Consider the following 56137-nt stretch of genomic DNA (forward strand, 5'->3'; position numbering starts at 1 on the left):
GGCAAGGAAGTCGCCCACCCGGCGAACGTCACGCCGCACCAGCCTGCCTACGGCGGGCTCGGTCCGCCCACGCTTCCCCGCTACCGCATCCCGCCACGAGCCGTGTCCGTCCTCGTGGCCGAGGCCGGCGCGGACCGGTTCGCCGAGGTGACCTGGCGGCAGGGCAGCAAAGGGGCGATGACCTCACGGTTCGCGGTGCTGACGGTACGGCCTGCGGGCAAGCAGTCCCTGGCCGCGTCCCAGGAAGCGGGCGGTGGCCGCAACCGCTGGAACGGCGTCCTGCCCACCCAGACCCTCCTGGTCGAGTGGCCGGACGGGCAGAACGCTCCCACGGACTACTGGATATCGAACCTTCCCGCTTCGACCCCGGTCGCCGACCTGGTGCGATGGGCGAAGATGCGCTGGCGGATAGAGCACGACTACCGCGAACTCAAGCACGGACTGGGCCTGGACCACTTCGAGGGCCGCCCCTGGCGCGGCTGGCACCACCACGTCACCCTCGTCACCGCCGCCCAGGCATTCCTCACCCTCAGGCGGCACGACCCAAAAGTCCGCACACCGGCCCGACCCTCTACCAGGTCCTCGACGCCCTTCAGGACCTGCTGAGGTGCTGGACCGGTGCCTGCACCACCTGCGGACGCCCCCTGCCCAACCCTCGAAGCCGCCGCAGACAGCACAGAACCTAACGAAGCACTACTAGCCTTCCAGCGGGCAGCTGTTCGCCACGTCGCCCTCGGCGGGGCGCGCCACGTCGTGGTCGGCGGGCGGCCGCACGCCGTCCTCGACCCAGGCGGTGAGCGCGTCGAAGGCGGAGCGGTGGCAGGGCAGGATCGGGCGCAGCGCCGCCGGGTAGCTGTCGTACAGCCCGTCGACGTGGGTGCCGCCCTCGATGCCGTAGTAGCGGTGCAGCGCTCCGCGCCCGGCCTTGTCGATCATCCGGGCGTACACGTCGGAGTCCGCCGCCTTGGGCAGCAGGGTGTCCAGGTCGCCGTGGAGCGTGATCATCGGGCGGCCGATACGGCCGGTGAGGGAGACCCGCTCCACCGCGTCGTGGACGGCCCGCGGGCGCGAGGCGTAGTCGTACGTGGCGTCCGAGGCGCACGGCGCGAGGATCTCCGCGACGGTGGAGCCCGCCGAGGCGCCGGGGCAGGCGGCGTCGTACGTGGGGTCGAACTCCGCGCGGTAGGTCTTCTGCGTCACACCCCAGTACGCGGTGGCGTGGTACGGCCACAGGAACTCCGAGCCCTGGGCGAAGCCGACGGAGTAGAGGTCCTGGTCGTCGGCCTCACCGCGCGTGTGCGCGATCGTCGTCGGCAGGGAGGTGAACATGTTGGGGCCGTCCGCCGTCCACAGCGTTCCCTCCCAGTCCACGCCGCCGTCGTACAGCTCGGGGTGGTTCTCCAGCTGCCAGCGGGTGAGGTACCCGCCGTTGGAGATGCCGGTGACGTACGTGCGGCGCGGGGCCTTGCCGTAGCGCTGGGCGACCGTCGCCTTGGCCGCGCGGGTCAGCTGGGTGACCCGGTCGTTCCACTCGACGACCGCGTCGCCGGGGCGCCTGCCGTCGGTGTAGAAGTTCGGCGTGCTGTTGCCCTTGTCGGTGGCCGCGTAGGCGTAGCCCAGGGACAGCACGTGGTCGGAGATGGCGGTGTCCGAGGCGTACTGCTTGCGGGTGCCGGGCGCGCCGGCGACCACCAGGCCGCCGTTCCAGTCGTCGGGCAGGCGGATCACGAACTGGGCGTCGTGGTTCCAGCCGTGGGTGGTGTTGAAGGAGGAGCTGTCGGGGAAGTAGCCGTCGATCTGCACACCGGGCACGCCGGAGGGCTTGAGCGTCCGGACGGAGGTCAGGCCCGCCTGGTCGGCCATGTCGGTGTACGCGGTGCCGGCCAGACCGGTGGTCGTCAGGTCGTCGAGGCAGGCGCTCTCCTGATGGTCCGCGGCGGGCACCGTGAGGTGCTGGTGACGGGCGCAGTGGCCCGACGCGTCGGCGGCCTGCGTCGAGGCGGCCGCGGTGGGCGAGGCGCCGAGAGCGGTCACTGCCATCAGGGTCGCGGCGACCCAGGGGACGCCCGGGGACAGACGCATGTACGGCCTCCAGAGGCTGAGGAGCGGTAGGGCGGCCGCCGGACGCCGCAGAGGCGCGCACCGCGGTGCGGTGCGGCTGCGGCGCGGCTGGGCCGCGGGCTGCCTCATCGTGATGGCCTGGCGCACCGTCAACCATGTGGCGGGGAGCCAGGGATGGTTGCACGTGAGTGGCGGTGCGCCACATGCCTCAGGGTGTCGGGGGGCGCGGGGCGGTCAAGGCGTTCGTCTGCCGGCCCGGACCGGGACCTCCGCCGGTGCGGTCGAGTGCCCGCCCCTCGCGGTCGAGGTCCGCCCGGCGGGACGGGCCTCGGCGGATCAGGCCGGCTCGGCCGCGATGCCGGCCAACCCTTCCAGCAGCGCGGGCAGTTCGGGGCCCCGGCCGACCGGGATGATCTCGCGGGGCTCGGCGTCGAGGAGGACGAACGCTATGTCGTCGGTCCGCGCCACCAGCGACCAGCCCGGCCCGTCGGCCCGCACGGTGCGCGCGTCGCCGCCTGCGAAGAAGGCGCGGACGCGGCCGGGCGGGGGAGGGGACGCGAGGTACGCGCGGGCCGCGTCGAGGACCTGGCGAACGCCGGGGCGGGCCGTGCGGCCCGCCGCCCCGGGAACGTCCGCGGTTCCCGAACCCCCCGTTCCCGCGACGCCCGCGGCATCCCGGGCGTCCGGGGCGCCCGCGGCACTCGCGGCGCTTTCCGTGCCCGGCGCGACAGCGAAGTCCTCGTCGCTCACCTGGGTGCGGAAGTGGGCCCAGTGGGCGGCTATCTCGTCGGCGCCCAGCCGCCGTTGGGCCGGACCCCACTCGCTGGTGTCCGGCGGGGCCAGCGCGGGTCCGGCCTCCTCGGGATCGGGGTCGTGGGGCGAGGGCAGGCCCGGCGCCTTCACGGCCACCGACAGCGGCCACCCCGGCAGCGCGACCACCATGGAACGCTCGTCGGGGGAGAGGTCGTACTCCATGCCGCAGTCCCAGGACGCGATGGCCATGGCGACCAGCGAGACGTCGTCGACCACCACCGTCCAGCGTGCGCCGCCGCCGTCCTGGCCGAAGACCAGGCCGTAGCCGCCGGGCGTCGGGTCCAGCCCCAGCACGGCGCACGCCTGCGGGTAGTCGTCGCCCAGCACACCGGGGAAGCGTGCCGGGGTCAGCAGGACCGCGGTCAGCACCGACAGCGCGTCGTCGTCCGTCACGCCGTCCGCCGCACCGTCCACCACGCCGTCCGCCGCCGCGCCCGTGGCGCCGTTCCGGGAACCCCTCGCGCCGACGGCGGACCCATCCGTTCCGGCCATGCCGGCAGCCTCCTTCGTCACAGGTCGTCGGCGCGCACCCTAGACCGGCGGCGGCACCCTTGTCACCTGCGCAGGAGCGCCGTCTCACGCCCGGGGTGCGGGCACCCCCAGCAGTTCGCGGGCCACCGCGTCCGGGCTCGTGCCGTGCTCCCTGGACAGGGTGAGCACCGCGCGGCAGGCGAGTTCGGTCACGCCGAAGGACAGCGCCTCGGGGGAGACCCAGGAGGCGGCCTCGTCCTTGGCGTCCTCGTCGTCCGTGGCCGAGGCGGCCACGTAGGCGGCGGCCGCGTCGAACAGGTTGTGGTTGCGCGGCCTCGGTCCCGGGGCCGTCGGAGCCGGTGTGGCGGGGCGGATCAACCGGGCGAGCACCGTGCGCAGCTTGCCGAGCACTGCGGACCACCTTCTTCCGGGTCTGTCCGTTGTGTGTTTGCCTCGCGTTCGGTCTTCCCTCACCGACGTGGAATCGAACAGCCCTGCCCCGTCGATGGTTCCGGGGATTTCTCGGCCGGTACGAACCGCCGGGTCACCCGCCGGTTCGTACCGCCAGCGCCAGGAAGCGGGCGGGCTCGTCCACGTACGCGGTCAGCCGCCAGCCCGCCGCGTCCAGCAGCGGCCGCAGGTTCTCCGCGGCCCGCAGGTCACCGGCGTCCAGCTCGCGCCCCTGTCGGGCGGCCAGGGCCGCCCGGCCCACCGGGTGGAAGAGGGCCAGCACGCCCCCGGCCCGCACCGTCCGCGCCAGCGCGGCGAGGTCGCGCCCCGGATCGGGCAGATGCGCGATCAGACCGGACGCGAACACCGCGTCCAGCGCGCCGGAGCGCACCGGGGGAGCGGCCGCGTCCGCCAGCACCAGCGCCCCGTCCCGGCCGCGGCCGGCGTGCGCCGCGGTGCGCAGCATCTCCTCGGTGAGGTCGAGGCCCAGCACCACCCCCGAGGGTCCCACCGCCGCCCGGAGCGCGGGCAGCGCGCGCCCCGTGCCGCAGCCGGCGTCCAGGACCCGGTCGCCCGGGCGCAGCCCCAGCACGGCCACCGCCGCGGCGAAGGCGGGGCCGTCGTCGGGGAACTTCCGGTCCCAGCCGGTCGCGCGGGCGGCGAAGAATTCACGCACATGGTCACGGTCGTACGGGGAGGTGCGGTGCTCGCTCATGACGGCATGATCGCCCGTGACCACGCTCTCCGGAACCGTCGTCACGGTGGGTGCAGGACCGGTCACATGGCGGTCCGGTGGGTGAAGTGAAGTGTCATGTTCCGCCACCTTTCGAAACCCCGCGCCCCGCGAGCCGGACGCCTGACTAGCGTCCCGGTGCCATGGGACATCTGGACCACGCCGCCTTCGGCTGGCTGACCCCGGTGCTGTCGTACGCGATGGCCTGCATCGGCGCCGCTCTCGGGCTGCGCTGCACCGTCCGCGCGCTCGAGGCGACCGGCGGCTCGCGCCGCAACTGGCTGCTCACCGCCGCCTCCGCCATCGGCACCGGCATCTGGACGATGCACTTCACCGCGATGCTCGGCTTCGCCGTCCGCGGCACCGACCTCCGCTACGACGTGCCGCTGACCGTGGTCAGTCTGGTCGTCGCCATGATCGTGGTCTGCGCCGGCGTCTTCGCCGTCGGCTACGGCCGAGGCCGCACCCGCGCCCTGATCCTGGGCGGACTGACCACGGGCCTCGGCGTGGCCTCCATGCACTACCTCGGCATGGCCGCCCTGCGCCTGCACGGCGAGGTCTCCTTCGACCCGCTGATGGTCGCGGTCTCCGTGGTGATCGCGGTCGTCGCGGCCACCGCGGCGCTCTGGGCCGCCCTCCACATCACCTCCCCGCTCGCCGTGACCGTCGCGTCCCTGCTCATGGGCCTGGCGGTGAGCAGCATGCACTACACCGGGATGCTCGCGGTGCGGGTGCGGCTGGTCCCGTCGGCCGAGCCGCTCGCCGGCGCCACCGCGATGCAGTTCGTGTTCCCGCTCGCCGTGGGCCTCGGGTCCTACCTCTTCCTGACCTCGGCCTTCGTCGCGCTCTCCCCCACGGCGCGGGAACGGGCCGCCGAGGAGGCCGCGCAGCGTGCCTGGCGGAGCGCGCCGGCGCCCACCGAGCCCGAGCCGACCCCCGACCGACGAGGGAGCCATGCGTACATCCCCTAGGGCCGGCGGCCCCGGGACCCCGCCCCCGGCCCGCGGCCGCAGGGCGCACGCCGGACCCCCGGCCGACGAGACGGCGGAAGAACTCGCCGCCCTCGCCGCGAGCGCCGCCCCCGGCACGAGGCGGCCATCCGCGCCCTCGGGCCGTCCGGCCGGCCCCGGCCACCGGCTGCGGCTGCGTCCCCGGACGGTCCGCGCCAAGGTGGTCAGCCTGCTGATGGTGCCGGTGATGTCGCTGCTGGCCCTGTGGGGCTACGCCACCGTCACCACGGCCCGCGAGGTCACCGCCATGAGCCGGGCCGAGCGGGTGGACGCACAGCTGCGCGCACCCGTCGCCGAGGCCGTCGCCGCCCTGCAGGCCGAACGCGCCTCGGCGGTGCGGCACGCCGCGTCCGGGGGAGCGGCGCCGCACGGCGAGTTCGGCGCGCTGTCCGACACCACCGACCGCGCCGTGGGCCGACTGCGGATCGACGGCGCGGGCACCGTCGCCGACAGCGGGGAGCTCCCGCCCGACGTCCCCCGGCGCGTGCGCGCCTTCCTGGCCGCCGCCGAGGCCCTGGACACCGTGCGGGACACCCTGCTCGACGGGGACGCCGGCTGGACGGAGGTCTACCGGGCGTACACCGGCGTCATCGACGACGCCCTGGCCGTCGAGGGCTCGCTCACCTGCATCCCGCACGTCCGCGCCGGTTCCGAGGGACGCATCCTGCTCGAGCTCGGCCGGGCCGGCGAGGCGCTGGCCCAGGAGGACGCACTTCTCGCCTCGGCGCGGCTCGACGGCTCGCTCGACGGCGAACGGCTCGCGCTGTTCACCTCCGCCACGGCCGCCCGCCGCGCGTTCACCGACTCCGCCGTCCCCGACCTGCGCGAGCCCCAGGCCGGCGCCTGGCGCGCGCTCACCCGCGACGGAGGCCACAAGGCGCTCGCCCGGGCGGAGGACGCCGTCCTGCGGGCCGACGCCGGCGAGGCCGCCGCCCGCGCCGTGGCCGCCGACGACTGGGCGGGCGCCCACAACCCGGTGCGCGACACCCTGGGCCGGATCTCCGACCACGCCGCGCACGCCGACCCCGAGGGCGCCGGGCCCCTCGTACGCGGACTGCTGAGCCCTGCCGGCGGCGCCGTCCTGCTCGGCCTCCTCGCGGTCGCGGTCTCCCTGCTGATCTCCGTGCGGATCGGCCGCGGCATCGTCGCCGACCTGGTCGGACTGCGCAACAGCGCACTGGAGATCGCCCGCCGCAAACTGCCGCAGGCCATGCGCAGACTCCGTGCCGGCGAGGAGATCGACGTCCGGGCCGAGGCGCCGCACGGCCCGCCGGCCGAGGACGAGACCGGGCAGGTCGCCGAGGCCCTGGGCACCGTCCACCGGGCCGCCCTGCGTGCCGCCGTGGAGCGCGCCGAACTCGCCAGCGGAATCTCCGGCGTCTTCGTCAACCTGGCACGGCGCAGCCAGGTCCTGGTGCACCGTCAACTGGCGCTGCTGGACGGCATGGAGCGCCGCGCCGAGGATCCCGACGAGCTCGGCGACCTGTTCCGGCTCGACCACCTCACCACCCGCATGCGCCGGCACGCCGAGTCCCTGATCATCCTCTCCGGAGCGGCCCCCGGCCGGGTCTGGAGCAGGCCGGTCTCGCTCACCAACGTGGTGCGCGCGGCGGTCTCGGAGATCGAGGAGTACGCGCGGGTCGACGTCCGCCAGCTCGCCGAGACCTCGGTGACCGGCGCGGCGGTCGCCGACCTCACCCACCTGCTCGCCGAACTCGTCGAGAACGCCGCCCAGTTCTCGCCCCCGCACACCAAGGTGCGGGTGACCGGCGAGGGCGTCGGCAACGGGTACGCGGTCGAGGTCGAGGACCGGGGCCTCGGCATGGGCCCGGAGACCCTCGCCGAGGCCAACCGGCGGATCGAGCAGTCCGAGGCCCTCGACCTGTTCGACAGCGACCGGCTGGGCCTGTTCGTGGTCAGCCGCCTGGCGGCACGGCACGGCATCAAGGTCCACCTGCGGCCCTCGCCGTACGGCGGTACCACGGCCGTGATCCTGCTGCCGAAGAACCTCCTGCACCAGGATCGCGACGGCGCGCACGGTGGACCCGCGACGCTCGGCCGCCCGGCCGGTGCGGGGGCGGACCATGGCGCTCTGCCCGTGTCGGGCGGGGCACGGCCGGGGCTGCCCGCCCAGGCGGCCGGGGCGCCGCAGCCCGCGACCGGCACCGGATCCGGCACCGCCGGAGCCGGTGTGCGGCCCGCCGACGCGGCCGAGGACCTTCCGCCGGTGCCGGCCGATCCGCCGCCGGGGGTCACCGCGCTCCGCCCCCGCCGCACGGCCGGAGGCCCGCGCGACACCCGCCCCGCCACCGGGCCCTTCCGGGTCCCCGAGGCGTCCACCCCGGGCGCGCCGCCCGCTCCGGGCGCGCCGCCCGCCCCGGTGCCGGAAGGCCCGGGCACCCCTGCCCTCGGTGCCCGAGGGCATGACGCCGCGGCATCCGGCACGGCAGCCGGCACCCCGTCCGGCACCGGTACCGGGCCAGGTCGCCTGTCCGAGGGACCGTTCGGGGCCATGCCGGGACGCCCGTCGGGCGCCGCGACGGACGGCCCGCCCGGCCGGGCGCCGGGCGGTCGTGCCGGCGCGACGCCGGGCGCTCCCTCCGGCGGCGAGTCGAACGGCAACTCCGATGCGACGTCGGCCGGTTCGGCCCACAGGGCGTTCGGCGTGCGCGCCGGTGCGGCGCCGGGCGGCTCGTCCGGGCCGGTGTCCGGTGGCCTCCCGGGCGGTCCGGCCGACGGCAGGGGCGACGCGATGCCTGGCGGCTCGACGGCGGCCGCGTCCGGCACCGCACCGGGCACCCCGCACGGGAACCCGGTGCGCGCGTCGCAGGACGGTTCGCCCCGGACTCCCGCCGGACACGCGACCCGCACGAACCCGTTCGTCCCGCCCCCGCACGCCCCGCCGCCCCCGCACGCCCCGCCGCCGCACGCGCCGCCGACGGCGACCCCGTCCGGCGCCCGTCCCGGCGTCGCCCCGGACGTGGTGGACGGTCCCGCCGCGCACCCCGCGCCGGCGGACGGCGGCCTGCCCCGGCGGGTGCGGCAGCACAACCTCGTCCCGCAGCTCAGGCAGCGGCCCCCCGGCCCCGCCGCCTTCACCCCCGCACCGGCCGAGGACCGCACCCCCGAGGCGGTCCGGGACCGGATGGCCGCCTACCGCGACGGCTGGGCGCGCGGCGGCGGACGCCCGCCCGGCCGCGGGCCGGGCCCCGGTGACCCCGGCGTGGGCAACCCCGGAGCGGGCGACCCCGGCCGCCCCGGCGACAGCAGCGAAGGAGACCCCGCATGAACCAGGCCCCCCTCACGGTGCACTACGGCCCCGGGCCCGACGGACCCCACCGGTCCGTCGAACTCGACTGGCTGCTGGACGACCTCACGGTGCGGACCGCCGAGGTCCGCCACGCCGTGGTGCTGTCCGACGACGGCCTCGCCGTGGGCGCCTCCAGCAGCCTCGGCCGCGAGGACGCCGACCATCTCGCCGCCGTGGCCTCGGGTTTCAACAGCCTCGCCAAGGGCGCGGGCCGTCACTTCGGCGTCGGCGGGGTGCGCCAGACCATGGTCGAGATGGACGACGGCCTGCTGTTCGTGGCCGCCGCCGGAGCCGGCTCCTGCCTGGCCGTCCTGACCGGCGCCCGGGTCGACATCGGCCTGATCGCCTACGAGATGGCCAGGCTGGTCAAGCGGGTCGGCGAACACCTCCACCAGCAGCCGCGGGTGGCCGTGCGGCCGCCCGTCGGCTGACCGGAAGGCGCGTTCCGGATGCGTGAGAACCCTTCGGCCCACGACCCGACGCACGACCTGCCCCCCGGCCCGACCCGTGCCCCGACCCGCGCCCCGGACCTGGACCGGTCTGCCGACCCGGACCGCTCCCCGGAGCGGAGCAGCGGCGGCCGTTGGTACGAGAGCCAGTGGTTCGACGGCGAGGCCGGACCACTGGTCCGCCCCTACGCCATGACCGGCGGCCGCACCAGCGCCGGACCCGCCGACGCGAGCTTCGACCTGATCGCCCTGATCACCCTCGCCCCGGAGGCGCCGTCCAACGCCGCGTCCGCCCTGGGACCCGAACACCGCGTGCTGCTCGGGCTGTGCCACGCCGAGACCCAGTCGGTCGCCGAGCTCGCGGCCGGCTCCGACCTTCCCGTGGGCGTCGTCCGGGTCCTCCTCGGCGACCTGCTGGAGCTCGGCTGCGTGACCGTCAGCCGCCCGGTACCGCCCGCCCAGCTGCCCGACGAGAGGGTCCTGCGCGAGGTGATCGCGGGATTGCGAGCGCTGTGAACCGCCCGACCACTTCCGGGACCTCGAGTTCTATGATCACGTGAGCTCATCAATGTTGTCAGTCGTGCCCACCCCGCCCGCCGCCCCGACCCGTGACCGCCCTTCCCGCGGCGACCTGTTCGCCCGAGACACCCGAGAGAAGTGATCGATGGTCCCCCAGCAGACGGACACCCCCTCCGGCGGGGCGACCGGCGACCCGGATGCCGTGAACCCGCTGGCGCTCAAGATCCTGGTGGCAGGCGGCTTCGGCGTGGGCAAGACCACCCTGGTCGGCGCGGTCAGCGAGATCCGGCCGCTGCGCACCGAGGAACTGCTCACCGAGGCGAGCCGGGGCGTCGACGACACCGCGGGCGTGGACCAGAAGACCACCACGACCGTCGCCATGGACTTCGGCCGCATCACCATCCGGGCCGGGCTGTCGCTGTACCTCTTCGGCACCCCCGGCCAGGACCGCTTCTGGTTCCTGTGGGACGAGCTCGCGCAGGGAGCCCTCGGCGCCGTGGTGCTCGCCGACACCCGGCGGCTCGAGGACTGCTTCCCGGCCGTGGACTACTTCGAGCACCGGAGCATCCCGTTCGTGGTGGCCGTCAACTGCTTCGCGGGGGCCCGGTCCTACTCTCCCGACGAGGTGTCGGCCGCCCTCGACCTCGACCCCGGCACCCCCGTCGTCCTGTGCGACGCGCGGGAGCGGGAGTCCGGCAAGGAGGTGCTGATCCGTCTGGTGGAGCACGCCGGACGGATGCACACGGCACGGATGCTCGACTCGGTAGGCGGCTGACGGGCGGCTGATCCGGTCAGTCGGCGAGACCCGCGATCGCGCTGACCCGTTCGACGGACAGCCGCACCAGCAGCTCGCCCGGCACCGCGTTGCGCGCGCCGTACTGCTCGGCCTGCTCCTCGCCCATGTAGCGGGCGGCGATCCTGGTGGCCCAGTGCCGCAGCTCGTCCAGGTCCTCGGTGAGCCGTGCCCGGCAGGTGAGGGAGACGAACGAGAACGGGGGCCGTTCGTCGTCCACGCAGAAGGCGGCCCGGCCGTCCCGGGCGAGGTTGCGGCCCTTGACCGTCCCCGCTCCCGTGGTCAGCACGACCTCGTCCCCGTCCAGCACGAACCAGACGGGTGCGACGTGCGGGGAGCCGTCGGTACGGGTGGTGGCCAGCTTCCCGGTACGGGTCCCCGTGGTGACGAAGGTCCGCCACTCCTGCTCGGTCATCCTGTGCGCCATACCGCCATCCTCGGCACACCCGCCCGCCGCCGCCACCGGACCGCACCCCGCCACGCCCCGGACCGCACCGGCGTGGCACACCGGACCGCACCGTCGCCGCGCTCCGGACCGGGGGCGCGGCGCCGGCACGGCCCGGGCGCGGACGGGCCTACAGGGCCCGGAACAGCCCTTCCTGCACCACCGAGACCACCAGCCGGCCCGCACGGTCGTAGATGCGCCCGCGGGCCAGCCCGCGCCCGCCGACCGCGATGGGCGACTCCTGGTCGTAGAGCAGCCACTCGTCCGCCCGGAACGGCCGGTGGAACCACATCGCGTGGTCCAGCGAGGCCATGTCGAAGTTGCGCGGCCCCCACAGGGGCTCCACCGGCAGCCGCACCGCGTCCAGCAGCGTCATGTCGCTGGCGTAGGTCAGCGCGCAGGTGTGCACCAGCGGGTCGTCGCCCAGCGGCCCCACCGCCCGCATCCACACCGCGCTGCGCGGCTCCGCCTCCGCGACCTCCTCCGCCGTCCACCGCATCCGGTCCACGTACCGGATGTCGAAGGGCTGACGGCGCGCCATCCGCTCCAGCTGCTCCGGCAGCGCCCCCAGGTGCTCGCGGATCTCCTCGGCCACCGTCGGCAGCGACTCGGGGTCCGGCACCTGCCGGGCCGGCGGCAACTGGTGCGTGAACGGGCCCTCCTCCGGAAGGTGGAAGGAGGCCGTCAGGTTGAAGATCGTCCGTCCCTGCTGCACCGCGGTGACCCGGCGGGTGGTGAACGACCGGCCGTCGCGGACCCGCTCCACCTGGTACACGATCGGCACGCCGGGCCGCCCCGGCCGCAGGAAGTAGGAGTGCAGCGAGTGCACCGGCCGGTCCGGCTCCACGGTCCGCCCGGCCGCGACCAGCGCCTGACCGGCCACCTGCCCGCCGAAGACGCGCTGCAGCGACTCCTCGGGGCTGCGGCCCCGGAAGATGTTGACCTCGATCTGCTCGAGGTCGAGCAGGCCGACCAGGCCCTCCGCCGGATTCGTCATGCTGTCCCTCTTCTCCCGTCCACGTGTCCCGCCTTCACCGTTCCCGCCTCCACGTTCCCGCCTCCGCCCCGCAAGGCGTCACAGCTGGCCGACGTCGGTGACCCGGATCACCGCGCGGCCCTCGGCGTCGGACGCCGCGAGGTCGACCTCGGCGCTGATGCCCCAGTCGTGGTCGCCGTTCGGGTCGGCGAAGGTCTGACGGACGCGCCACAGGCCGTGAGCGGGGTCCTCCTCGATCATCAGCAGGCGCGGGCCACGGGCGTCCGGGCCGGTGCCCAGGTCCTCGTACTCGTCCCAGTAGGCGTCCATGGCCTCGCCCCAGCGGTCCGCGTCCCAGCCCGACTCGGCGTCCAGCGCGCCCAGTTCGTTCACCTGGTCCAGGGCGGCCAGCTCCACCCGGCGGAACATCGCGTTGCGCACCAGCACCCGGAAGGCACGCGCGTTGGCGGTGACCGGCTTGACCTGGTCGGCCTTCTCCTGGGCCTCCTCGGCGGTGACCACCTCCGGGTTGGCCAGCTGCTCCCACTCGTCGAGCAGGCTGGAGTCGACCTGGCGGACCATCTCGCCCAGCCAGGCGATCAGGTCCTGCAGGTCTTCCGACTTCAGGTCGTCGGGGACGGTGTGCTCCAGCGCCTTGTACGCGCTCGCCAGGTAGCGCAGCACGATGCCCTCGGTGCGGGCCAGCTCGTAGAGGGACACGAACTCCGTGAAGGTCAGCGCCCGCTCGTACATGTCGCGGATCACCGACTTGGGCGACAGCGGGTGGTCGCCCACCCACGGGTGGCTGTGGCGGTAGGTGTTGTACGCGTGGAAGAGCAGTTCCTCCAGCGGCTTGGGGTGGCTGACCTCCTGGAGCCGCTCCATCCGCTCCTCGTACTCGACGCCGTCCGCCTTCAGCTGCGCGACCACCTCGCCGCGCGCCTTGTTCTGCTGCGCGTGCAGGATCTGCCGCGGGTCGTCCAGCGTGGACTCCACCACCGACACCATGTCCAGCGCGTACGACGGCGATTCGGGGTCCAGCAGTTCGAACGCGGCCAGCGCGAACGTGGACAGCGGCTGGTTGAGCGCGAAGTCCTGCTGGAGGTCGACCGTCAGGCGCACGATGCGGCCCTCGGCGTCCGGCTCGTCCAGCTTCTCGACGATGCCGCCGTCCAGCAGCGACCGGTAGATGGCGATGGCCCGGCGGATGTGACGCAGCTGGGCCCGGCGCGGCTCGTGGTTGTCCTCCAGCAGCCGGCGCATGGCGTCGAAGGCGTTGCCCGGGCGGGCGATCACCGACAGCAGCATGGCGTGGGTGACCCGGAACCGCGAGGTCAGCGGCTCGGGGTCGGAGGCGATGAGCTTCTCGAAGGTGGACTCGGACCAGGCGACGAAGCCCTCCGGGGCCTTCTTGCGGACCACCTTGCGGCGCTTCTTCGGGTCGTCGCCGGCCTTCGCCAGCGCCTTCTCGTTCTCGATGACGTGCTCGGGCGCCTGCGCGACCACGAAACCGGCCGTGTCGAAACCGGCCCGCCCGGCACGGCCCGCGATCTGGTGGAACTCGCGCGCCCGCAGGGTGCGCACCCGGTTGCCGTCGTACTTGGTCAGCGCGGTGAACAGCACCGTGCGGATGGGGACGTTGACGCCCACGCCGAGGGTGTCCGTGCCGCAGATGACCTTCAGCAGACCCGCCTGGGCCAGCTTCTCCACCAGACGCCGGTACTTGGGCAGCATGCCGGCGTGGTGCACGCCGATCCCGTGCCGGACGTAACGGGAGAGGTTCTGGCCGAACTTGGTGGTGAAGCGGAAGTTGCCGATCAGGTCGGCGATCTTCTCCTTCTCCTCCTTGGAGCACATGTTGATGCTCATCAGCGCCTGCGCCCGCTCCACGGCCTGCGCCTGGGTGAAGTGGACGATGTAGACCGGCGCCTGCCGGGTGTCCAGCAGTTCGGTCAGCGTCTCGGTCAGCGGCGTGTACTTGAAGTCGTAGGACAGCGGCACCGGACGGGTCGCCGAACGGACCACCGCGGTCGGCCGGCCGGTGCGGCGGGTGAGGTCCTTCTCGAACATCGAGACGTCGCCGAGCGTCGCCGACATGAGCACGAACTGCGCCTGCGGCAGCTCCAGCAGCGGGATCTGCCAGGCCCAGCCGCGGTCCGCCTCGGCGTAGAAGTGGAACTCGTCCATCACCACCTGGCCGACGTCGGCGTTCCTGCCGTCGCGCAGCGCGATGGAGGCCAGCACCTCGGCGGTGCAGCAGATCACCGGGGCGTCCGCGTTCACCGAGGCGTCGCCGGTCAGCATGCCGACGTTCTCGGTGCCGAAGATCTTGCAGAGCTCGAAGAACTTCTCGGAGACCAGCGCCTTGATGGGCGCGGTGTAGAAGGTGACCTCGTCACGGGCGAGGGCCGCGAAGTGGGCGGCCGCCGCGATCATGCTCTTGCCCGAACCGGTCGGCGTCGAGACGATCACGTTCGCCCCGGAGACCACCTCGATCAGCGCCTCCTCCTGATGGGGGTAGAGCGTGAGGCCCCGGTCCTGGGCCCACGACTCGAAGGCTTCGTAGAGGGCGTCGGGATCGGCGGTCTGCGGCAACTGATCGATGAGGGTCACGTCCCCATCTTGCCCGGACCAGGTCACGATCAGGGAATCGGATGCCCGGACGAAGATCGTCACCGCTACGCTGTGCCGCTGAACTGCACAGCGGACGTGACAACAGCGGGACGAGCGACAACAGCGGCGTGCGACAGACAGCGGCACATCGCGGAACGGGGCGAGCACGCCATGATGGGACCAGCACATGCTCTGTCGGGCGCGGCCGCGTGGCTCGGCGTCGGCGCGGCCGCGGCAGCCTGGGGCGAGCCGATGCCCTGGCCCGTCCTGCTGGCCGGAGCACTGATCTGCGCGGGGGCGGCCCTCGCGCCCGACCTCGACCACAAGGCGGCCACCATCTCGCGGGCCTTCGGGCCGGTGTCCAAGTGGATCTGCGAGATCGTCGACAAGCTGTCGTACGCCGTCTACAAGTCGACAAGGAAACCCGGTGACCCGCGGCGCTCCGGCGGCCACCGCACCCTCACCCACACCTGGGTGTGGGCGCTCCTGATCGGCGCCGGCTCGGCGGCCATCGCCACGCTGGGGGACCGGTGGGGCGTGCTGTTCATCCTCTTCGTGCACATGGTGCTGGCCATCGAGGGCCTGCTGTGGCGCGCCACCCGCGGCTCCAGCGCCGACGTGCTGGTGTGGCTGCTGGCCGCCACCAGCTCCTGGATCATCGCGGGGATCCTGGACCGTCCGGGCAACGGCTCCACCTGGCTGTTCGAAGGGCCGGACCAGGAGTACCTGTGGCTGGGCCTGCCGATCGTGCTCGGCGCGCTGGTGCACTGCATCGGCGACGCGCTCACCGTCTCCGGCTGCCCCGTGCTGTGGCCCATCCCGATAGGCCGCAGGCGCTGGTACCCGCTGGGTCCGCCGAAGCCGATGCGCTTCCGCGCCGGCGCCTGGGTGGAGATCCGGGTCCTCATGCCCGGCTTCATGCTCGCCGGCGGCGTGGCCGCGGCGTTCGCCCTCGGTTACCTCTGAGGCTCACGGCCACCTCTGCGGCCCTCGGCCACCTCTGCGGCCCTCGGCCACCTACGGGTCCCGCGCGGACACCTCCGGGGCCCCCGCGGACACCTCCGCGTCGTGCCCGGAGCGGCGGGCCCGTGGTGCGCCCCGCGTCGGGCCCCGCGCCGGGCGCGGTGAGGCGAGGCGGCCGGGGGCAGGAGTAGGGGAACGCCCCCCAGCCGAGGAGACCTCACACCATGGGAACCGTCGTCCACGTCCCCCAGACGCGGGACATGATCGGAGAGGAACTCTCCGGCGACGAGGCGCTGGCCGCCCTCCGGAAGTACGGCGGCGCCCGGCGGCTGATCGCCGACTCCTTCAGCCGCTTCCGCTACGCCGACGGATTCACCAACGCACGGGCCCTGGCCTTCCAGGTCGTGGTGGGACTGGTGCCCTTCACCGCCGCGCTGGTCGGCCTGACCACCTCGGCGCACACCGAGGACATCGGCCGGGTCATCGAGCTCACCCTCCAGCGGATCGTCCCGGGCACCAGTGACGGGATCGTCCGGGAGGTCCTGGAGGGCACCCGCCGCACCGCGCACGGCGGGGTCTGGAGCAACCTCGCCCTGGTGCTGGGCCTGGGCTTCGCGGTGGTCAACCTGGCCTCGGCGATGGCGCAGATAGAGCGGGGCGCCAACCGCATCTACGGCATCGAACGCGACCGGCCCGTCACGCACAAGTACGGGCGTGCCCTTGTCCTCGCCGGGGCCGCCGGGCTGCCCATGGTGCTCGGCTTCCTCGTCCTCGTGACGGGCGACGCGGTCGCCGGGGCCGTGGCGGAGTCCCTCGGCCTGCCGGGCGGCGACTGGTGGGACCCGCTGGACATTCCGCTGGGGCTGCTGCTGTCCTGGACGGCCTCGGCCGTGATCTTCCGCTGGTCGCCCCGCCGCCGCCAGCCCGGCTACACCTGGCTGGCCCTCGGCTCCGCCGTCCACCTCGCGATCTGGGTGACGGCGACCGGGCTGCTCGAGCTCTACGTCAGCAACAGCGCGGGCTTCGGCGCGGTCTACGGGCCGCTGACCGCGTTCATCGCGCTGCTGCTGTGGGCCAACCTCACCGGGATCGCCCTGTTCCTCGGCATCGCCTTCGCCGCCCAGCTGGAGGCGGCCCGCGCCGGCCTCCACTCCGCCGTGCGCCCCGACCCCGGCCCGGGGGACTGAGGAGACCGAGGACCGACGATGCCGCGGCGCGGCCCTAGCCGGCGCCGGGTCCCTCCGGCTCGGCCGCCCCGCCGTAGCGCCGCTCGAAGCGGGCGACCCGGCCCTCGGAGTCCACGGTCCGGGCCTTGCCCGTGTAGAAGGGATGGCTCTCCGAGGAGATCTCGACGTCGATGACCGGGTACGACTGCCCGTCGTCCCACTCGATGGTCCGGTCGCTGTCCGCCGTCGACCGGGTGAGGAAGGCGTAACCGGCTGCCCGGTCGCGGAAGACCACCGGACGGTACTCGGGATGCTTCTCCTGCTGCACGCGACTCACTCCTCCTCGTCGATCAGATGGACGGCCGCTTCCTCCGCGGAGGCGGCCGCTCCGTCGATGCCCACGTCGCGGGCGGCCAGGACCGCCTCCTCGTCGCGGCGCAGCCCTTCGTCGGGAGCGACCAGACGGCCGGCCCGCGTCCCGCCGACCTCGCCGTCCCTCAGCTCCCCGTCGGTGTCGACGGCGTCACCGATGCCGTCGCCGTCCAGCCGCAGGTCGGGTTCGTCCGGCAGCTCCTTCGACAGGCGCTCGTCCAGCGACTCGCCCCGCTGCCGCTCCGCCGCCGTCTCCCCGGTGTGATCCACCCCCCAGGGCTTCTCCGGCGGGGACCAGCCGCGGTCCAGCGGGTCGTCGACGTCGTCGGTCTCCAGCGTGTCCTCGACGTCGAGCAGCCCCGAGTCGTCCTGGATGTCGGACGCGTCGGGCTGATAGACGTCGTCCCCCGGTCCGTCGGCGATACCCACGACTACCTCCCGCCCGGTAGCGGCGCCCAGTGGCGGCCGCTCACTTCTTCCAGCGTCCACCGGGGCCGGGTGCGGCGCAAACCGCGCCGGTGACCCGGGCGTGGGCGGACCGGGTACGACGGGCGGCCGGAGGCGGGTCTCAGGCGGAGCCGGGGTGGTGCGCGGGGGAGCCGTCGATCAGGGTGTCCAGCAGCCCGCCGAGCGTCTCCCGCTGCTCATGCGTCAGCGGCTCCAGGATCTCCTCCGCCGCCGCCCGCCGGGCCGCCCGCAGTTCCCGCAGCGCCGCGCGGCCCTCGTCGGTCAGCTCGATCCGCGTCACCCGGCGATTGCCCGGATCCGCCACCCGGCGCACCCGCCCGCTCGCCTCCAGGCCGTCCACCAGAGTCGTCACCGCGCGGGGGACCACCTCCAGCCGCTCCGCCAGATCGGCCATCCGCGGCGGCGTGGCGTAGGGCGCGAGGGCACGCAGCAGACGGGACTGCGCCGGGGTGATGGCCATGCCCTGCTGCGCCAGATGGCGCTTCTGGATGCGGTGGACGCGGCGGGTCAGGCGCAGCAGCTGCTCGGCGAGAAGCCCGTCGGAGTCGGGAAGCGTCATGTCGGAACGATATCAGGAGGGTGTTCATTGTGAGTATGGGTAACAATGAGCTAAGCTCTGTGACGATCCTGGGCCCGTATGCCCCGGGATGCGTGCTTCAGCGCCACCGAGCCCCACTTCTCAGCCTCCCGAAGCCCCACGAAGCCCCACCGCTCACCCTTCCGCAGCCCCGGCCCTCAGGCCCTCAGGCCCTCGTCCGCCCTAAGGAGCCCATGCGCCCCGAACGCATCGACTGGACCCCGCCGCCCGCCGACCCCGAGCAGCCGCGGCAGGTGCGCCGCATCCTGCGGCTGTTCCGCCCCTACCGAGGGCGCCTGGCCGTCGTCGCGGTGCTGGTCGGCGCCTCCTCGCTGGTGTCGGTGGCCAGTCCCTTCCTCCTCCGCGAGATCCTCGACGTCGCCCTGCCGCAGCAGCGCACGGGCCTGCTGAGTCTGCTGGTCCTCGGCATGATCGTCAGCGCCGTCCTCGGCGGCGTCTTCGGCGTGCTGCAGACCCTGATCTCCACCACCGTGGGCCAGCGCGTGATGCACGACCTGCGGACCGCGGTCTACGGCCGGCTGCAGCGCATGTCCCTGGCCTTCTTCACCCGCACCCGCACCGGCGAGGTGCAGTCCCGCATCGCCAACGACATCGGCGGCATGCAGGCCACCGTCACCTCGACCGTGACGTCGCTGGTCTCCAACCTCACCGGCGTCATCGCCACCGTCGTCGCCATGCTCGCGCTGGACTGGCGGCTCACCGTCGTCTCGCTCCTCCTGCTGCCGGTCTTCGTCTGGATCAGCCGCCGGGTCGGCGACGAACGCAAGAAGATCACCACCAGGCGGCAGAAGCAGATGGCCGTGATGGCGGCGACGGTCACCGAGTCCCTCTCGGTCAGCGGCATCCTGCTGGGCCGCACCATGGGCCGCGCCGACTCCCTGACCCGCTCCTTCGCCGACGAGTCCGAGAAGCTCGTCGACCTCGAGGTCAGGTCCAACATGGCCGGCCGGTGGCGGATGGCCGTCATCGGCATCGTCATGTCCGCCATGCCGGCCCTGATCTACTGGACGGCCGGCCTCGCCCTCCACATGGGCGGTCCCGCCGTCTCCCTGGGCACGCTGGTCGCCTTCACCTCGCTCCAGCAGGGGCTGTTCCGGCCCACGGTCAGCCTGCTGTCCACCGGCGTGCAGATCCAGACCTCGCTCGCCCTCTTCCAGCGCATCTTCGAGTACCTCGACCTCCCGGTCGACATCACCGAGCGACCCGACCCGGTCCGCCTCGACCGGGTCAAGGGCGAGGTGCGCCTGGAGGACGTCGAGTTCCGCTACGACGCACACGGCGAGCCGGTGCTGTCCGGGATCGACATCGACGTCCCGGCGGGCGGCAGCCTGGCCGTGGTCGGCACCACCGGCGCCGGCAAGTCCACCCTGGGCCATCTGGTGCCGCGGCTCTACGACGTCACCGGCGGGCGGGTCACGCTGGACGGCGTGGACGTCCGCGACCTCGACTTCGACACCCTGGCCCGCGCGGTGGGCGTCGTCTCCCAGGAGACGTACCTCTTCCACGCCTCGGTCGCCGACAACCTCCGCTTCGCCAAGCCCGACGCCACGGACGAGGAACTCCACGCGGCGGCGCGCGCCGCGCAGATCCACGACCACATCGTCCAGCTGGCCGACGGCTACGACACGGTCGTCGGCGAGCGCGGTCACCGGTTCTCCGGCGGCGAGAAGCAGCGGCTGGCCATCGCCCGCACCATCCTCCGCGACCCGCCGGTGCTCCTCCTCGACGAGGCCACCAGCGCGCTGGACACCCGCACGGAGCGCGCGGTGCAGGAGGCGATCGACGCGCTCTCCGCCAACCGCACGACCATCACCATCGCCCACCGGCTCTCCACGGTCCGCGGCGCCGACCAGATCGTCGTCCTCGACCGCGGCCACGTGGTCGAGCGCGGCACCCACGAGGAACTTCTCGCCATGGACGGCCGCTACGCGGCGCTGGTCCGCCGCGACACGCAGCTGGAGACGGCCGGGGGGTGACCCTCACCCCCCGGGCCGCGCCGCCCTACGCAGCCCGGACGACGCCGTCGCGCAGCACCAGCCGCTCCACCGCCTGCCCCGGCAGGCGGAGTTCGTCCTCGATGCGGACACGGTCGGCCTCGTCGAGCGTGACCGTCGCCGGGTACTGCGGGCCGAGGGCCAGCCGGGCCATGCGCCGGGCGCCGGTGTCCTCGTCAGCGGGTCGCAACCGGCCGCGCCCGCCGTCACCCTCCGCCGACGGGCCGGTTTCGGCGGCGTTCCGTTGCTCTCGCAGGCGATCCGTATGCCGGGCCACATCGTCCCAGAAGTCGTCCCGTCCGGAGGCCGCGCCGCGGGCCCTCCCGAAGCTCTTCCTCTCGACGGTCAGCCGATGCAGCTCCACGCCGATCGCGTGTGCCAGCTGCCGGTCACGCAGTGCGGCGAGCGTGGCCGGGGTGGACGCGACCCGTGCCGCGGCCTCGTCCGAGGCGAGCCGCGCCTGCCTCGCGGACGGCCGGGTGAGCCGCAGCAGCAGACGCTCGCACGCTGCCGCGGCGGTCCGCGGAAGCCACAGCAGACGCTCCGTCGCACGGCTGCGGGCCTGCACGACGGAGACCGCCGCCGCCACGTCGTCCGCTCGGTACGCATGCACGTTGATGCTCGCCGGGGCCTGGGACCCCCCTGCCGCCATGGCCCGCACCCCACCGCGCAACGCCCCGAGGGCCGAGCCCACGAACACGCCGCGCCGGACGTTGCGGGGGCCGCTCTCGATCATCGCCTGCGCGACGGCGGCGATGCGCTGCTGGGGAGGACAGCCACCCCAGAGGGGGAGTCCCAGCGCCAGGCACCGCCTGCGGCGGAACCCGTGGTGGACGACGTGCGTGGAGAAGCCGGCGGTGAGCTGGACCGCGTCGACGCGTCGCACTCCGGCGCCGTCCGCCACCCGGTGCAGCAGCGCGAACAGAGCCGGCGCGTCGGTCTCCCGCAGCGTGGGAAGCTCCGGGTCGAGGCGCCCGGGGCGCGGGCGGAGCGCGAGCGTCAGTGCGAGCAGGAGCAGTCCGATCATGGGCTGGACCACGGTGCTGAAGCCGAGCACGGTCAGCAGCAGACCGACGGTGAACAGCCCTGCCGTGACGACATGGAAGACGCCCGCGACCATGTACGCGGAGACTGTCGCGGACCTGACACGCGCGTCGCCGCGTGCTGTTCGATCATCGTGGCCGATCGTCATCTCTTCCCCCCGTAGTGGCGCGCGCCTTGCAGTGGCGTGACCAGGCGTTGATCTGATCAGCAACGCCGGACGAGGACAAGATCCCGGCCGAGGTACGGAGCTGGATTTGAGGTTCCCGCCCCTCGGCCCGGCCGGCCCGACTGCCCGGGGGAGCCGCTCGCACCCTCCTGCGACGCGCCCCTCCGCCGGTCGCGGTCGTCGCGGTCAGGCCGCCTCGCCCCTCTCCACGCTCCCGGGGCCGCTCTCCAGCAGCCGCCGGACCTCCCGCACCGCCGCCCGTCCCGCGCGGTTCGCCCCGATCGTGCTGGCCGACGGTCCGTACCCCACGAGGTGCACCCGCGGGTCCGCCGCCGCCCGCGTGCCGACCAGGCGTATCCCGCCGCCCGGCTCCCGCAGCCGCAGCGGCGCCAGATGACCCACACTCGGCCGGAACCCCGTCGCCCACAGCACCACGTCCGCCGGGAAGACACGTCCGTCCGCCCACGCGACGGCCTCCGGGGTCATCCGGTCGAACATCGGCAACCGGTCCAGCACCCCGCTCCGCAGCCCCTCACGGATCGCGTCGTTCAGCGGCAGTCCCGTGACCGACACCACGCTCCGCGGCGGCAGCCCCCGCCGGACCCGCTCCTCCACCATGGCCACGGCAGCCCGCCCCGCGTCCTCGTCGAAGGGGCCCTCACGGAAGACCGGCGGCCGCCGCGTCACCCAGGCCGTGGCCGCCGCGTACGGGGCGAGCTCCAGCAGGTGCTGCGTCCCCGAGGCGCCGCCGCCGACCACCACCACACGCAGCCCGGCGAACTCCTGGGGTCCGCGGTACCCCGCCGTGTGCAACTGCCGCCCGCGGAACGTCTCCTGGCCCGTGACACGCGGCACGAACGGCCGGTCCCAGGTCCCCGTGGCGTTGATCAGGGCCCGGGCGGACCACACCCCCGCCGACGTCTCCACCCGCAGCCGCCCGCCCTCGCCCTCCCGCACCGCCCGCACTTCGACCGGCCGCAGGACCTCCAGACCGAAGGCCCGCTCGTAGTCCTCGAAGTACCGCGCGATCACCTCGGACGACGGCCGAGCCGGGTCCGCCCCGGTCAGCTCCATGCCCGGCAACGAGTGCATCCCGTGCACCTTGCCGTAGGTCAGTGAGGGCCACCGGAACTGCCAGGCGCCCCCCGGCCCCGGCGCGTGGTCCAGCACCACGAAGCCCTGCCCCGGCGTGAACCCGGCGCGCCGCAGGTGGTACGCCGCCGACAGCCCTGCCTGCCCGGCGCCCACCACCACGACATCGGTCTCCCGTACCCCACGCTCGTCCGCATCCGTCACACCCCTGCGAACGACCGGCGGCCCGCCTCTCTTCCCACGCGGGGCGGATGCGTCAGGATGGGCCCATGTCAGACCGTTTCAGCTCCCGTGTCCTGCACCTCACCACCGGCTCCTCCGAACGCGTCGCCGACATCACCGGCGACTGCGAGGAGTTCCTCCGCGAGACGGCCGCCGGCCGCGACGGCCTCCTCAACGTCTTCGTCCCCCACGCCACCGCGGGCATCGCCGTCATCGAGACCGGCGCCGGCAGCGACGACGACCTGCTCGCCGCCCTCCGCGACCTGCTCCCGGCCGACGACCGCTGGCAGCACCGCCACGGCAGCCCCGGCCACGGCCGCGACCACGTCCTCCCCGCCTTCGTCCCGCCCCACGCCACCCTCCCGGTCATCGGCGGCCGCCTGGAGCTGGGCACCTGGCAGTCGGTGTGCCTCGTCGATACGAACGCGGACAACCCGAACCGTCAGGTCCGCCTGAGCTTCCTCGGATAGGAGACCGAATCGAGGCGGCTCACCGGGAACTGGGACACCGGCCACCCCACGGACTCCACCCCCCACCAGGTAGGCACACGGGCCCGCCCGTGCACACAAAGATTCCATATACATATAGATCTTGAACGTAACCAGGGGTGACTGGCGCCGCAAACTATGGCTAACGTCGCACTCGTCGAAGTATTGACTTCAAAAAATGAACACTTAAGGTCTCCAGGGTTGAACTGCGTCCTCGGACGTTGCCGAACGCCTACCCCCACCCCGGCCCCCCACCGGCGACGATGCCGGTGCCCCCAGGAGTACAACGTGACCATCACTGCGGCCCCAGAGTCAGGAGCCCGGACGGCCCACCCGGAACATCTCCGGCGTGTCGTCTTCATCACCGCCGCAGCCGCGATGGGAGGGTTCCTCTTCGGCTACGACAGCTCCGTGGTGAACGGCGCGGTCGAGGCCATCCGGGACCGGTACGACATCGGGTCCGCCACGCTTGCCCAGGTGATCGCCATCGCGCTGATCGGTTGCGCCATCGGTGCCGCGACCGCGGGCAGGATCGCCGACCGCATCGGCCGCATCCGCTGCATGCAGATCGCCGCCGTCCTCTTCACCGTCAGTGCCGTCGGCTCCGCGCTGCCCTTCGCGCTGTGGGACCTCGCCCTGTGGCGCGTCGTCGGCGGCTTCGCCATCGGTATGGCTTCCGTGATCGGCCCCGCCTACATAGCCGAGGTGGCCCCGCCCGCCTACCGCGGCCGGCTCGGCGCTTTCCAGCAGGGCGCGATCGTCGCGGGCATCGCCATGTCGCAGCTGGTCAACTGGGCCCTGCTCAACGCCGTCGGCGGCGACCAGCGCGGTGAGCTGATGGGCCTGGAGGTCTGGCAGCTCATGCTCGGCGTGATGGTGATTCCCGCCGTCGTCTACGGCCTGCTCTCCTTCGTGATCCCCGAGTCACCGCGCTTCCTCGTCTCCGTCGGCAAGTACGACCGCGCCCGCGCGGTCCTCCGCGAGGTCGAGGGTCCGGGCGCCGACCTCGACGGCCGCGTCGCCGAGATCGAGACCGCGATGAAGAGCGAGCGCAAGTCGTCCTTCAAGGACCTGATGGGGGGCGGCTTCTTCTTCAAGCCGATCGTCTGGGTGGGCATCGGTCTCTCGGTCTTCCAGCAGTTCGTCGGCATCAACGTCGCGTTCTACTACTCCTCGACGCTGTGGCAGTCCGTCGGTGTCGACCCGTCGGCGTCGTTCTTCTACTCGTTCACCACGTCGATCATCAACATCCTCGGCACCGTGCTCGCGATGATGACCATCGACCGCCTGGGCCGAAAGCCGCTCGCCCTCATCGGGTCGGTCGGTATGGCGCTGGGCCTTGCGTTCGAGGCCTGGGCGTTCTCCGCCGACCTGGTCGACGGCCGGCTGCCCGCCACCGAGGGCTGGGTCGCCCTGATCGCCGCCCACGTGTTCGTGTTCTCCTTCGCCATCTCCTGGGGCGTGGTCGTCTGGGTCATGCTCGGCGAGATCTTCCCCAACCGGATCCGCGCCGCCGCCCTGGGTGTCGCCGCCGCTGCTCAGTGGGTCGCCAACTGGGCCATCACGGCGAGCTTCCCGTCCCTGTCCGAGTGGAACCTGTCGGCCACGTACGTGATCTACACGGTGTTCGCGGTGCTCTCCATCCCGTTCGTCCTGAAGTTCGTCAAGGAGACGAAGGGCAAGACGCTGGAGGAGATGGGCTGACGTCGCCGCGGGCGAACTCGCCGGCGGAATGATCTGCCCGCTCGTCCGTCGGACCGCACGCCGCCGATGCCCCTGTGAGGGTGTCGGCGGCCGTGGCGTGCCGCGTGCTCGGGCCGGCCCGTCGGCCGTGGAACGGTGGCCGGCCGCACCGGTCGGCGACAGGGTCCTGGGGATGGCGGGGGTCGAGCGGGAAATCCGCGTGCCCGTGCTCGACCATGCACTGCCGGACCAGCAACGCCGATGCGCGCAGCGAACGCGGGTAGTCCTGGGACGTGAAGCCGTAACGGTCGGCCGGCAGGCTGCCGAGGTCCGAGGCCGAGCGAACGACCCCGGCGCTCTCCGGTCCGGACGCGCAGCACGCCGCCCGCACCGTCACCCCCGCCACTGCCCCCAACCGCCACGTGCGCCTTCTCATGGCCGCCGATACCAGCGGGAGGCGGGGACCCGGTAGGCGCCGAGAACAACGTCACCCCAGGTCACGAGCGACGCCCTCACCGGCGGGACCGGCCGGACGGGCCGGAGCCCTCGCGGAACGCGCTCCAGGTCCGGGTCACGGCCTCGCGGAGCTGCGCGTCGTCGAGGTCCCCCGGCTCGGCGAGGTCCGGCTCGATCGCGTAGTCCTCCAGTGTCAGGAAGACCTGGTCGAAGAGGTCGGCGAGCGGCTCACGGATCCGCTCGCCGTTCGCCTGGGAGGCCCGCTGGTTCTCCCACCAGCCGCGAGCGAACTCCGGTGCGGTGCACGAGCCGTGGGTGAACGCGTCGAGAAGGGCCAGCAGTCGTGCTGCCGCGCTGTCCGGGGCGACGTCCTCGGGCCGGGACCACGCCCGGTTCCGCGGGGGATGAGCGGCGGCGACGGCGGGCAGACCCGGGTGACTTCCGGAAACCGCTTCCGCGTAGCGACCGAACAGGGCTCGCGCCGCGTCCACGCCCTCGCCGAAGGCCGCTGAGATGAAGGCGGCGTCACCGGCGACGAGGGCGTGGCCCGCTTCCGGGAACAGCACGGCGCCCCGTGCGTCGGGTGTGACGAGCAGGCTGGGTGGACGGATCCCCGTCCACTCCTCGCCGACCGGCAGGGTCGACGGCCTCGGCAGGTCCGTGCCGGTGGGCCCGCCCGACCGGTCCGACAGATCGGTGCACAGGACCTGCGCCGCCCCCAGGGCACGGCAACCGGCCGCGATCCGCCCGGCCAACGCCGCGTCGACCTCCGCCCCCACGGGAACGGGGACCACCGGTCTGTCGCGCAGCCACGCCTGCGAGAAGGCGCCGTCCGGCCCCAGCACCGGCGCAGCGGCGCTCGACCGTTCTTGACGTTCCGGTAGTGTCATCCCCAGAGAAACCCATCGTCGACGATGCTCGTGAACTGTTTGTCGGTCAGCTTCCACGCCGACCAGAACGTACCGTCCGCCCGGAGCATGACCATTTTCTGGGACGCCGGATCGATGAACCCGACCGCCGTACCCTGATGTCTGTAGTCGAAACGATAGATCTTGGTCCCGTCCGCCGTCATGTGCGTGCGCATGGCGTCCTCGAACCGCTGCATGTTGGCCTTGTTCAGGTTTCCCGGGTTGTCGAGGAAGTCCCCGGCGTGGGCGTGGAACTTCTTGCTCATCACCTTCTGACTGGTGAAGTCCGCCTTGTCCGCCCAGCCGCCACGGGCGCACGGGGCGAGCCCCAGCGGGTCGGTCCAGGACAGAGGATTGTCCACGTAGGCGGCGGGGTTGGGCGCCGGCTCGAGCCCGAGGGGATCCGCGGTGGTGTAGCGAGCGGTCTCCGGGTCGTAGTGCCGGAAGTAGTTGTAGTGCAGGCCGGTTTCGGGATCGAAGTACTGGCCGGGGAAGCGCAGGGGTGTGTACGTGGTGCTGCCGCGTGCCCAGGCGGTGGTGCCCCACAAGGTGGCGCGGGCCCGCCAGGCGATCTCGCCCTGTTCGTCCACGAGTTCGCTGGGGGTGCCGACCAGGTCGGTGACGATGGCGAAGAATCGTGAGTCGATCTCCCGCTGTGAGGCGTCGGGCGTCAGGATCCGCTCGGTCTGGGCGAGAGGAGCGAGACCTTGGTGGTCCCAGGTGAGGACGACCGGGCTCGGCAGGTCGGGTGAAGTCGTGGTCTGCTCGCACAGGGTCGCACCGTCCCAGGTGAAGACCACCCGCTCGAGCACGGTCCTGCCGTCGTGTGCCATGCGCAGTTTGGCGGTGCGACGGCCCAGGGGGTCGTAGGTGTAACGCCAGCGGGTGCCGTCCGGAGTGATCACCGAGGTCAGGCGGTCCTCGGCGTCCCACGTGTAGCGCCAGGTGTCGGGTTTGCGTGAGAGGCGGGGCTTCTGTCGCGTCACCACCCGGCCGAGAGCGTCGTGCTCGAAACGCACGCCACCCGCCCGGGTGACGGTGGTACCCGAGTAGACGCGCTCCCCGGTGGCCTCGTGGCCGGGGTGCGTGGCCGGCCACGACGCCTCGGTCTGGTTGCCGGAGGCGTCGTAGGCGTACCGCTCGGTCCAGCCCCGTGCACGGACTGCGGTGATCCGGCCCACCGGATCGAGCTCGAAGGCGCGGGTGCCGGAGAGCTGGTCGGAGATCGCGGTGACATGCCCGTCGGCGCGGTAGGCGTAGGTGCGGCTGTTGAGGGTGCGGGAGCCGACGGTGAGCTGCTGGGTGGAGAGCCGTCCCACCTCGTCCCGGAAGGAAGCCAGGGTGAGGGTTTCGCCGAACACCCGCTGGAGCTCCCGGCCGGCCACGTCGTGGGTGAAGCGGATCTCGTGGCCGCCGGTGGTCATGCGGGTCGCGTGTCCGGCGGCGTCGTAGGCCAAGGTGGTGACGAGGCCGGTGGGCGTGGTGCGGCGGACCCGGCGGCCCGCGGCATCGTGAGCGAGCTCGAGGGTCCGGCCGTCGACGATCTCGGTCTTCAGCAGGCCTCGCCGGTCGTAACGCCGCACCAGGTCGCTGTCGGAACCGGAGGCATGGACCAGACGTCCGGCCCGGTCGTAGGAGTAGGACGTGACGCTGCCCGCGGCCTCCCTCCGGACGACCCGGCCGGCCTCGTCGTAGGCGTAGGCGATGACGTTGCCGAGATGATCGGTCCTGGCGAGCAGTTGCCCGGCCGCGTCGAGGCTGTAGGTGACGGTGCGGGCGTCGAAGTCGGTCTCGGACACGAGCCGGCCCACCGCGTCGTAACGGTACGTCCAGGTCTCTCCGTGCGGTCCGGTGACCTGGGTGAGCCGTAGGCCTGCGTCGTGCCGGAACTCGTGGCGGGCGCCGTCCGGGCCGGTCCGGGCGGCGAGAAGGTCGAAGTGGGTGTACTCGAGGCGGGTGACGCCTCCGACCGCGTCGGTGTGGGTGAGGCAGTTGCCCTCGCCGTCGTAGGTCCATGACTCGGTGGCGCCGTCGGGAGCCGTGTACAGCGCGAGGTGACCGTCGGGGGACCAGGCCAGGCGGCTGACGGCGCCGGCCGGGTCGGTGACGTGCACTTCGCGGCCGAAGGCGTCGCGCCGGATAAGGGTGACGCCGCCCTTCGGGTCCGTGATTTCCACGGGTAGCCCGGCGGTGTCGCAGCGCACGGTGGTGACGGCGCCGAGGGGGTCGGTCACGGACGTCGGGCGGCTTGCGCCGTCGTAGGTGAAGCGGGTGGTGTGCCCGGCGGGGTCCGTGACCGCGGTGCGGTTGCCACGGTCGTCGAACTCCTGGAACCAACGGGCGCCGTCCGGCCCACAGAGCTCTGTCAGGAGTCCCGACGGGCCGCGGGTCGCGCTCGTCTCGCTCCCGTCGGGATGCCTGACGGTGACCAGGCGACCGTTCTCCTCGTAGGCGAACGAGGTGGTGCGCCCCAGGGGATCGGTGCGGCTGCGGACGTTGTCGCGGTCGTCGTACGTGAGGCGTGTGGTGTTCCCCAGGGGGTCGGTGGTGGCGATGACACGGCTGTGGCGGTCGATCAGGTGGCGGGTGGTGTGGCCCTCAGCCGTGGTGAGGGTGGTGGTGCGGTGGCCGGTGCCGGGGTCGGGTTCGGTGTAGGTGAGGGCGATCTTGATGTGGCCGGCTTCGCCGCCCTCCGCCACGACCCGGTCCTGGTCGTCGTAGGTGTAGTCGTAGCGGCTGTTGTTGGAGTCGATCCAGGCGGTCACGCGGCGCTGGCCGTCGTAGACGAAGGTGGTGGTGGCGCCGGAGGGCTTGGTGACGGCGGTGAGGTTGCCGTCGAGGTCGTAGCCGTAGGACATCAGCGGCAGGTCGGCGCCGTCCTCGCCGGCGCCGGCGAGGGTGAGGGCGGTGATCCGGCCGTCCGCCAGGGCGATTTTGACGTGGTAGCCGCCGGAGTGGACCAGGGCCAGGGGGAGGCCGTCGTCGGTGCGGTCGACGGTGACGGTGTGGCCGTTGCGGTCGGTGAGCGAAGTCAGCCAGGCGGTGCCGTCCTCGCCTGGCTCGCTGCCGAACGGGGCGGTGAAGCGGCGGACCAATCCGGTGTCGGGGTCGGTGAGCGTGTATTCGCCGTCGCCGTGACGTTCCAGCAGGGTGTGGGACGTGCCGGACTCGGGCCGGGTGGGGGAGCCGGGGACCGGGTGGGGGTAGGCGATGAGCAGGCCGTCCGGGGTCACGTGGACGACGCCGATCGCGTCGATCTGCAGGTGTTCGTCGACCGTGGACGTCCAGGACGGCCCGAGGAACCGACCTGCCGTGAGGCCGGACTCGGTGCGCCGGGTGAACGTCAGCGGCAGGATGCCGGGCAGTTCGACATCGGTCTGCGGGAGGAACATCCGGCCCGAGGCGAGGTCGACGGGGTCGGTGCCGTCGGTGATGCGATGGGCGTCGGGGCGGCGGTGGGTGCCGTCAGGGACGTCGTCGAGGAGCTTGCGCAGCCGGGCGGCCTTCGCCGCGTCCGCGGCGATGCGCACGCCCTTGACGGCGGCGCCTCCGCCGCCGGTCGCCGCGGTGAGCGCCAGGTCGGGTATGAGCCGGCCGAACCCTTCGGCGGGGTCCTTCATGAAGTCGCTGACCATCTGCTTGCCGGTCCCGACGGGGTCGTTGGCGGCGAGGACCAGGCCTGCGGCGAGGTTGTTGAGGTTGGTGGTGTATTCGGCGGGGTGGGTGATGTTGTAGGGGTCGAGCGGGTTGATGCCGCGGACGAAGTTCACCAGGCCGGCGGTGCCCTTGATGATGCCGCCGCCCACGTGGTCGCCCATGATCTGCATCTCCTGCAGACCGGACAGCGCCTGCTCGGCGTAGGTGGGCTTCTCGGGCGCGGTGTCGCGGGCCGCACGGACGGCGCTGCGCGCTGTTTCGGCGGCGGTGTTCCGCTGTTTGCGGGCGTCGGCGAGGATGTCCTGCGCATCCTGCATCAACTGTTTGCCGGGGTCGGTGAACGTCGGCGAAGGGCGCGGCGGCAGGCCGCCGGCCGGATACTTGTCGGGGTCGGCGTTGTGGCGGTCGACGGCCTTGTTGAAGTCGTCGATTTTTTTGCGGTGCGCGTCCGCGGCCTCTTCGGAGGCCTTGACGCCTTCCTTCCACTTGTCGATCGCCCTTTGCGCCTGGTCCTGTGCCCAGATGACGGTTTGACTGAAGGCGTCCAGTGCGGCGGCGGCCTTGTCACAGGCGTCGGCGCCGGTGAACCACTTCGGCGGCTGTGTGCTGACGGCCTTGCGCAGTGCTTCGGCGGCCTCGCCCTTCAGTTTGGAGGAGTCCAGGCCGCGCAGGCCTTCTCCGGCGTTGTCGAACGCGGTCTGGAAGCCGCGGATTTTGTCGGCGGTGGCCTGGATCTTGTCCGGGCTGCCGTAGATGAGTTTGGTCTTGTCCTCGGTTTGTCCGAGGTCCATCTCGTCGACCTCGGCGCCCATCCGGTTGGCCACCGAACGCGACTGCTCGCGCACCCAGTCCGCGCCGGAGTCCCAGCCGACATCCTCCAGGCGGTCGGCGGTCCAGTCGCCCGCGCCCTCGATCTTGTTGCCGGCCCACTCGACGCCGTCCTCGACCACGTTCTCGACGGAGTCCGGCGTGATGTCCTTGATGAAGTCGCCGATACCCATGCTCAGTTACCCCCGCCGTCACCGCTCTGCTGCTGTTGCTCCTGCTGGGCGCGTTCCTCGGGCGACGGGCCGAACGTGTCGTCGAGCGCCTGGTTCCACTGGTCGTCGCTGATGCCGAGCGCGTCGTTGAGCATGTCCGCCTGACGCCCGCCCTGACCCTCGGTCATCACCGTGCGACCGGTGTCCTTCCAGGTCTGCTCGATGTCCTGCCCGGCCTGCTCGAAGGACTCCTTGCTCCAGTCCGGGTCCAGGTAGTCGGGTGTGAAGACATCGCCCCAGTCCTGCTGGGCGATCTCCTCCTCGCTGGCGTGCGGGCTGCCGCCCGCCAGGGCGTTGACGCCCACCTTGAGCGTGCCCTCGACGTACTGGTCGTGCTCCCACTGCGTACCGGCCGCCAGGCCGAGACGGTTGGCGATCGCGGACGCGTCGCTCACCAGCGCGCGCACGCCCCACTCCCACCGCTCGCAGAAGTCCTCGAAGTCGACCGACAGGCCGTGGTGGCCGGCCTCCATGCCGGTCATCGCCAGGGAGGAGAAGCCTTTGCCCATCACCGAGCCGGTGGCGCCGCCCAGCTCCCCGAGCTGGTCGATGGTCGCGCCCACGCCCTGCGTGAACTTGACCACCGACGCCTTGTCGAAGTTGAGGTCCATCCCGTCACCGCCCACGACCGGCCCCCTCCACATCCACGTCCACAGCAGCGGCGTCCGGGACGATGCCGGTCACCGGCGGGAAGAACATCGAGCCGTCCTCCGTCGCGATGTCGACCGCGAGCCCCGCCGGCTCACCCAGGCCCGGCACGATCTCGTCCACGATCCGTGCGCCCAGCAACGCCGCGTACTCCAACGGCCGCTCACCCGCACCGCGTTGCACGGCGAACTCCGCCAGCGCCTCCTCGTCGGTGAACGCGCAGATCCACCGCACACCACCCGAATGCGCCGACCACAGCCCGCCACCGCCGTCGGACGGCACCAACAGAACCGACCGTCGCATCTCACCCACCAAGGCCCGTGGATCCCCGGCACCCGCTCTGCTGTCCGCGATGCGCTCGGCGAGCGCCGTCCTTGCCTGCTGCATGGCCCCTCCCACGTCCCGGGTCACTACCGGCACCGTAGAACAGGACGCACGTGCGCAGCACACGGTTCGCGCCCGCCACCGTTTCCCCCAGCTCAGCGCGCGATCGTCCGATTTTGCGACCGCCGAGACGACGCGCGAGGTGGCGGGACGTCACTCAGCCAGGTCGAGGAAGCTCCATCGTGCCTCGGGCCGGGCGCCGCTGAGCCACTTCCCGCAGTTCTGGAGCACCACCGGGCTCGAGGTGATGTGCTGGGTCCCCGTGTGGAGATCGCGCAGGAAGCGGTCGACCGGGCCGCGTCGGATCGCTGCCGAGCCCGCCCAGCGGTGGACCGTGTCACCCACCTCCCGCGCGGTCGACGTCGCGTGGTTGAGGACGAGGCGCAGCAGGGTGTCCTGTTCCGTGGTGAGTGGGTCGCCCGCGTCGAGGGTGGCCTCGAAGTCGCGCCACGCCTCCGTCACCCACGCCCGGGTGGCCCGGAGCCGGGCTTCCGCGGTCGCGTACTCCGCGTGGAACTGGGAGGTGTCGACGGCGGCGGCACGCGATCCGGTGCGGGCCCTGGCCACCTTCTGAAGCTCGTCGAGCAGGCGCCGTCCGACGCCGAGAGCCCAGCCGGTGTGACCGATCGCGGCCATGTTGACCAGACCGAGCCGGTAGACGGCGCCACCGTTGACCGGGGTGGTCGTGGTGGCGAGGTAGGTGTACTCGTGGGGGACGTACACGTCGTGGCAGTGGTAGTCGATGCTGTGTGTCGCACGCAGCCCGAGCACGTCCCAGTTGCCGTCCAGCACGACCTGCGACTTCGGCATGGTGAGGATCCGCATCTCCCCGGTGCCCTCGACCTGGATCAGGCTGTGGACGTGCGTGGCGTGCGCCATTCCGGAGGCGAACTGCCAGTTGCCGCTCACCAGGTAGCCGTCCTTCTCCGGCACGGCGCGGCCGGGTCGGGTGCCGTGCCCGGCGACCAGCGCGTACTGCCCGCCGGCGACGTCGGGGAACAGGTCGGACGCCGCGGCGTCCCCGATGAAGGCCGCGGTGGAGCCGGTCACCAGCTGCAGGGCGAACATCGTCCAGCCGGCCGCCGCGTCGTGGTAGCTGAGCCGCTCGACCGCCTCGATCAGCTGCGAGGGGGTGAACTCGTACCCGCCGAGGCTCTTCGGCAACTCCGCCCTGACGATCCCCGTGTCGAGCAGGGCCCGGGCGGTGTGTTCGGGAAGTCTGCCGAGCTTCTCCGCGGCATCCGCGTCCGCGTCGAGCGACTTGCCCAGTGCGTCGATCCGGTCCAGCAGTGCGGGCAGTTCCGGGCTGTGGTGCAGTCGAGCCGTGGCAGCCATGCCGTACCTCTCTCACCGTTGCTGATGGAAGGTCATATCGCATGTGGTCAAACGGAGTTGGGCGGGCGGGCCGGGGCGCGGTCCGTCATGCGCGATCGTCTCACGCGAGGGATCGCTCGTCCGGTGAAGAGCCGCAAAGCGGGGTACGGGACGTCGGCGGGACCGCGCCGGAGTGCGGCCCGACCGACGCGTGGACACGGCGTGGACCGTCAGCGGTGGCCCAGCACGTTGACCACGCGGCCGTTCGGGTCACGGACGAAGAACCGGCGCACCCCCCAGTCCTCGGTCCGCAGGGGGTGGATGATCTCCGCGCCGCTCTCCAGCACGGCCGCGTAGGCGGCGTCCACGTCATCCACTTCGACGCTCATGTCGGGAATGACGGGTGCGGTCCTGTCGCCGGCCATGAGACTGACCTGCGCCGTGGGACTGGACGGGGACGCGAGCGTCATGATCCAACCGAGGTTCATGACCTCCTCGAAGCCGAGCAGGCCGTAGAACTCCCGGCTCTCCCGCACGGCGTCCGAGTGGATGTTGGGTACGACCCGGCGAACGGCCATCGGCGACTCCGAGATGATTCGGGACCGGCGTTGAGGCTTCAGGACTACTACGCCACACCGGGCGTCGCACGCATTTCGGTGCACGCCTTGGCGGAGATCCGCGGTACGTGTGAGCCGGCCATGGAAAAATCGCCCTGGTCGACATGAGCGCGAGACGGCTGCGTGCCACTTGCACACCGGGAGGGGAGCCCGAGATGGCCCTGCTGTCAGCGAGCCCGAAGTGGCCCACGCTGCCTGAGTACGTCCGTGACTGGGCGCTGGTGGATGTGGAGACCTCCGGGCTGCGGCCCGGCCGGGACCGGGTTCTGTCCCTCGCGGTCGTCACACTGGACGGGCAGGGCCGCCGGACCGGCGAGTTCTCCACCCTCCTCGACCCCGGCTGCGACCCGGGGCCGGTGCACGTTCACGGGCTCACCCGCGCGCGCCTGGCAGGCGCACCCACCTTCGAGGAGATCGCGCCGCAGGTCGGTGCGCTGCTGAGCAGTCGTGTCCTGGTCGCCCACAACGCGCAGTTCGACTACGACTTCCTGGCCCACGAGTTCGCCCGCGTGCGGTCGTGGGTTCCTGTGAGCAACCGTCTGTGCACGCTGGCTCTCAACCGGCTGGTGGCGCCCGCGACGCCGGACCTCAAGCTGGGGACGCTCGCCGCGCACTACGGCGTGCGTCAGGAGCGAGCCCACGACGCGCAGGACGACGTCCGAGTCCTCGCGGGAATCCTGCGCGGTTCGCTCGACGCCGCCGAGCGGCTGGGCCTGAGCCTTCCGCTCCTGTCCTGTCCGCCGCGCCAGGACTTCAAGCCCTACGTGCCGAAGACTCCCTGTGCCTACCGGAATCCCGGCCGGCTCCATGAGGGCGGGCCCCTGGTGCAGGGGATGAAGGTCGCCGTCACGGGGGAGACCGGGATGGCCCGCGAGGAACTGGTCGCCCGCTCGGTGGCGGCCGGCCTCAACATGATGACCACGGTCAGTGGGCAGACCAGCGTCCTGGTCACCAACGATCCTTCCGAGGGGACCACCAAACTGCGGCGGGCCGTGGCCGAAGGCGTTCCCTTGGTGGACGAGCGGACGTATCTACGACTGCTCGACGGCGTGCGACCCGGCCAGGCCAAGGGAGCGACCCGACCCGGCGCCCCCGACCGGCCTCGCGCCGCGGCGACGCCGGCCCCTCCCCAGCTGCCGGCTCAACGCGCCGCCGCGTCCCCCGCACGGACCGCTTCAGCCGGGGCGGACCGGCCGCTCGCCGGACGCCGCGTGCTGGTTCTGGGCGGCACCCACGAGGAAGCCGCGGCGGAACGTGCGCGTGCCGTCGGCCTCGGGGCTTCGGCGGCGGTCAACCTCTCGGCGTCGGTCACCGACGTGGTGCTGCTGCCCGGTGGGGAATCGGACCGCCGGATGAGCCGCATCGGCTTGCTCGGTCTTCCCGTCCACGACGCGAACCGGTTCCTCCGAGCACCTGGTCCGGCCCCTGCCGCGGAGTCCCAGTCCCAGCCCTTGTCGGAGGACGCGGAGGCATCCGAGCCGCGGGACACGGCAGAGGTCCTGGTCCGGGGTGCGGTCGTCGATCTCCCCGACACCGCCGGGCAGTGGACGGTGGCGGCCACCTGGGGGCAGCTCGCCACGTGCGAGGTGGATGTCGTCGCCTTCGTCGTGGACGCGCAGGAACAGGTCGCGGGAGACGAGGATTTCGTCTTCTACGGTGCTCCCGAACACCCCGACGGCACGGTCCGGCTCGCCGTCGGCGGCCCGACGGAGCAGGCCGTCGACGTCCACCTGGAGCGTCTGCCCCTGGAGGCGAACAGGGTCGTGATCGCGGCGGCGATCGACGGTGAGGCGACGTTCTCCGACATCGGCGCGGTGGAGATCCTCGCCACCTGCGGAGTCGGCGAGGCCCCGACCGCCCGGGCCACCCTCGACGCCGCGACCACCGAGCGCAGCATGATCCTCGCCGAGATCTACCGCCGGGGCGACGGCTGGCGCCTGCGGGCAGTAGGGCAGGGCTACGACCACGCTCTCGCGGACCTTGCCCGGAACTACGGCGTCGACGTCGCCGATTGACGGCCGGGGGCGGAGAAGGTCCTCATCCCCGCCCCGGGACGGCGGCCGCCGCGGTGGCCGGGTACAGGGTCCAGCCGTCGGGGGCGGGGCGGCCGAGCCACGCCGCGGTGAGCGCGGCGGTCGCGGGGAACAGCGGGGTCGGGAGTTCGGCCGGCGCGGTCCAGGTCCATCGTCCGAAGACGTCCGGTTCGGTGAGGGAGGCCACCGGGGCGTCCGACACCGTACGCACGACGACGCCGGCGGTGAGGTGGGTGCGGTCCGAGGCGGTCTCCAGCGCGAACGCGAAGACCTGGGCGTCCCGCACCTCCCGAATCCCGCTCTCCTCGGCGATCTCACGGACGGCGGCCTCCTCGCAGTTCTCTCCCGGTTCCAGGTGGCCGCCGGGCAGGCACCAGGAGGCAGGCTCGCCCCGTTTCACCCGGCGCCCGACGAGGAGGCGACCGTCCGGCCGCAGCAGCACCGCGCCGACGCCCATCACGGGCGGGCGGTGCGGGGCCGGGGGAGGAGTCACCGAGGACCCCGGATCCGTCAACGCCGGTGCGGGGGCGGCAGGTTCACTGGTCATCGCCGCCACGATGCCACGGATCAGCCGCCCGGGACAGCCCGTCGGGACCGCCCCCGGGCGAGACCGTCGGCACCGTCCGACCGGGCTCGGCCGGGCAGGGGAAGACGTTCGGGGGCGGTGTTGCTCACCTGCTGGAAGACGACCGACGTACGGAATCCGGTGATCTCCCCGCGCTTGCTGAGCCGGTCGGTCAGGAAGGCGTGCAGATGATCGAGGTCCTGCACCGCCACGTGGAGGAGGAAGTCGTCGTCCCCCGAGAGCACGAACACGTGGAGGACTTCCGGCAGGCCGCCGGCGAAGCTCTTGAAGGCGTCGATGACGGTGCGGCTGAGCGGGCGCACCTGGACGGACACGAGCGCCTGCACGCCGCGGTTCAGGGCGGCGGGGTCGATGTCGGCGTGGTAGCCGCGGATGACGCCTCGTCGATGGAGCGCCCGTATTCGCTCCAGACAGGTCGACGGCGCTATGCCGAGTTGCCGGGCCAGGTCCCGGTTGGACCTCCGCGCATCTGTTTGGAGCAGCCCCACGATCGCCGAATCAAGTTCGTCCATGGCGGGTCACCGTACCCAATTTCACGCATACGTTCGGCCGTACGCCCGAAGTCTCCGCCGTCTGTGCAGCATGAGGTCGTCCGGTCGAACAGATGAAGGGACGGCGGCCGCATGTCTCAGCAGTTCCATCAGCTCCAGCAGTTCCAGCAGCTTCAGCACGAGCAGATCGCGATCCGTACCGGTGCGCGTTCGAGGCTTCCGGTGATCGTGGCCGTTCATTCCACGGCGCTCGGTCCGGCAGCCGGAGGACTCCGGCTCTGGCACTACCCCGACTGGCGGGAGGGCTTGGACGACGCCCTGCGCCTGTCGGCCGCCATGACCGCCAAGTTCGCGGTGGCCGGTTTGTCCAGTGGCGGAGGCAAGGCAGTCGTGGTCCTGCCGGAGGGGAAGGAACTCGACGCCGGCCGGCGCGGCGAGGTGCTGCGGGACGTGGCGGACGTCATCGCCTCCCTGGGCGGGAGGTACGCCACCGGGCCGGATGTCGGCACCGGCCCCGACGACATGGCGGTGATCGGGGAGATCACCCCTCACGTGTTCTGCCGGCCGGTACACCTGGGCGGCAGCGGCGACTCGTCCCCGCACACCGCGCGGGGAAGCCTGGCCGCGCTGCGGGCCGTCGCCCGACGGCTGTACGGCACCGCGAGTCTGGAGGGCCGCCGAATCGCCGTGAGCGGGCTGGGCCGCGTCGGCGCCGGCCTCGCTCGTCTCCTCGCCACGGAGGGCGCCGCCCTGACGGTCACCGACATCGACCCGGCCAAGCGCGGCATCGCCGACGAGCTCGACGCCCTCTGGTGCTCTCCCGACGAGATCCTCGCAGCGGACGTCGACGTCGTCGTCCCCGCGGCACTCGGGTCCGTCCTGACCAGGCGGACCGTCGCCGAACTGCGCTGCAGCGCGGTGGTCGGACCGGCGAACAACCAGCTCGCCTCGCCTGACGTCGCGGACCTGCTGCACCAGCGCGGCATCGTCTGGGTGCCGGACCACGTCGCGAGCGCGGGAGGAGTCATCAACGCCATCAGCACCGAACTCCACCAGGTCGATACCGATCAGGCCCAGGCGCGTGTCATGGCCATAGAGGACACGGTCGACGACCTGCTGGAGACCGCGCGACGCAGCGGCCTGCCCCCGGCGCGGGTGGCCGAGGAACTGGCCCTGCGCCGCCTGCGGCGCGCCGACTCATGAAGCCGTCGTCGTCATCGGAGCGTCAAGAGGGTCGCAGCCGGTGACGGAGAGGCCGGCGCCGGAACAGGCGGTGTCGTCACTCCGCGGCCTCGGCCGGACGCCGCTCGCGGCCCCCGGGGTGCCGGTGCCGCCAGACCCAGAAGACCGTGCACGACAGCAGGGCCCACCCACCCAGCACCAGGAACGGGAACACGTGCTGGTGGCCCTGGAAGTACACCGCCGTGTGCTGCGCGTTGACCGAGGCGCCGGGCGGCAGCCACTTGCCGATCGTGCCCAGCGGGGAGGGCAGCAGGGGCCAGGACACCGCGCCGCCGGAGGAAGGGTTGCCCAGCAGGACCATCAGCCCCCACGTCGGCAGGATCGCCCAGCGTCCGACCAAGGTGTTGAACATGGTGAAGACCATGCCGCCGGTGAACAGGGTGAGCGTGAGGATGAACCACGACTCCACGAACGGCAGGTCGAGCGCTCCGAGCAGCCAGTCCACGGTCGCCGCGATGGCGAAGCCGCCGAGCAGCGCGTAGGCGAGGGTGTACAGCGTTCGTTCGAGCGGGGTCAGGGACCGCGCGTGCACACTGAGCTGGATCGCGCCGAGGAAGCCGACGACGACGGCGGCCAACGTGATGTAGAAGATCGCCAGCCCTCGCGGGTCGCCCTCCTGGAGCGGATTGAGGTCCCGGACGGTGAGCCTGACGCCGGTCCTCGCTCCCACGGCCGGCGCCGTGTCGGCCAGCACCTCGGCGACCGAGGCGCCGGAGGCGCCCGAGAGGTCCAGGACCGCGGTCCTGCCGTCGTCGTGGACGTCGAAGATGGCGAAGACCTTCTGGTCGTCCATGGCCTGGCGGGCGTCGGCGAAGCTGTCGTAGGCGTGCAGCTTCACGGACGCGTTCAGCGCCTTCTCCAGGCCGTTCAGGAAGGCCTGCCCGCGCGCCTGTTCGTACGAGCCGACGACGGCGGTGGGGATCGAGCGCGGTGTCGGATCGGCCATCGAGTAGGTGTACGAACCGGCGAAGAGGCCGGCCGAGGCCGCCAGGATGAACACCAGCACGGTGGCGGGCCACAGCGGCGTCTGCCGGAAATCGTGCCACCGCTGCCGACGGCGCGGGGGCTGGGCCTGGGCACCTTGGAACATGTCCGCCATGGCTTGGACACTTCCACAAAGAGGTGCCGTGGCATCGAAGGCGTCGCCGCCCCGTAGGGCGTCCCACCCGCCCGGCGTGCGGGACGCGTTCCCGGGGCACGCCGGGTCCGGGGCCGCGCGTAGGGTCGGGAGGGGAGCGCATGGGGGATCGCCGGACGGATCGACGGGGAGGGGGCCGACGTGGCCGGAAGACGCAGGTGGCTGCTCGCGGGCGCCCTGATCGCCGCCGGCACGACGCTGCTCGGCCCGTCCGTGCCCGCAGGCGGCCTGTTCGCGCGGCCCCTGCCCGCCGACGCCGCCCGTGAGGTCGTCCCCCACCGGGTCATGACGTGGAACCTCTGCAACCCCTGCGGCGCACGGGACGTCGACCGGGCGAGGGAGATCGCGCTGTACGCCCCGCAGGTCGTCGCGTTGCAGGAGGCGTGCGTGAGCGACGTCGAGAGGATCCGCGACTACCTGCGGCGCTACTACGGGCTGGACTACCACGCCGCGTACGGGCCGGTCCTGCGTCATCGGGGGCGGTGCGGGGGAACGCCGTGGACCCCGGGCGGCTACGGCCAGGCCATCCTGTCGGCGGCGCCGATGACGGACCGTGCGGTCGTGGAGTACCCCGACGGCGGGTCGGAGGACCGCGGATACCTGGCGGTCACCACGACGGTGGACGGCCGGTCCGTCCGGGTGTTCACCACCCACCTCGCCCAACGGCGCCAGGAGAGCGTCCGCGCCCGACAGGCCGACGTCCTCGCCGCCGCGATCGCCCGGTACGACCGCGCCGTCGTGCTCGGGGACTTCAACGCCGTTCCCGCCGCGCCGGAACTGGCACCCGTGTGGTCGCTGGCCGCCGACGCGGACTCCCGGTGCCGGCCGTCGTCGCTCGACGGCTGCCCGACGACGACGGACTGGCGCGCACGGTTCGACTACGTCTTCCTGCGGGGCGTCACCGCGCTCGGGCAGCGGGTGCAGCCCACCTCCCACTCGGACCACGACGTGCTGTACGCGGACCTGGACCTCAACCGCTGAGCGGACCGGACGCGGCAACCGCGGCCGGCGGCCGCGGGCGTCGTCCGGGAACAGCCACGGCCCTCCGCGACTCGCCCTCCCACCCGCCGGGTCGCGACGGCCGGGCCCCGCGCCGGCGTCGCCGGGGCTCCGTCCACCCGATGCCGCCTTCCACCGCCGGGTGAAGCACATCACCGTTCGTTCGCGTTGGCGCGCACCCGCTGGGCCGGTAGTTTCCAGCGATCAATGGGAAGGACGTTGTACGACTTCCCTCGAACGCAGATACCTCGAACGCAGATACCTCCTCGCACCATCCTCCGACGATCCTCTGACGAGAGATACCGGTCATGTCTGCCCAAGAACCCACACACAACCCTCCGCAGCGCATCGGCGTGGTGGCCGAGTCCGTCCCCGGCGAGACCCGCGTCGCGGCGACCCCCGCGACGGTGCGGCAACTGCTGAAACTCGGCTACGAGGTCGTGGTCGAACCCGGAGCGGGTGAGCCGTCCGGCTTCACCGACCAGGCGTACGCCGAGGCGGGCGCCCGGACCGGTGAGGCATGGGGCGCCGACGTCGTGCTGAAGGTCAACGCCCCCTCGGAGGCGGAGATCGCCCGGCTCGGCCCGGGCGCGACCGTGGCGGGCCTGCTCGCCCCGGCGCAGAAGCCCGAGCTGCTGCGGGCGCTGTCCGACGCCGGGGTGACGGCCCTCGCCCTCGACGCCGTGCCGCGGATCTCCCGCGCCCAGTCGATGGACGTGCTCTCCTCGATGGCGAACATCGCGGGCTACCGCGCGGTCGTGGAGGCCGCGCACGTCTTCGGGCGCTTCTTCACCGGCCAGGTCACCGCGGCGGGCAAGGTGCCGCCGGCGAAGGTGCTGGTCGCCGGTGCGGGCGTGGCCGGCCTCGCGGCCATCGGCGCGGCCTCCAGCCTGGGGGCGATCGTGCGGGCCACCGACCCGCGCCCGGAGGTCGCCGACCAGGTGAAATCCCTGGGCGGAGAGTACCTGCCGGTGCACGTGGAGCAGGAGGCGAGCACCGACGGCTACGCCAAGGCCACCTCGGCCGACTACGACCGCGCCGCCGCCGAGCTCTACCACCAGCAGGCCGCCGACGTGGACATCGTGATCACCACCGCGCTGATCCCGGGACGGCCCGCGCCGCGCCTGCTGACGGCCGAGGACGTCGCCGTCATGCAGCCGGGCAGCGTCGTCGTCGACATGGCGGCCGCCCAGGGCGGCAACGTCGAGGGCACCGTGCCCGGACGCACGGTGGTCACCGACAACGGCGTCACCCTCATCGGCTACACCGACCTCGCTTCCCGGCTCCCGGCGCAGGCCTCGCAGCTGTTCGGCACCAACCTGCTCAACCTGGTCAAGCTGCTCACGCCCGGCAAGGACGGCCGGCTGGCGATCGACTTCGACGACGTGGTGCAGCGGGCCGTCACCGTGGTCCGCGACGGCGACGTGACGTGGCCGCCCCCGCCCGTCGCGGTGTCCGCCGCGCCGGCCGCACAGCCCCGGAGCGCCCCCGTCGAGGCCGAGCCGAAGAAGCCGCGGACGACGCCCGCCGTCCGCTTCGGCCTGATCGGCCTGGGGCTGCTGGCGATGTTCCTGCTCGTGGCCTTCGCCCCCACCCAACTCGCCCAGAACTTCACGGTGTTCACGCTCGCGGTGGTGATCGGCTACTACGTCATCGGCAAGGTGCACCACGCGTTGCACACACCACTGATGTCGGTCACCAACGCCATCTCCGGAATCATCGTGGTCGGCGCCCTGCTTCAGATCGGGCACGAGAGCCGGATCGTCACCGTCCTGTCCTTCACGGCCATCCTGCTGACGAGCATCAACGTCTTCGGTGGTTTCGCCGTCACCCGCCGCATGCTGTCCATGTTCTCGAAAGGCTGAGCCGAGATGACTTCCCTGACGGCCTCCCACGCGGCCGACCTGGTCGCCGCCCTGTTGTTCATCCTCAGCCTGGCCGGCCTGTCCCAGCACCGCACCTCCCGTGCCGGCGTCGTCTACGGCATCGCGGGCATGGCGCTCGCGCTCGCCGCCACGGTCGTGGTGGCGGCCAGAGCCGGAACGGCGGGCACGGTCGGGCTGATCGTGCTGGCGATGGCGCTCGGCGCGGTGCTCGGCCTGTGGCAGGCACGCCGCGTCGAGATGACGCAGATGCCCGAACTGATCGCGGTGCTGCACAGCTTCGTCGGCCTGGCCGCCGTGTTCGTGGGCTGGAACAGCTACCTGGAGGCGGAGTCGAACGACGAGGCGCGCCAGGCCCTGTCGGACGCCGGTCTGCTGGGCATCCATCACGCCGAGGTGTTCATCGGCATCTTCATCGGCGCGGTCACCTTCACCGGCTCGATCGTCGCGTACCTGAAGCTCTCCGCGCGGATCAAGTCCCGCCCGCTGACGCTCCCGGGCAAGAACGCGCTGAACCTCGGCGCGCTCGGCGCCTTCGTGCTGCTGACGGTCTGGTTCGTCGTCGCGCCGAGCCTGCCGCTGATGATCGTCGTCACCGTGCTGGCGCTGGCGCTCGGCTGGCACCTCGTCGCCTCGATCGGCGGCGGCGACATGCCCGTCGTCGTCTCCATGCTGAACAGCTACTCGGGCTGGGCCGCCGCGGCGGCCGGCTTCCTGCTCGACAACAACCTGCTCATCGTCACCGGCGCGCTGGTCGGCTCCTCCGGCGCGTACCTGTCCTTCATCATGTGCAAGGCCATGAACCGCTCCTTCCTCTCCGTGATCGCCGGCGGTTTCGGGATCGAGGCGCCGACCGGCGGTTCCGAGGAACACGGCGAGCACCGCGAGGTGCGCGCCGCCGAGGTGGCCGAGACGCTGGCCCAGGCCCGCTCGGTGGTCATCACCCCCGGCTACGGCATGGCCGTCGCCCAGGCGCAGCACCCGGTCGCCGAACTGACCCGGCGTCTGCGGGAGCGCGGCGTCGAGGTCCGCTTCGGTGTCCACCCCGTCGCCGGCCGCCTGCCCGGGCACATGAACGTGCTGCTGGCCGAGGCCAAGGTGCCCTACGACATCGTCCTCGAGATGGACGAGATCAACGACGACTTCGCCGCCACCTCGGTGGTGCTGGTCATCGGCGCCAACGACACCGTCAACCCGGCGGCGGAGGAGGACCCGGCCAGCCCCATCGCCGGCATGCCGGTGCTGCGGGTCTGGGAGGCGGAGCAGGTCGTCGTCTTCAAGCGGTCCATGGCCTCCGGCTACGCGGGCGTGCAGAACCCGCTGTTCTTCCGCGAGAACAGCGGCATGTTGTTCGGCGACGCCAAGCAGAGCGTCGAGGACATCCTCAGCGCGCTCGGCTCCGACGGCCCGGACCGGGCCGCCGGCGGCCGGGCGGCGGGTACGGACGGGGGCCTGGCGGTGGTCGGCTGACGGCACACCGGACGCGGGCGGGCCGCCGCCGGGCGGCACGGTGACGGTGTCCAGGACGCCCACGGCGTCCGCGACGTCCACGGCGTCCGTGACGTCCGCAGTGGCAGGAGCCCCGGTCGGCGGGTACGGCCGGGGCTCCGGGCGTGGCGGGGCGGTCAGTGCGCCGGGCGCGCCGGGGCGGGAGAGGTGGCTGCCGCGTCCTGGAAGTCGGCGACGGCCTCGCCGTGGTCCCTCGCCCAGGTCGTCAGGACCTCGATGGGTTCGACGAGGGTGCGGCCGAGGCCGGTGAGGTGGTACTCGACCCGCCGCGGCGCCTCGGCACGGCGTTCCACCAGCCCGTACCGCTGGAGCCGGCGCAACGTCTGGGTGAGGACCTTGCGGGAGATCCCGCCGATGAGGTCGACGAGCTCACCGTGCCTGCGGGGGCGTTGGCTGAGCCCGAAGATCACGAGCACGGTCCACTTGTCGGAGATGATCTCGACCGCCAGGCGCGTGGGGCAGTCGGCGAGGAAGGCCGGTCCGGCGAGGTTCTGCATGGGAATCGAAGGTACCAAGAGGTAACTCAGGCCTGCGTAGCGTCTTTCACGGACAAGGTGTCCAGCACCTGACGTGAGGAGTCACCATGCCGCGAGTGGTCGTGTTCGACGAGTTCGGCGGGCCGGAGGTCCTGCGGGTCGTCGAGGAACCGGTGGTCGAGCCCGCAGCCGGCGAAGTACGGGTCAGGATGGAGGCGTTCGCCGTCAACCGGCTCGACCAGCTGATGCGTTCCGGCGCCTCCCCCGGGGTGGTTCCCCTCCCGCACGCCCGCCTCGGCGTCGAGGGAACCGGCGTCGTCGACGCGCTGGGCCCCGGGGCCGGCGGGCTGAAGGTCGGCGACGCGGTCGTCCTCGCGGCCGTTCCGGACGCGACCGTCAGAGGCAGTTACGCCGAATACACCACCCTCCCCGTGACCCAGGTCTTCGCCCGTCCGGCCGGGTTCGGCGTCACCGAGGCGGCGGCGGTCTGGGTCGCGTTCTCCACCGCCTACGGCGCGCTCGTCGAGAAGGCGGGGATGCGGCCCGGTGACCACGTGCTGGTCACCGCGGCCTCCGGCGGCGTCGGCCGGGCGGCGGTCCGGATCGCCCGGCGGATCGGCGCCGTACCCATCGCCGTCACCCGGCACAGCGCGAAGAGGGACGATCTGCTCGCCGCCGGCGCCGCCGAGGTCGTCGCCACCGACCACGGGGACCTCGCCGACGCGGTCCGCCACCACACCGGCGGGGCCGGCGCGGACATCGTCCTCGATGTCGTCATGGGCCCTGGCCAGGAGGAACTCGTGGAGGCAGCGCGCCCGGGCGGAACACTGGTCGCCGCCGGCTTCCTGGATCCGCGGCCCACGCCCTTCCCGACGGGCGCGTCGCTCACCATCCACAGCTACCGGAGCTTCGAGCACACCCTCGACCCGGTCGCGGTGAAGCGCATGGCGGCCTTCCTGGGCGCCGGGGCGGACCGCGGGGCACTGCGGCCGGACGTCGGCCCGGTGTTCACCCTCGACGAGGTCGTCGAGGCACACCGCCACCTCGAGCAAGGGCTCCACGACGGCAGGAAGATCGTCGTCACTGTCCCGTAGCCGCAGCGAGGCGCGAGGGTCCTCCCCTCCAGGTCACCAGGCCTTCAGGTCACCAGGCCGGTGCGGTAGGCGTGGACCACGGCCTGGACGCGGTCGCGGAGCTGGAGTTTGGTGAGGATGCGCGAGACGAAGGTCTTGACGGTCTCGGGGCTGATCACCAGGGCCTCGGCGATCTCGCTGTTCGACAGGCCGTTCGCGACCAGGCGCAGCACCTCCAACTCACGGGGGGTCAGCGGGGTCTTCGGCGGAGTGCCGTCGGTGGGGCGGATCCGGGCCGCGTACCGGCCCACGAGTGTGCGCGTCACCTCGGGATCCAGCAGGGCCGCCCCCGTGGCCACGGTGCGGATGCCGTGCAGCAGCCGGTCGGGCGGTGCGTCCTTGAGGAGGAACCCGCTCGCCCCGGCGCGCAGTGCCTCGTACACGTACTCGTCCAGGTTGAACGTGGTGACCACCAGGACCTTGACGGGGTGCGTCACCCGTTCACCGGCGAGCAGGCGAGTGGCCTCGATGCCGTCGAGCACCGGCATCCGGACGTCCATCACCACCACGTCCGGCCGGAGCCGGGCCGCAAGGTCGACGGCGGCCCGCCCGTCCCCGCACTCGCCGGCCACCTCGAGGTCGGGTTGCGCGTCGACGATCGTCACCAGGCCGGTGCGGACGAGTACCTGGTCGTCGCAGACCAGGACCCGGATCGGCGCGGTCACGACGGGCTTCCGGCAGGTATCCGTGCCCGCACGGCGAAGCCGCCACCCGTGCGCGTGCCCGCGCTGAAGTCGCCGCCGAGGACGTCGACCCTCTGCCGCAGACCCTCCAGGCCCCGTCCGCTCCCACCCGGGGACACGGTCGTCGGACCCGTCCCCTCCGTGGCGACCTCCACTGTGATCTCCCTTGCCGTGTGGTGCACGTGCACGGTGGTGCGGCTGCCGTGCGCGTACTTGAGCGCGTTCGTCAGGGCCTCCTGCACCACGCGGTAGGCGACGAGGTCGGCGCTGCCGGTCGACGCGGCCGGTGTCCCCTGCTCGGTGAACTCCACCGGCTGTCCCGCCTCGCGTGTTCGCTCCACCAGCGTGCGGAGCTCGCCGCCGGACGGTGTCCGGTCGCCGGGGCCGCCGGTGCCGTGGTCGGGATTGAGCAGGTCGAGCAGGTGCCGCAGGTCGGTGATGGCCCGCCGGCCGGTGCCGGCGACGGCCGCCAGCGTCTCGTCGAGGCGCTCCGGCGCGGCGGTCAGATACCGGGCCGCCTCGCACTGCACCACCATCGCCGTCACGTGATGGGTCACGACGTCGTGCAACTCCCGGGCGATGCGCGCGCGTTCGGCGGTGAGCGTGTCCTCGGCGACGCGGCGGCGACGCTCGGCCTCCGCGGCGCGCGTCGAGCGCAGCCATCCCCCGGCGCCCCAGGCGAGGACCAGCGCCAGGTAGAACATCACGAACCCCTCCGCCGTCTCGTCCCCGCCGAGCCGGTGGAGCGTGACCGCGAGCGCCACGTACGCCCCGGTGAGGACGAGCACGGTGGGGCGCCGGTGCCGCTCCAGGTGCGAGCCCGCGCTCAGCAGCGCGATCGGCAGCGCCGAACCGGAGACCAGGTGGTAACCGCGGAGCTGGTCGAGGGCGAAGCCGAGCGACACCAGGGCCAGGCACAGGGCGGTCGCCCGGCGGCGCACGGTGAGGGACAGACCCTGGAGGGCCGCCGCCACCAGGGTCCACGCGTCGAAGGCGCGGGGCGGCATGCCGCCGAGTTGTGACCCCAGGTTGTGCAGGGCCGGCACGAACGACGTGGCGAACAGGAACAGCGCGAGCGGGAGATCCCGGACCACGACGCCCGACCGGCGCCACAGCTCCGGGATCCTCCGACGCATCGTCACCGGGGGAGTGTAGCGAGGGCCGCCGACCGCTCCCCGCGTCCGCGGCGGGGAACCAGCCGGCCGCGCCGACGGGCCACCAGGAGGAAGACCGTCGCGGCGAGTACGCAGAACACCAGCGCGTACGGGCTCCCCTCCGGCCCGAACGCCCCTCCGGTGACCCACGCCGGGCCCGTCGTCACGGAGTCGAGCAGACCGTGCGAGGCGCCGTTGCCGGAGACCTCGGCGCTGAAGACGCCGCCGGCCGCGAAGTTCCACCCGAAGTGCACGCCGATCGGCACCCACAGCCGGCGGGTGGCGACGTACGCGGCGGTCAGCATGCCGCCGGCCTCGACGGCGACGGCGAAGGCGCCGTAGAGGTCCGCGTCCGGATTGGCCAGATGGAACGCGCCGAACAGCAGACCGGACAGCGCCATCGCCCACCACGTGCCCCACCGTTCCTCGGTCACCCGGAACAGCACGCCCCGGAAGAGGAGTTCCTCCGTCACGGCGGCGGCCGCCATGAAGCCGACCAGCCCCACCGCTCCGGTCACCGATCCCAGGCCGGTGACCTCGTAGTGCCCCAGGAACGCGATGTTCGCGACGACCACCCCGAACAACGCGAGCCCGAGCAGCGTTCCCAGACCGAGCCCGGCCGCGGCGCCCTTGCGGCCCAGCTCCGTGACGGCGCGGTGCTCGGTCCGCGCCACCACCCACCGGTAGACGAGTACCGCGAGCACGGACGTCGCGACGCCGAGGACGAGGGTGAGCCACGGACTGTCCTCCTGCACGGCCGCGACCGCCCCGCCGCCGGCCATGGCGATCACCGCCACGGCCACCAGCTGCCACATCAGTCTCATGAAGAACCCCTCCACCCGTGCGCCTGCGTGCGCTTCAGCAGTTCGCGGCCGGAGCGCCGCGACTGCCTCGACGGTACGAACCGGGGGGTTCCCCCGTCGTCACCCGACGGTGGACACCTCCGCGTAGCTCGCACGGGGGACAAGCACGCCGTGCGCCCCCGAAGGCCGGTACGGGCCGGTCGGGGCCGCCTCAGCGGACGTCCGCGGTCCTCCTGCCGGCGCCCGCCGCCGAGGACCCGCCCGCCGAGCGGGCCGTGTCTCCGGAGCTCCCGGTGGCCGCGTCGGAGTCCTCCGCGTCCATGGCGTCCTCGCGGTGGCGGCCGCGGTAGGTCAGGTGGAGCGCCGTGACGGTGACCGCGGAGACGGCCATGACGACGCCGTAGAGGCGGTAGAGCTCCTCGGGAGTGAACCCGCGCTGCTCCAGGAAGGTCGCGATGTTGGGGGCGAAGAAGGCGACGATCCGGCCGACGCCCATCATCAGGCCGACGGCGGCCGTGCGGATCGCGAGCGGGTAGATCGACGGGCTGATCGCGTAGTAGGCGGCGACGCCGCCGTTGACCGCCAGGCCGATCAGCACCGCGAGCACCAGGACCGCCGTCCGGTCGTCGAACCAGGCGGCGAAGACGAAGAAGACCACGCACCCGACGACGCCGATGAGGGCCGTCACCAGGCGCGGGTGGAGCCTGCGCGAGACGGCGGCGAAGAGCAGGGCGCCGACCACGCCGCCCGTGGCGACCAGCGCCTGGGCGCGGATGCCGAAGTCCGGGTCCCCGGTGGTCTGGGTGACCAGCTTGGCGGTGAGGCCGTTGGCGAAGTAGAAGGCGCCGATCACCAGGGCGTAGGACACCCACAGCAGCAGGGTGCGAGGCAGCATGACGCCCTTCCACATGCCGCCCGCGAACGTCACCTTCCGGGCGTCCTGCGCCGGGGGGAGCGCGTCGACGGGGGCGACGCCGAGCTTCGCCGCGATGCGGTTGTACTCCCGGAGCGCGCCGGCCGGACGCCTCTCGACCAGGTGACCGACCGACTCGGGAAGCGACCGGTACGCGAGGAGCAGGAGCAGCGCGGTGACGACCGCGGCGAAGAAGTACGGCCCCCGCCAGGTGAAGGCGTCGATCAGCCACACCGAGAGGAAGCCGCCCACGGCCGCGCCGAGCGGCAGACCGATGCCGTAGACGCCCATGACGACGCCGCGACGGCGCCGGCTGGAGAACTCCGCGCAGAGCACGCTGACGCTCGGCACGATCGCGCCGAGGAAGAGCCCGGCGAAGAAGCGGAAGGCGAGGAACAGCCCGAAGGACGGCGCCAGTCCGCTGAGGACCATGCCCAGCACGATCAGCCCGAGCGCGCCGAGGATGTGCCGGCGTCGCCCGATCCGGTCGGCGATCGGGCTCAGGAGCGCCGCCCCGACACCCATGCCCAGCGTCCCGAAGGAGGCGACGAGGCCCTGCTGCCCCGTGCTCAGCGACCAGTGCTCGGTCAGAGCCGGGAGGGTGTACGAGGTGATCAGGATCTCGTACCCGTCGATCATCGTCAGCAGGATGCAGATCGCCACGATCACCCATTGGAAGCGGGTCATCGGGTTCTGCCGAATCGCGTCTCTGAGGTCCATCAGCTCTCCCGGTGCAAATATCGCACGTCGTCGTGCATTTGCTGAAGACTGGTGGCCGTGTGCCGTGCTGTCAAGGCCTCGCCCCGCTCCCCGTAGGCTCGGCGCATGGCTGAGACCTCCCGCGCCGCCGCCGGCGCCCAGACCCTCGCCCGAGGCCTTCGCGCGCTCGAGCTGGTGACCACGGCCCGTGACGGGCTGACGGTCCAGGACGTGGCCGAGCAGCTCGACGTGCACCGCTCGATCGCCTCGCGCCTGCTCAGCACTCTCGCCGACTTCCGGCTGGTGGTGCGCGGTGGCGACGGCCGTTACCGCGCGGGCGTCGGGCTGGCCGCCCTGGCCGACGGCATCCACGCGACGCTCCGGGCGGCCGCCGAGCCGGTGATGCGCGACCTCGCGGCCGAGCTCGGCGCCACGATCTCCCTGCTGGTGACCGAGGGGGCCGACGCGGTGGCGCTGCTGGTGATGGAGCCCCCCGGGGCGAGCTACGTGCTGTCGTTCCGTACCGGCAGCAGGCACCCGCTCGGCCGGGGCTCGGCCGGCGTCGCCCTGCTCGCCGCCGGCGCCCCCGCGCCGGGGGACGCGGCCGACGTCGTCCAGGCCCGGGAGCGCGGCTATGCCGCCACCTTCGGCGAGGTCGAGCCCGGCGCGTACGGCGTGGCCGTGCCCATCGCCGTGCCGGGGCTGCCCGCGGCCTGCCTGAACCTGATCACCTACCGCGCCGAGGTCGCCGAGAAGGCGCCGGGGTCGCTGACCGCCGCCTCGGCGCACCTGGCCGAGCGCCTCGCCTGACCCCGCCTGACCCCGCCTGACCCCGCCTGACCTGGCGTGACGCCGACCCCGCCGGGCCGCGGGATTGACTTCGCGGTCCGATGGTGGTGCTATGACCTGCATCTGGACGTGCAAATAACGCTTACGGGCGTGCACATTTAGCACAGGAGGCGTCATGGCTCTCACTCAGGAATCCGCGTCCCGCGACCTCACCCTCCCGTCGGGCACGCACCTCCGCTACTACGAGGCCGGCGACGCCTCGGCCCCGCCGGTGGTGCTCCTGCACGGATCGGGCCCGGGCGCGACCGGCTGGTCGAACTTCTCGGGGAACATCGGCGTCATCGCGCAGGGCGGCTTCCGGGTACTCGCCCCCGACATGCCCGGCTGGGGCGACTCGGACGCCGTCGCGGCCACCGACATGGACCACGACGCCGACCTGATCGCCTTCCTCGACGCCCTCGGCATCGAGAAGGCGGCCCTGGTCGGCAACTCGATGGGCGCGCACACCGCGATCCGGTTCGCCACGCTGCACCCCGAGCGCATCAGCCACCTGGTCACCATGGGCGCCTCGCTCGGCCGCGGCCTGACGAAGAACCTGTTCCAGCCGGCGGACGGTCCCAGCGAGGGGCTGAAGGTCATCGCCCGCGCCTACCGCGACGCGAGTCCGGAGAACATGAAGGCGCTGGTCGAGATCATGACCTTCGACAAGGAGCGCTTCGCGACGCCCGAGCTCACGCAGGCCCGCTCCGCCGCGGCGCTGGCCCGCCCCGAGCACCTGCGCAACTACGTCGAGGGCCTCCCGCACGGCGCCCCGATCCCGGTCAAGGTCGACCGCGACCTGATCCCCGACATCCAGGTGCCGACCCTGATCGTGCACGGCCGCGACGACCGGGTCCTGCACTACGAGGTCAGCCTCTGGCTGACCGCCAACATCCCGAACTCCCGCCTCGTGCTCCTCAACCGCTGCGGGCACTGGGCCATGATCGAACACGCCGACGAGTTCAACCGTCTCGTCGTGGACTTTCTCTCCCACAACTGAGGCCGCGCATGTCCACCCCCACCCTCGACACCGACGTCGTGGTCGTCGGCGCCGGCCCCGTAGGGCTCACCCTCGCCAACTTGCTCGGCGTGCGCGGTCACCGCGCCGTCGTCCTGGAGGCGCGGCACGAGCTGATCGACTACCCCCGCGGCGTCGGACTCGACGACGAAGCCATCCGCACCCTCGCCACCGCGGGGCTGTGGGAGCGGGTCCGGCCGTACACCGTTCCGCACCACGTCGTACGGCTCGTCAACGGCACCGGGCAGGTGCTCGCCACCAACGACCCCCGGACGCAGGAGTTCGGGTATCCGCGCAAGCACGGGTTCATCCAGCCCCTCGTCGACAAGGAGCTGGCGGCCGGGCTCGGGCGCTTCCCCGGGCAGGCCTTGCGGTTCGGGCACCGGGTGACCGGCCTGGAGGACCGCGGTGACCACGTCGCCGTCACCGCCGAGCGCCTCGACGCCGACGGCGCCGTCCTGGAGACCGTCACCGTCACCGGCCGGTACGCCGTCGGCTGCGAGGGCGGCAGTTCCTTCACCCGCAAGTGGATGGGCGTGGAGTTCGAGGGCAGATCGCCCTCGACGCGCTGGGTCGTGGTGGACGTCGCCGACGATCCGATCGGCACCCCGTCGGTCTACCTCGGGGCCGACCCCCGCCGTCCGTACGTGTCCATCGGCCTGCCGCAGGGCGTGCGCCGCTGGGAGTTCATGCTCCACGACGACGAGCCCACGGACCTGGTCGACGACCGGAACTTCATGAACGGGCTGCTGAAGCGGCACGTGCCCGACCCCGAAGCGCTGGAGATCATCAACCAGCGCACCTTCACCCACCACGGACGGGTCGCCGCCGACTTCCGCAAGGGGCGGGTCTTCCTGGCGGGCGACGCCGCCCACCTCATGCCGGTCTGGCTCGGCCAGGGGTGGAACTCCGGCATCCGGGACGCCACCAACCTCGCCTGGAAACTCACCGCCGTGCTGAACGGCGACGCCGGTGACGCCCTCCTCGACACGTACACGACGGAGCGCCGCAAGCACGCCTCCGACATGATCGAGGTCAACATGACCGCCGGCACCGTGATGAAGATGCGGCCCCTCGGCGGCTGGCTGCGCGACCGCGCGGCCACGGCGCTCAACCTGGTGCCGACGTGGAAGGCCTACTTCAGCGAACTGCGCTTCAAGCCGATGCCCCGCTACGCGGCCGGTGTCGTCGTCGACCAGGTGACGCTGAGGCCCGGCACCGCGCAGGCGACCTTCGAGGGCGGGAAGCTCTTCCCCTTCGTCGACTCGCCCGGCTCGGCCTCGCCGGTCGGACTGCAGTTCATCCAGCCCCGCGTCACCACCTGCGACGTCGAGGACGTCCTGCTGGACGAGGTCACCGGCGACTGGTGGACCCTGGCGTCCTGGGGCGGCGACCCCACTGCCCATCTCACCCCCGCCGACCTGGAGTTCGTCCGCCGTCACCGGATCAAGCTGGTCTCCTTCGTGCCCGAGACCCAGCGGGAGTGGGCGCAGAAGCGGTTCGCCGGCTCGCCCGCGCCCGTCACCGTGGTCGGCGACACGTCCGGCGCGCTCAAGGACTGGTTCGACGTCCGCGCCTGCGGCACCGTCGTCCTGCGCCCCGACCGCTTCGTGGCCGTCGCCTGCCTGAGCCAGCAGACCTCCCCGGCGCTCGCCGCGCTCCGGCGCGCCGGAGCACTCGCGAACGGAGCCCCCGCATGAGTCTCGCCCTCGTCACCATGTCGCACTCGCCCCTGCTCGAGTTCAACGACCCGCCGGCCGAGGTCAAGGCGGAGGTCGACGCGGCCTTCGCGCAGGCCCGATCCTTCGTCCAGGACTACGACCCGACCCTGGTGGTCGCCTTCGCCCCCGATCACTACAACGGCTTCTTCCACGACCTGATGCCGCCGTTCTGCATCGGTTTCGAAGCCCTCGGCGTCGGCGACTACGGCACCGCCGAAGGACCGCTCGACGTTCCGGCCGAACTCGCCGAACGGCTTGCCCAGCACGTGATCGACCGCGACCTCGACGTGGCGATCTCCCGGCGGATGGAGATCGACCACGGGGCGGTCCAGCCGCTGGAGATCCTTCTCGGCGGCATCGACACCGTGCCGACCGTCCCGGTCTTCGTCAACGGGGTGGCGAAGCCGTTCACCTCCATGCGCCGGGTCCGCCTGCTGGGCGAGGCCGTCGGCTCGTTCCTGGCCACCCTCGACGAGCGCGTCCTGGTGATCGGCTCCGGCGGACTCTCCCACGACCCGCCGGTGCCGCAGTGGGCCACCGCCGACGAACCGGCGCGCAAGCTGCTGCTCGACGGACGCCACCCCACCGCCGCGGCGCGCGACGCCCGCCAGCAGCGCGTCATCGAGGCCGGCCGGGCGTTCGCGGCCGGCACCGCCACGATCCGCGACCTCAACCCGGAGTGGGACCGGGCGCTGATGAAGACCCTGGCCTCCGGGGACCTGACGGCGATCGACACCATGGATCCCGAGAAGATGGCGGCGGACGCGGGCAACTCCGCCCACGAGGTCCGCACCTGGGTGGCCGCCTTCGCCGCGCTCGGCGCGGCGGGACGGTACGCGGTCGACACGCAGTACTACCGGCCGATCCGGGAGTACATCGCCGGATTCGGGGTGATGACGGCGAGAACCGTCTGACGGGGAGATCCGTCTGAGGGAGGGGGACGGGGCGGCGACGGGGAGGCGGTGCGCCCCTTCGGGCGGACCGTCCGCGCTCGCCCGCGTGGCGTCGGGGCCGCCGACCACCTCCTGGGCGAGCATGTGCGGGCCCAGCCCCTGCCCCCCACCGAGGCGATGCGATGCCCGACCACGCGGACGACGCCGGCCGTGAGGGCGGCGCGCCCGGAGCCGTGCCCCGGCGCGGCATGCCGGAGCAGTGGCTGTTCAGCGGGACGTACGGACTGGTGCTGGCCAGCGCCATGATCTCCGCGCTGGACTCGACGGGCGAGACGGCCGATCCCGGCTCGGACGCGTTCTGGGTGGTGCTCACGGCGGTGGCGTCGGCCGCCGCCCACGGGTACGCGCACGTCATCGCCCACCGCGCCTACGTCCGCGGGGGAGCGGGCCCGACCAGGCGGCGGGCGGTGGCCGCCGAGTGGCCGCTGGTCGTGGCGGTGCTGCCCACGGTGGCCCTGCTCCTGGCCGCGCTGGCCGGATGGTGGGCCGAGGAGACGGCCGTGGACGTGGCCCTGCTGCTGAACACCGTCGCGCTGTTCGGCGTGGGGGTGCGGGCCGCCCGCGTCGCCGGCCGCCGCTGGCCGCCCTCCCTGCGCGCGGGGGGCATGGACATGCTGCTCGGCCTGTTGATCATCGCGGCGAACGCCCTGATCCACTAGCCGGGCCCGGCGACTCCGCCGGCCGCGAACGGCGCCGCCCCCACCCGGGCGGGGTGGGGGCGGCGGCCGGAGCGGGGCTCAGCAGTACAGGTTGCCGCCCGGGTCGACGCCGAGGATCTGCGCGAAGCGCTGGTAGGTGCTGACCCGGCTCTGCACCTGGGCCGGGTTCCTGCCGTCGCACTCCAGCGAGCCGTTGATGGAGCGGATGGTCTGGCCGAAGCCGGCGCCGTTCACCATGGCGTTGTGCGGCGTCATGCTGCCGGGGCCGCTCTGGGTGTTCCAGTACCAGAGGCCGGTCTTCCACGCGACGGCCGCGTCCCGCTCCACGAGCCACGGGTCGTTCAGCAGGTTGATGCCCAGCGCGTCGCCCGCCGCCTTGTAGTTGAAGTTCCAGCTGAGCTGGATGGGGCCGCGGCCGTAGTAGGCGGCCTGGCCCGCGGGACAGCCGTACCACTGGCTGGTGTCGCAGTAGTGCGGGTAGTTGGCGGTGTTCTGCTCGACGACGTGGACCAGCCCGCCGGTCTCGTGGCTCACGTTGGCCAGGAACGCGGCGGCCTCGCGCTTCTTGGTGGCGTCGTCCCCGGTGGTGGCGAAACCGGGGAAGGCGCTGAGCGCGGCGGTCAGGCCGCTGTAGGAGTAGAAGGAACTCCGGTTCGGGAACATCTGGTTGAACTGCGTCTGGCTGACGACGAACGAGCCGACCGGCGTGCCGGAGCCGCTGTCACAGGCGTAGGGGTCCCAGTACCAGGTGCTGATGGTCGGGTCGTAACCGGGGTTGTCGTGCTCGGCGATGTAGGCCTTGCCGTCCGTGTAGCGCACGATGGCGCCGGTGGCGTAGGACTTCCCGGCGACCCAGCTGGGGTAGCTGGAGCAGGCGGCCGCGGAGGCCTCGGTCGCCGGCAGGAGCACGGGCGTGGCGGCGGACAGGGCGAGAACGGCGACGGCGGCGGACAGGCGGCGTTTCGACACGAGGTCAACTCCCTGCGAACGGAGGCCGAACCCGCCGTGACGACCGGGGCGGACCGCGTACCGACGCACGCGACCGGGCCGGCCGTGGTGTGGGGGACGGCCGTGGTGGGGGGTGTGGAGCCCACACTCAATCGCATTGGTCTGTACCAGTCAAGGTGCGTCATTGAGCCAACTCGCCCTGCTGCTCCTAGGGTTGGCGCCGACTGCTCCGTCGTGCCGGTCGGCGGGGCGACGAGCCCTGCGAGGAGCACCGAGTGGACCACCGGGACGTGCGGGCCGCCGTGGCGCAGATGCTGGAGGTGCTGGGACCGCGTACGGGCGAGG

Annotated in this window: 49 protein-coding genes and 1 pseudogene (1 of these 50 cut by a window edge); 23 read left to right on the forward strand and 27 right to left on the reverse strand. The window is 72.6% G+C overall.

Translation table 11 applies throughout. The annotated features are described in order from the left end of the window. A pseudogene (locus tag ACFRAV_RS15990) lies at nucleotides 1-606 on the forward strand (IS701 family transposase); the annotation flags it as partial. A gap of 90 nt (nucleotides 607-696) precedes the next feature. Here the strand turns inward: ACFRAV_RS15990 and ACFRAV_RS15995 are convergent. The 4 genes from ACFRAV_RS15995 to ACFRAV_RS16010 all read right to left on the reverse strand — a co-directional run bounded on the left by ACFRAV_RS15995 (nucleotide 697) and on the right by ACFRAV_RS16010 (nucleotide 4510). Beyond that, nucleotides 697-2082, reverse strand: a complete 1386-nt coding sequence (locus tag ACFRAV_RS15995) for a tannase/feruloyl esterase family alpha/beta hydrolase (RefSeq protein ID WP_382555755.1) — start codon at nucleotides 2080-2082, stop codon at nucleotides 697-699. A 315-nt stretch (nucleotides 2083-2397) separates the two neighbouring features. Further along, nucleotides 2398-3366, reverse strand: a complete 969-nt coding sequence (locus tag ACFRAV_RS16000) for a hypothetical protein (RefSeq protein WP_382555757.1) — start codon at nucleotides 3364-3366, stop codon at nucleotides 2398-2400. A gap of 84 nt (nucleotides 3367-3450) precedes the next feature. Next, the gene (locus ACFRAV_RS16005) at nucleotides 3451-3735 is read right to left on the reverse strand and encodes a hypothetical protein (RefSeq protein WP_382555930.1); all 285 of its coding nucleotides are present in this window, start codon (nucleotides 3733-3735) and stop codon (nucleotides 3451-3453) included. Between the two features lie 154 nt (nucleotides 3736-3889). Continuing rightward, on the reverse strand, nucleotides 3890-4510 hold the full coding sequence (locus tag ACFRAV_RS16010; protein WP_382555759.1) for a class I SAM-dependent methyltransferase: 621 nt from the start codon (nucleotides 4508-4510) through the stop codon (nucleotides 3890-3892). 161 nt (nucleotides 4511-4671) lie between these two features. Here ACFRAV_RS16010 and ACFRAV_RS16015 point away from each other — a divergent pair, with 161 nt between their 5' ends. The 5 genes from ACFRAV_RS16015 (at nucleotide 4672) to ACFRAV_RS16035 (ending at nucleotide 10591) form a co-directional block, all read left to right on the forward strand. Then, a complete protein-coding gene (locus ACFRAV_RS16015; protein ID WP_382555761.1) occupies nucleotides 4672-5499 on the forward strand; it encodes an MHYT domain-containing protein in 828 nt (275 codons plus the stop codon). Next, the gene (locus ACFRAV_RS16020) at nucleotides 5483-8827 is read left to right on the forward strand and encodes a nitrate- and nitrite sensing domain-containing protein (protein ID WP_382555763.1); all 3345 of its coding nucleotides are present in this window, start codon (nucleotides 5483-5485) and stop codon (nucleotides 8825-8827) included. Before ACFRAV_RS16015 ends, ACFRAV_RS16020 begins: the two co-directional genes overlap by 17 nt. Beyond that, a complete protein-coding gene (locus tag ACFRAV_RS16025) occupies nucleotides 8824-9279 on the forward strand; it encodes a roadblock/LC7 domain-containing protein (RefSeq protein ID WP_382555764.1) in 456 nt (151 codons plus the stop codon). Before ACFRAV_RS16020 ends, ACFRAV_RS16025 begins: the two co-directional genes overlap by 4 nt. A gap of 18 nt (nucleotides 9280-9297) precedes the next feature. After that, nucleotides 9298-9813 carry a DUF742 domain-containing protein gene (locus ACFRAV_RS16030; RefSeq protein ID WP_382555766.1) on the forward strand — a complete coding sequence of 172 codons (516 nt, stop codon included), beginning with the start codon at nucleotides 9298-9300 and terminating at the stop codon, nucleotides 9811-9813. Nucleotides 9814-9961: 148 nt separating this feature from the next. Further along, on the forward strand, nucleotides 9962-10591 hold the full coding sequence (locus ACFRAV_RS16035; RefSeq protein WP_382555767.1) for an ATP/GTP-binding protein: 630 nt from the start codon (nucleotides 9962-9964) through the stop codon (nucleotides 10589-10591). Between the two features lie 16 nt (nucleotides 10592-10607). Here the strand turns inward: ACFRAV_RS16035 and ACFRAV_RS16040 are convergent, their stop codons facing one another. The 3 genes from ACFRAV_RS16040 to ACFRAV_RS16050 all read right to left on the reverse strand — a co-directional run bounded on the left by ACFRAV_RS16040 (nucleotide 10608) and on the right by ACFRAV_RS16050 (nucleotide 14700). Further along, nucleotides 10608-11036, reverse strand: coding sequence for a PPOX class F420-dependent oxidoreductase (locus tag ACFRAV_RS16040; protein WP_382555769.1), 429 nt, complete (start codon nucleotides 11034-11036; stop codon nucleotides 10608-10610). Between the two features lie 148 nt (nucleotides 11037-11184). Next, entirely contained in the window at nucleotides 11185-12051 is an 867-nt protein-coding gene (locus tag ACFRAV_RS16045) for an acyl-CoA thioesterase II (RefSeq protein WP_351115641.1), read from the reverse strand. Between the two features lie 78 nt (nucleotides 12052-12129). Beyond that, the gene (locus ACFRAV_RS16050; RefSeq protein WP_382555933.1) at nucleotides 12130-14700 is read right to left on the reverse strand and encodes a DEAD/DEAH box helicase; all 2571 of its coding nucleotides are present in this window, start codon (nucleotides 14698-14700) and stop codon (nucleotides 12130-12132) included. A gap of 114 nt (nucleotides 14701-14814) precedes the next feature. Here ACFRAV_RS16050 and ACFRAV_RS16055 point away from each other — a divergent pair, with 114 nt between their 5' ends. After that, a complete protein-coding gene (locus ACFRAV_RS16055; RefSeq protein ID WP_382555772.1) occupies nucleotides 14815-15609 on the forward strand; it encodes a metal-dependent hydrolase in 795 nt (264 codons plus the stop codon). A 221-nt stretch (nucleotides 15610-15830) separates the two neighbouring features. Next, on the forward strand, nucleotides 15831-16793 hold the full coding sequence (locus tag ACFRAV_RS16060) for a YihY/virulence factor BrkB family protein (protein ID WP_382555773.1): 963 nt from the start codon (nucleotides 15831-15833) through the stop codon (nucleotides 16791-16793). 34 nt (nucleotides 16794-16827) lie between these two features. On the opposite strand, the gene ACFRAV_RS16065 is transcribed toward ACFRAV_RS16060, so the two are convergent. From ACFRAV_RS16065 to ACFRAV_RS16075, 3 genes are all read right to left on the reverse strand, one after another. Continuing rightward, a complete protein-coding gene (locus tag ACFRAV_RS16065; protein ID WP_382555776.1) occupies nucleotides 16828-17100 on the reverse strand; it encodes a type B 50S ribosomal protein L31 in 273 nt (90 codons plus the stop codon). A gap of 5 nt (nucleotides 17101-17105) precedes the next feature. Then, nucleotides 17106-17573 carry a DUF5709 domain-containing protein gene (locus ACFRAV_RS16070; RefSeq protein WP_382555778.1) on the reverse strand — a complete coding sequence of 156 codons (468 nt, stop codon included), beginning with the start codon at nucleotides 17571-17573 and terminating at the stop codon, nucleotides 17106-17108. A gap of 139 nt (nucleotides 17574-17712) precedes the next feature. Then, nucleotides 17713-18171, reverse strand: coding sequence for a MarR family transcriptional regulator (locus tag ACFRAV_RS16075; RefSeq protein ID WP_351115648.1), 459 nt, complete (start codon nucleotides 18169-18171; stop codon nucleotides 17713-17715). Between the two features lie 212 nt (nucleotides 18172-18383). Between ACFRAV_RS16075 and ACFRAV_RS16080 the strand changes: the two genes are divergently transcribed. Then, the gene (locus ACFRAV_RS16080) at nucleotides 18384-20186 is read left to right on the forward strand and encodes an ABC transporter ATP-binding protein (RefSeq protein WP_382555782.1); all 1803 of its coding nucleotides are present in this window, start codon (nucleotides 18384-18386) and stop codon (nucleotides 20184-20186) included. A gap of 25 nt (nucleotides 20187-20211) precedes the next feature. Here ACFRAV_RS16080 and ACFRAV_RS16085 read toward each other — a convergent pair whose 3' ends face one another. Together ACFRAV_RS16085 and ACFRAV_RS16090 are read right to left on the reverse strand one after the other, a co-directional pair. After that, entirely contained in the window at nucleotides 20212-21324 is a 1113-nt protein-coding gene (locus ACFRAV_RS16085) for a hypothetical protein (RefSeq protein WP_382555784.1), read from the reverse strand. Between the two features lie 276 nt (nucleotides 21325-21600). Next, nucleotides 21601-22710, reverse strand: coding sequence for an NAD(P)-binding domain-containing protein (locus tag ACFRAV_RS16090; protein WP_382555785.1), 1110 nt, complete (start codon nucleotides 22708-22710; stop codon nucleotides 21601-21603). A gap of 65 nt (nucleotides 22711-22775) precedes the next feature. Here ACFRAV_RS16090 and ACFRAV_RS16095 point away from each other — a divergent pair, with 65 nt between their 5' ends. Together ACFRAV_RS16095 and ACFRAV_RS16100 are read left to right on the forward strand one after the other, a co-directional pair. Next, entirely contained in the window at nucleotides 22776-23198 is a 423-nt protein-coding gene (locus ACFRAV_RS16095; RefSeq protein WP_382555788.1) for a YjbQ family protein, read from the forward strand. A gap of 306 nt (nucleotides 23199-23504) precedes the next feature. Further along, complete coding sequence (locus tag ACFRAV_RS16100) at nucleotides 23505-24920, forward strand: sugar porter family MFS transporter (protein WP_382555790.1); 1416 nt, start codon at nucleotides 23505-23507, stop codon at nucleotides 24918-24920. A 491-nt stretch (nucleotides 24921-25411) separates the two neighbouring features. Here the strand turns inward: ACFRAV_RS16100 and ACFRAV_RS16105 are convergent, their stop codons facing one another. The 6 genes from ACFRAV_RS16105 to ACFRAV_RS16130 all read right to left on the reverse strand — a co-directional run bounded on the left by ACFRAV_RS16105 (nucleotide 25412) and on the right by ACFRAV_RS16130 (nucleotide 33884). Then, on the reverse strand, nucleotides 25412-26200 hold the full coding sequence (locus ACFRAV_RS16105; RefSeq protein ID WP_382555792.1) for a hypothetical protein: 789 nt from the start codon (nucleotides 26198-26200) through the stop codon (nucleotides 25412-25414). Between the two features lie 41 nt (nucleotides 26201-26241). Then, complete coding sequence (locus ACFRAV_RS16110; RefSeq protein ID WP_382555795.1) at nucleotides 26242-30921, reverse strand: putative T7SS-secreted protein; 4680 nt, start codon at nucleotides 30919-30921, stop codon at nucleotides 26242-26244. A gap of 2 nt (nucleotides 30922-30923) precedes the next feature. Next, complete coding sequence (locus ACFRAV_RS16115) at nucleotides 30924-31586, reverse strand: hypothetical protein (RefSeq protein WP_382555798.1); 663 nt, start codon at nucleotides 31584-31586, stop codon at nucleotides 30924-30926. After that, entirely contained in the window at nucleotides 31576-31995 is a 420-nt protein-coding gene (locus ACFRAV_RS16120) for a hypothetical protein (RefSeq protein ID WP_382555800.1), read from the reverse strand. The genes ACFRAV_RS16115 and ACFRAV_RS16120 overlap by 11 nt, the downstream gene beginning before the upstream one ends. A 150-nt stretch (nucleotides 31996-32145) precedes the next feature. Beyond that, a complete protein-coding gene (locus ACFRAV_RS16125) occupies nucleotides 32146-33327 on the reverse strand; it encodes an acyl-CoA dehydrogenase family protein (protein WP_382555803.1) in 1182 nt (393 codons plus the stop codon). 209 nt (nucleotides 33328-33536) lie between these two features. Continuing rightward, the gene (locus ACFRAV_RS16130) at nucleotides 33537-33884 is read right to left on the reverse strand and encodes a VOC family protein (protein WP_382555805.1); all 348 of its coding nucleotides are present in this window, start codon (nucleotides 33882-33884) and stop codon (nucleotides 33537-33539) included. A 194-nt stretch (nucleotides 33885-34078) separates the two neighbouring features. On the opposite strand from ACFRAV_RS16130, the gene ACFRAV_RS16135 reads away from it, so the two are divergent. After that, a complete protein-coding gene (locus ACFRAV_RS16135) occupies nucleotides 34079-35938 on the forward strand; it encodes a TerD family protein (RefSeq protein WP_382555807.1) in 1860 nt (619 codons plus the stop codon). 22 nt (nucleotides 35939-35960) lie between these two features. Here ACFRAV_RS16135 and ACFRAV_RS16140 read toward each other — a convergent pair whose 3' ends face one another. Together ACFRAV_RS16140 and ACFRAV_RS16145 are read right to left on the reverse strand one after the other, a co-directional pair. Beyond that, nucleotides 35961-36503 carry an NUDIX hydrolase gene (locus ACFRAV_RS16140; protein ID WP_382555809.1) on the reverse strand — a complete coding sequence of 181 codons (543 nt, stop codon included), beginning with the start codon at nucleotides 36501-36503 and terminating at the stop codon, nucleotides 35961-35963. A gap of 20 nt (nucleotides 36504-36523) precedes the next feature. Beyond that, the gene (locus ACFRAV_RS16145; RefSeq protein ID WP_382555810.1) at nucleotides 36524-37054 is read right to left on the reverse strand and encodes an Lrp/AsnC family transcriptional regulator; all 531 of its coding nucleotides are present in this window, start codon (nucleotides 37052-37054) and stop codon (nucleotides 36524-36526) included. Between the two features lie 111 nt (nucleotides 37055-37165). Between ACFRAV_RS16145 and ACFRAV_RS16150 the strand changes: the two genes are divergently transcribed. Next, a complete protein-coding gene (locus ACFRAV_RS16150; RefSeq protein WP_382555811.1) occupies nucleotides 37166-38236 on the forward strand; it encodes a Glu/Leu/Phe/Val dehydrogenase in 1071 nt (356 codons plus the stop codon). Between the two features lie 76 nt (nucleotides 38237-38312). Here ACFRAV_RS16150 and ACFRAV_RS16155 read toward each other — a convergent pair whose 3' ends face one another. Further along, entirely contained in the window at nucleotides 38313-39374 is a 1062-nt protein-coding gene (locus ACFRAV_RS16155; RefSeq protein WP_382555813.1) for an ABC transporter permease, read from the reverse strand. 180 nt (nucleotides 39375-39554) lie between these two features. On the opposite strand from ACFRAV_RS16155, the gene ACFRAV_RS16160 reads away from it, so the two are divergent. From ACFRAV_RS16160 to pntB, 3 genes are all read left to right on the forward strand, one after another. After that, nucleotides 39555-40394, forward strand: coding sequence for an endonuclease/exonuclease/phosphatase family protein (locus tag ACFRAV_RS16160; protein ID WP_382555816.1), 840 nt, complete (start codon nucleotides 39555-39557; stop codon nucleotides 40392-40394). A gap of 326 nt (nucleotides 40395-40720) precedes the next feature. Then, on the forward strand, nucleotides 40721-42277 hold the full coding sequence (locus ACFRAV_RS16165; protein ID WP_382555818.1) for a Re/Si-specific NAD(P)(+) transhydrogenase subunit alpha: 1557 nt from the start codon (nucleotides 40721-40723) through the stop codon (nucleotides 42275-42277). Between the two features lie 6 nt (nucleotides 42278-42283). Further along, nucleotides 42284-43765 (forward strand): Re/Si-specific NAD(P)(+) transhydrogenase subunit beta, encoded by a 1482-nt coding sequence (gene pntB, locus ACFRAV_RS16170; RefSeq protein ID WP_382555820.1) that lies wholly within the window; start codon nucleotides 42284-42286, stop codon nucleotides 43763-43765. A 155-nt stretch (nucleotides 43766-43920) separates the two neighbouring features. On the opposite strand, the gene ACFRAV_RS16175 is transcribed toward pntB, so the two are convergent. Further along, entirely contained in the window at nucleotides 43921-44301 is a 381-nt protein-coding gene (locus ACFRAV_RS16175; RefSeq protein ID WP_382555823.1) for a winged helix-turn-helix transcriptional regulator, read from the reverse strand. Between the two features lie 86 nt (nucleotides 44302-44387). Between ACFRAV_RS16175 and ACFRAV_RS16180 the strand changes: the two genes are divergently transcribed. Then, on the forward strand, nucleotides 44388-45374 hold the full coding sequence (locus ACFRAV_RS16180; RefSeq protein ID WP_382555826.1) for a zinc-dependent alcohol dehydrogenase family protein: 987 nt from the start codon (nucleotides 44388-44390) through the stop codon (nucleotides 45372-45374). Between the two features lie 44 nt (nucleotides 45375-45418). On the opposite strand, the gene ACFRAV_RS16185 is transcribed toward ACFRAV_RS16180, so the two are convergent. The 4 genes from ACFRAV_RS16185 to ACFRAV_RS16200 all read right to left on the reverse strand — a co-directional run bounded on the left by ACFRAV_RS16185 (nucleotide 45419) and on the right by ACFRAV_RS16200 (nucleotide 49686). Further along, nucleotides 45419-46078, reverse strand: a complete 660-nt coding sequence (locus tag ACFRAV_RS16185; protein WP_382555828.1) for a response regulator — start codon at nucleotides 46076-46078, stop codon at nucleotides 45419-45421. Then, nucleotides 46075-47238, reverse strand: coding sequence for a sensor histidine kinase (locus tag ACFRAV_RS16190; protein ID WP_382555830.1), 1164 nt, complete (start codon nucleotides 47236-47238; stop codon nucleotides 46075-46077). The genes ACFRAV_RS16185 and ACFRAV_RS16190 overlap by 4 nt, the downstream gene beginning before the upstream one ends. After that, complete coding sequence (locus ACFRAV_RS16195; protein WP_382555832.1) at nucleotides 47235-48074, reverse strand: CPBP family intramembrane glutamic endopeptidase; 840 nt, start codon at nucleotides 48072-48074, stop codon at nucleotides 47235-47237. The genes ACFRAV_RS16190 and ACFRAV_RS16195 overlap by 4 nt, the downstream gene beginning before the upstream one ends. Before the next feature lie 190 nt (nucleotides 48075-48264). Further along, nucleotides 48265-49686 (reverse strand): MFS transporter, encoded by a 1422-nt coding sequence (locus ACFRAV_RS16200; protein ID WP_382555835.1) that lies wholly within the window; start codon nucleotides 49684-49686, stop codon nucleotides 48265-48267. A 105-nt stretch (nucleotides 49687-49791) separates the two neighbouring features. Between ACFRAV_RS16200 and ACFRAV_RS16205 the strand changes: the two genes are divergently transcribed. From ACFRAV_RS16205 to ACFRAV_RS16225, 5 genes are all read left to right on the forward strand, one after another. Beyond that, entirely contained in the window at nucleotides 49792-50475 is a 684-nt protein-coding gene (locus ACFRAV_RS16205; protein WP_382555837.1) for an IclR family transcriptional regulator, read from the forward strand. 154 nt (nucleotides 50476-50629) lie between these two features. Further along, a complete protein-coding gene (locus tag ACFRAV_RS16210) occupies nucleotides 50630-51493 on the forward strand; it encodes an alpha/beta fold hydrolase (RefSeq protein ID WP_382555840.1) in 864 nt (287 codons plus the stop codon). 8 nt (nucleotides 51494-51501) lie between these two features. Continuing rightward, the gene (locus ACFRAV_RS16215; protein WP_382555843.1) at nucleotides 51502-53211 is read left to right on the forward strand and encodes a bifunctional 3-(3-hydroxy-phenyl)propionate/3-hydroxycinnamic acid hydroxylase; all 1710 of its coding nucleotides are present in this window, start codon (nucleotides 51502-51504) and stop codon (nucleotides 53209-53211) included. Beyond that, nucleotides 53208-54146 carry a 3-carboxyethylcatechol 2,3-dioxygenase gene (locus ACFRAV_RS16220; RefSeq protein ID WP_382555844.1) on the forward strand — a complete coding sequence of 313 codons (939 nt, stop codon included), beginning with the start codon at nucleotides 53208-53210 and terminating at the stop codon, nucleotides 54144-54146. Before ACFRAV_RS16215 ends, ACFRAV_RS16220 begins: the two co-directional genes overlap by 4 nt. A gap of 161 nt (nucleotides 54147-54307) precedes the next feature. Continuing rightward, nucleotides 54308-54844: a hypothetical protein gene (locus ACFRAV_RS16225; protein WP_382555846.1), complete on the forward strand. Its 537-nt coding sequence runs from the start codon at nucleotides 54308-54310 to the stop codon at nucleotides 54842-54844. Between the two features lie 78 nt (nucleotides 54845-54922). On the opposite strand, the gene ACFRAV_RS16230 is transcribed toward ACFRAV_RS16225, so the two are convergent. Next, nucleotides 54923-55813 carry a glycoside hydrolase family 19 protein gene (locus ACFRAV_RS16230; protein ID WP_382555849.1) on the reverse strand — a complete coding sequence of 297 codons (891 nt, stop codon included), beginning with the start codon at nucleotides 55811-55813 and terminating at the stop codon, nucleotides 54923-54925. Between the two features lie 254 nt (nucleotides 55814-56067). Between ACFRAV_RS16230 and ACFRAV_RS16235 the strand changes: the two genes are divergently transcribed. Then, nucleotides 56068-56137: the 5' portion of a maleylpyruvate isomerase N-terminal domain-containing protein gene (locus tag ACFRAV_RS16235; protein WP_382555851.1), read on the forward strand. Its footprint extends 500 nt past the window's final position; only the first 70 of its 570 coding nucleotides appear in the window; the start codon lies at nucleotides 56068-56070; its stop codon lies beyond the right edge, outside the window.

The sequence above is a fragment of the Streptomyces sp. NPDC056600 genome, assembly GCF_042792855.1.
Classification (GTDB): Bacteria; Actinomycetota; Actinomycetes; order Streptomycetales; family Streptomycetaceae; genus Streptomyces.

Coding starts and splice junctions, on each gene's coding strand:
- ACFRAV_RS16055 (WP_382555772.1), top strand. CDS start 14,815: ATGATGGGACCAGCACATGCTCTGTCGGGCGCGGCCGCGTGGCTCGGC.
- ACFRAV_RS16110 (WP_382555795.1), bottom strand. CDS start 30,921: ATGGGTATCGGCGACTTCATCAAGGACATCACGCCGGACTCCGTCGAG.
- ACFRAV_RS16095 (WP_382555788.1), top strand. CDS start 22,776: ATGTCAGACCGTTTCAGCTCCCGTGTCCTGCACCTCACCACCGGCTCC.
- ACFRAV_RS16020 (WP_382555763.1), top strand. CDS start 5,483: ATGCGTACATCCCCTAGGGCCGGCGGCCCCGGGACCCCGCCCCCGGCC.
- ACFRAV_RS16135 (WP_382555807.1), top strand. CDS start 34,079: ATGGCCCTGCTGTCAGCGAGCCCGAAGTGGCCCACGCTGCCTGAGTAC.
- ACFRAV_RS16120 (WP_382555800.1), bottom strand. CDS start 31,995: ATGCAGCAGGCAAGGACGGCGCTCGCCGAGCGCATCGCGGACAGCAGA.
- ACFRAV_RS16045 (WP_351115641.1), bottom strand. CDS start 12,051: ATGACGAATCCGGCGGAGGGCCTGGTCGGCCTGCTCGACCTCGAGCAG.
- ACFRAV_RS16155 (WP_382555813.1), bottom strand. CDS start 39,374: ATGGCGGACATGTTCCAAGGTGCCCAGGCCCAGCCCCCGCGCCGTCGG.
- ACFRAV_RS16040 (WP_382555769.1), bottom strand. CDS start 11,036: ATGGCGCACAGGATGACCGAGCAGGAGTGGCGGACCTTCGTCACCACG.
- ACFRAV_RS16175 (WP_382555823.1), bottom strand. CDS start 44,301: ATGCAGAACCTCGCCGGACCGGCCTTCCTCGCCGACTGCCCCACGCGC.
- ACFRAV_RS16180 (WP_382555826.1), top strand. CDS start 44,388: ATGCCGCGAGTGGTCGTGTTCGACGAGTTCGGCGGGCCGGAGGTCCTG.
- ACFRAV_RS16215 (WP_382555843.1), top strand. CDS start 51,502: ATGTCCACCCCCACCCTCGACACCGACGTCGTGGTCGTCGGCGCCGGC.
- ACFRAV_RS16165 (WP_382555818.1), top strand. CDS start 40,721: ATGTCTGCCCAAGAACCCACACACAACCCTCCGCAGCGCATCGGCGTG.
- ACFRAV_RS16080 (WP_382555782.1), top strand. CDS start 18,384: ATGCGCCCCGAACGCATCGACTGGACCCCGCCGCCCGCCGACCCCGAG.
- ACFRAV_RS16075 (WP_351115648.1), bottom strand. CDS start 18,171: ATGACGCTTCCCGACTCCGACGGGCTTCTCGCCGAGCAGCTGCTGCGC.
- ACFRAV_RS16030 (WP_382555766.1), top strand. CDS start 9,298: ATGCGTGAGAACCCTTCGGCCCACGACCCGACGCACGACCTGCCCCCC.
- ACFRAV_RS16195 (WP_382555832.1), bottom strand. CDS start 48,074: ATGAGACTGATGTGGCAGCTGGTGGCCGTGGCGGTGATCGCCATGGCC.
- ACFRAV_RS16200 (WP_382555835.1), bottom strand. CDS start 49,686: ATGGACCTCAGAGACGCGATTCGGCAGAACCCGATGACCCGCTTCCAA.
- ACFRAV_RS16150 (WP_382555811.1), top strand. CDS start 37,166: ATGTCTCAGCAGTTCCATCAGCTCCAGCAGTTCCAGCAGCTTCAGCAC.
- ACFRAV_RS16010 (WP_382555759.1), bottom strand. CDS start 4,510: ATGAGCGAGCACCGCACCTCCCCGTACGACCGTGACCATGTGCGTGAA.
- ACFRAV_RS16205 (WP_382555837.1), top strand. CDS start 49,792: ATGGCTGAGACCTCCCGCGCCGCCGCCGGCGCCCAGACCCTCGCCCGA.
- ACFRAV_RS16140 (WP_382555809.1), bottom strand. CDS start 36,503: ATGACCAGTGAACCTGCCGCCCCCGCACCGGCGTTGACGGATCCGGGG.
- ACFRAV_RS16145 (WP_382555810.1), bottom strand. CDS start 37,054: ATGGACGAACTTGATTCGGCGATCGTGGGGCTGCTCCAAACAGATGCG.
- ACFRAV_RS16060 (WP_382555773.1), top strand. CDS start 15,831: ATGGGAACCGTCGTCCACGTCCCCCAGACGCGGGACATGATCGGAGAG.
- ACFRAV_RS16210 (WP_382555840.1), top strand. CDS start 50,630: ATGGCTCTCACTCAGGAATCCGCGTCCCGCGACCTCACCCTCCCGTCG.
- ACFRAV_RS16220 (WP_382555844.1), top strand. CDS start 53,208: ATGAGTCTCGCCCTCGTCACCATGTCGCACTCGCCCCTGCTCGAGTTC.
- ACFRAV_RS16025 (WP_382555764.1), top strand. CDS start 8,824: ATGAACCAGGCCCCCCTCACGGTGCACTACGGCCCCGGGCCCGACGGA.
- ACFRAV_RS16035 (WP_382555767.1), top strand. CDS start 9,962: ATGGTCCCCCAGCAGACGGACACCCCCTCCGGCGGGGCGACCGGCGAC.
- ACFRAV_RS16085 (WP_382555784.1), bottom strand. CDS start 21,324: ATGGTCGCGGGCGTCTTCCATGTCGTCACGGCAGGGCTGTTCACCGTC.
- ACFRAV_RS16225 (WP_382555846.1), top strand. CDS start 54,308: ATGCCCGACCACGCGGACGACGCCGGCCGTGAGGGCGGCGCGCCCGGA.
- ACFRAV_RS15995 (WP_382555755.1), bottom strand. CDS start 2,082: ATGCGTCTGTCCCCGGGCGTCCCCTGGGTCGCCGCGACCCTGATGGCA.
- ACFRAV_RS16015 (WP_382555761.1), top strand. CDS start 4,672: ATGGGACATCTGGACCACGCCGCCTTCGGCTGGCTGACCCCGGTGCTG.
- pntB (WP_382555820.1), top strand. CDS start 42,284: ATGACTTCCCTGACGGCCTCCCACGCGGCCGACCTGGTCGCCGCCCTG.
- ACFRAV_RS16130 (WP_382555805.1), bottom strand. CDS start 33,884: ATGGCCGTTCGCCGGGTCGTACCCAACATCCACTCGGACGCCGTGCGG.
- ACFRAV_RS16125 (WP_382555803.1), bottom strand. CDS start 33,327: ATGGCTGCCACGGCTCGACTGCACCACAGCCCGGAACTGCCCGCACTG.
- ACFRAV_RS16000 (WP_382555757.1), bottom strand. CDS start 3,366: ATGGCCGGAACGGATGGGTCCGCCGTCGGCGCGAGGGGTTCCCGGAAC.